The following is a 57,671-nucleotide window of genomic DNA, read 5'->3' on the forward strand; positions in this document are numbered from 1 at the left end:
CCGCCGCCGGCGGCGGCGATGCCCTTGCGGAACAGCAGGCGCCCCGATGCGTCGGTGCGGTAGATCATGTCGGCGACACCGTCGCCGCTGACGTCCATGACGGTCACCAGGTCCCGGCTGGTCCAGCCGGTGGCGGACAGGCGGGTCGCCTGGTCGATGGTGGCCCCGTGGTATCCGGTGAAGGCCCACAGCTCGTCACCGGCCGTGGCGAGGAAATCGGTGCGGCCGTCGCCGGTGATGTCGCCCGCCGCAACGATCTGGGTGAGGGCCGAAGGGCTCGGGGCACCGGCGGGGAGCAGGATCTCCTGCCGCCGGTCGATGTTGACGGCGCCGTAACCGTCGCCCGGGTAGACCCACAGTCTGCTGCCAAGCCGTACGACGAGGTCCTGGAGGCCGTCACCGCCGTAGATGTCACCGTTGTGCGTGATCAACGCACCCTTGAAGTGGCCGTTGGGAGCCGCGACAAAGGGTGGTAGGTCGTCGGTGCCGTTCGGGTCCTTGGCGGGGTTCGCGCGGTAGGCGCCCGGCATCGAGTAGTCCAGATCGCCGGTGCCCTTGGTCAGGTCGGTCGCCAGGCCCTGGGAGGGGTAGAGCGCCAGGTCGCCGGCCTCCGTGACGACCATCATGTCGGGCAGCGCATCGCCGGTGAAGTCGCCGGCTTTGTCGGCCTGGTCGCGTGGGGTGACGTAGAAGAAGTACTTGGTCGGCTCGGAGACGTTGTCGGCACTGTCACGGGCGCGGACGTACAGCACGTTGGGCCCGGCGGTGGGCGGCTTGGCGTTGCTGATGAGGGCGCTGACGTTGGTGTCCGTGCCGTTGGTGCGGGAGAGGCTGCCGGTGTAGCTGGCCGAGTTGAAGCCGTACTCGTAGGCCACGACGTCCTTGTTCACGGCACGCACCGTGAACGAACCGGGAGTACCGAACTTCTTCGTGGACCAAGTGGCGTCCTCGCCGTCGTTGCCGAAGCCGTTCTCGCCGCCGTCAGCGTTGGGGAAGTCGGTGGAGGACACCTTCGGCGGGCGGGGTGCGGTGGTGTCGAGGACGAAGCGACAGGGCGTCTTCGGGTGCCAGGCTGAGGAACTGCCGGCGTCGTCCACGGCCTTGACGCGCCAGGAGTACGTAGCCCCGCTCTTGAGTTTGCTCGGGGAGAAGCCGCCAGTTGTCCGCAGGGCGGTTCCCTTGTCACCGTTCGTGTCGACCTTGCCGGTCGACTTCAGCAGGTCGCCGGTGGCCTCCCACTGCCCTGTCTGCCACAGATCGAAGTCGAGGTAGTCGAGGTTCTTGTCCTTGTCGGTGGTCTTGGCCGTGAAGGTCAGGTCACCGGAACCCATGCGGACGTACGGCTTGGTCGTGGTGCACTTGCCGTCCGGGCCCAGGTCGAGGGAGTTGGACACGATCGTCGGCTTGCGGTTGTACTCGAGTTCCAGATACGGCGCGAACTCGCCGTTGGCCTGGAACTTCTTCCACGCGTACTGGGCGTCCTCGTCGCGGGCGCGCAAGCCGAAGGTGATCATGGCCTCACCCGAGTCGGCTCTCTTCTGGGCGCCCTTTTTCACGTCGAAGGCCGCCCAGTCGTTGCCGCAGCTGGACTTGTAGCCGTGCGCGAAGCTCTTGGTGGCCAGCTTGTTGCCGTCGTGCAGTTCGGGAGCGTTGTTCCAGTTCGTGTGGGAGTCGATCTCGCTCGTGAGGTGCACGCTCATCGAACGGGCCTGGCAGGACCAGGCGTACGTCTCCAGCATCACCAGCTTGGCTTTGGTGATCTTGGTGCCCTTGAGGTCCTTGTCGAAATAGATGTTGAAGAACGACCGCGAAGTGCCCCACGTGTCGGACTCGAAGCCGACGCGGGCTTCGTGCGTGCCGCCCTTGTTGAAGTCCCTGCCGTTGTAGAACGTGGCCTTGGGGAAGCGGTTGTAGGCCGTGGTCCAGTCCCGCGTGTCCTTCGTGACCGAGGGGTCGATGAAGACCGGGTACGTCGTGGCCGGGTCGTTGAGGAAGTCCTGGTCCGGCGTGAGCAGCCACTGACCCGTGGACAGCTCCGCCTGCACGACGTCACCGCGGGTGTCCGGGGACGGTCCACCCAGGGAGGGCAGGCTCAGGGTCGCGGCGGAGCCGGTCTGGGACGGCTCGGGGGTCGGCTTCGCCGGTGGGCTCGGCAAGGACTCCGACGCGGTCGGTTCCGGGTCATCGCCGGCCGACGGCAACACCTCGACATCGGTGTCGCTCTGCTCGTCGGACTCGGCAGCCTCCTCCTCGGAGGGGCTCGGGGAGTCGGACGGCGTCTCGGTCGGAGAGTCCGTCGGGTCCGGTGACTCCGGCGCGGTGGGCTGCGCGGTGACGCCCACCTGCCCGTCGGTGACGGCGGGCGCGCCGCTGCTGTCCCACATCAGCGGGGTGGGGGATACGGCAACCTCTTCACCGGTGCCGTTCAAGGCGCTGACCACGCCGGAGAGCGGCTCCATCTTGAAAGTAAGAGTGGTCGAGTGCAGGCCGTAGACCATCTGCTGGACATGGGGATCGGCGGCTGCCTGCTTGTTCTTGACGACGAGGACCTGGCCGAAGCCGTTGTCCTCCGCGGTCAGGACCAGGTCACCGCCAGGGAAGATCTCGGGGTACAGGATGCGGTTGCCGTCGATGATGGGGGTCGGGACAGTGCCTGGCCAGGTCAGCTGGATCGCGTGCTGGTTGGCGTCGCCGACGTAGAGGGTCGCCAGGGGAGTGCCGGAGTCCGCCGCCGCGGCGGTCTTCACCAGGGAGACGCGCTGCACGGTCGAGCGGGACGCGCGCTCCTCGCTCCGGCTGCTGGACCCGGCGGAGAACACCATTCGGGTGTTGGTGGCCCTCGGCTCCCAGCCCTGTTCGGTGCGGCGCAGGCTCGGGTCAATCTTCTTCCACTCGCCGTCCACCTTGGCCCGGATCGGGGACGCGTACAGCCGCTTCATCAGGTGGCCGTCTGGCCGGGCCCAGGTGGTGGAACGGGCCGTGCGGGCGGCGGTCACCTCGATGGACTTGCCGGTGCGTGCGGCCCGGGTGAGCGCCGCGGACTCGGTGACGTTCGTGTCGTTCCTGCTGCGGCCGTCGCCTTCGTCTTTGGCATCGTCCAGCCGGAACCCGGCATAGACGATGCCGGTCGTCGCGACCGTGGCAGCGAGCAGCGTCGCGCCGGCCCGACGGCCGGGCACACGGCCCCAGTTGCGCGTCATCGGGCGGGTTCCCCTTCCCCCTCGTTCCCCTCGGCACGACGCAGGACAGGGCGCGGCCGGGCCAGCCGATGATGACCTATGAGGGAACTGTCGTCACCCTGTGGGGGAGTTGGGGGCGGTGTGTGTGGGGTCGCAGAGGCCCTGCGGTGGTCAGGGATGGGTGGCGCTTCCACACCTTGCAATCACGGGGTGCAAAGACCCTAAAAAACGTCAATTCACGCGTAATTAAGGGTCGTTTGTCACCTGAAGTGCTCTCTGGGTCAATCAGGAGTAATGATCTGGCAAGATCCAGTGAAAGCGGTATCTCCCCTTCGCCGTATTCGTAGCGTAGCGACGCGTTACGGACCGTGATGATCATCACATCAAGCGGTCATATCTGGCGCTTGCTCACAGAGTGATCACAGAATCTTCGCTGTCTGATAAGTCGTCACGCGTGGTCCGTCGCCGGCCCCGCTTCAAGTGGTCCGGGGGGACGTCGTCGTGTTCGATCGACTTCCGCATGTTCGCAGGCGTCGAGTGGCGCGCACAGCCGTGCCGGTCACCGCCGCCGCGCTACTGCTCGGGCTGCTCCCGGCGCAAGCGCTGGCGCTGCCTCCGGACCCGGCGCAGGAAGAGGTCGGGCGGGAATCTCTGACCCTGGAGGAACTTCCGCAGGAAGAGCCGATACCGGGCAAGGAGGTCAGTAAGAACCGGGTGACCCTGCGAGCCACGGTGCCCAAGGACCTGCCAGAGGCGCCGGCCAACACGACGGTCACGCCCGTCGGAACGGCACCGGTCAAGTTCGGGTCCACCACCACACCGGCGTCAACGCGAACGGCCACTTCGACCGCGCAGCAGGCGGCACTGACCCCGGCCGGTACGTTGCCCGTGAGCCTTGGCCAAGCCGCTGAGCAGCCCGTGCCGACCGGCACCTGGCAGGTCACGATCCCGGAGCGCACCTCCGCGACAGGCCAGGGTGTGGACGGTGCCGTCGTGGTCGTGGAGGCTCCTGCGACTGGCTCGGTACCCGTCTCTGTCAAGCTCGACTACTCCAAGTTCAAAAGCCTCTACGGCGCCGACTGGGCTTCCAGGCTGCGTTTCGTGCAGTTCCCCGACTGCTACCTGACCACGCCGGACGACGAGGCGTGCCAGACGTACGAGGAACTGGAGACGACCAACGACACGGCGTCGAAGTCCATCACCGCCACGGTCGACCCCGCTGCCGACAGCGCGGTGACGCCGGCCTCGGCGAGATCCTCTGTCCCCACGAACTCCGGTGTGGTTCAGGCGACTTACACGAAGTCTGCCTCCACAGCGGCGGCGCCGATCGCCGCCGCGGGCAGCAGCACCGCGGTCGTCGGCGCGGTTGACTCGGGCAGCGGTAACGGCGGCACGTTCAAGGCGTCTCCGCTTGCTTCGGACGGCAAGTGGGAGGCGGGAGGGTCATCAGGTGGGTTCACCTGGTCCTACCCGCTCACCGTGCCGACCCCAGCGGCAGGACCAGCCCCCGAGGTCTCCTTTGACTACAGTTCGCAGGTCGTGGATGGCCGTACAGGGGTCTCCTCGCCCCAGGCGTCCTGGATCGGCGATGGTTGGTCCTACGACCCCGGTTACATCGAGCGCCGCTACCGCTCCTGCGAGGACGACCGCAAGACCCTCAAGGCCGGAACGCCCAACAACACCGCCAAGAAGGACAAGACGTCCGACCTGTGCTGGGTGTCGTACAACGCGGTGATGTCGCTGGGCGGCAAGACCACCGAACTCGTCCGGGACGCGGCGTCCGGCAGCGACCCGGAGAAGAACACCGAGATCTACCGCCCCCAGCAGGACGACGGCACCCGAGTCGAACACCGCCTCGGTGGCACCAACGACGACAACAACGGCGAGTACTGGGTCGTCACCACCACGGACGGCACGCAGTACTACTACGGCCAGAACAGTGTCGGCGGCGGCCACGCCAACACCAACTCCGTCTCCACCGTGCCAGTCTTCGGCAACCACCCGGGCGAGCCCTGCCATGCCACCGCCTTCGCCGACTCCCGCTGCGGCGCGGGCAAGCAGCAGGCCTGGCGCTGGGGCCTGGACAAGGTCGTCGACATCCACGGCAACACCATGATCGTCAACTGGACGCAGGAGACGAACTACTACGCCGTCAAGAAGAAGTTCAAGTCGCCTGAGCAGTACGACCGTTACGCCTACCCGACGACCATCGAGTACGGCATGCGCCCGGACAGCCTGACCACGCCGTCGGCGACCGTGACCTTCGGGGCCAAGCAACGCTGCCTCAAGTCGGACACCGCGTGCACCGCGACCAACTTCGCCAAGACCGACGACCCCGGTGCCTACCGCTACTGGTGGGACACCCCCGGCAACCTCAACTGCAAGTCCACGTCCAAGCTGTGCCCGGCGTTCCCGTCGTTCTGGACACAGATGCGCCTGGACACGGTGACGACGAAGGCGGCCCGCGCAGGCCAGACCGGCCTGGGCCTGGTCGACAAGTACACGCTGCGCCAGTCCTTTCCAGCGGACTGGTACGACACCTCGCCCGGTCTGTGGCTCAACTCCATCACCCGCACCGGCTACGCACCCGGCGACACCACCGGCACCCTCCAGTCCGAGAACGGCGTCAGCTTCGCGCCGTACACGGTCGGCTCCACCTCACCGCTGCACGGCCGCCTCAAGGACCGCCAACTGCCCAATCTCGTACCGAGAAGCAAGACCGACCAGCGCCCCGGCTTCACCCGCCCCCGCATCGGCACCGTCTCCACCGAGAATGGCGGCGACATCTCAGTCGAGTACACCGGCGGCTGCGCGGCCGAACCCACCGAGGACAAGGGCAAGAGCAACGGCACCTGCTACCCGGTGCGCTGGTCGCCCGACGGCGACGAGAAGACCCCGCCGAAAGCCTGGTTCAACAAGTACGTCGTCGCCTCGGTGACCGAGACCGACAAGGTCACCTCGCATGGCGTGCCGGTCACCACGCAGTACACGTACTCCGGGCCGGCGTGGGCCAAGAGTGACGACGAGTTCACCCGTCCCGCGCTGCGCACGTACAGCGACTGGCGTGGGTACCGGCAGGTCAAGGTCACCAAGGGCGGCAAGTCGACCTCCGAGGCGAGTGAGGTGCAGGGCCAGTCCCTCTCCGTCACCCGCTACTTCCAGGGGACCGGCGGTGAGGTCAAGGATTCCAAGGGCAAGTACACACTTCTCGCGGACGACGCCCCGCAGTACGCCGGAATGACCGCGGAGACCCTCACCTACCGCGACTCCGACGGCCTGCTGCTCGAGCAGAACCTGAACTACCCGTGGTCCAAGCAGACCGCCTCCAGGGCCCGCGAGAACGAGGACGCCACCGCTGCCGATCCACTGCTCGCCCACCGCACCGGCGTCCAGCGCACGGACGAGATCCAGACCCAGGCCAATGACAGTTGGCGCGCCGTCCGCACCCTCACCACGGTGGACGACACCTACGGCCTGCCCCTCACGGTGGAGAGGTCGGTCGTCAAGCCGAACGGCACCGGCGAGACCCTCTCCGACCAGACGTGCACCAAGACGACGTATGTGCACAACACCACGGCATGGCTGATCGGTCTGCCCAAGGAACAGCGGACCACAGGCACGTCCTGCGCCGCCCATGACACCGCCGACCCGGCCACCAAATTGAAGGCGGCGGCCCAGTACAGCTACGACAAGCTTGCCTACGGGGCGACGCCGACCAGAGGTACGGCCACGTCGGTGGCCGAGATCAACGGCACCGGCACCGCGTACTCCGTCGTCACGAACACGACGTACGACGATCTCGGCCGCATCCTCACCACCACGAAACCGGGTGAGGGAACCACCGAGACCCAGTACACGCCCAAGACCGGCGGCCCGGTCACCGCGATCAAGTCGATCAACGCCACGACGACCCAGGCCACCACGACGACCTTCGACCCCGGGCGCAACCTCCCGCTGACCGTCACCGACCCCAACAACCGTGTGACGCGCAACGAGTATGACGCCCTGGGCCGCATGGTGAAGGGCTGGTCCCCCTCCCGCTCGGACGGCAAGTCGCCGAACGTGACGATCTCCTACCAGCCGGCGATCGCCACCTCCAGCGTGAACCGGCCGGCGGCGGTGACCGTCAACACCCTGAAGGACGACGGCTCCTACACCACCGCCATTACCCTCTACGACGGCCTGTCCCGCGAGGTCCAGACGCAGACCGAGGCCCACGGTCCCGGCCGGATCGTCGTGGACACCAAGTACAACGACCACGGCCTGGTCGACAAGAAGACCGGCGGGTACCTGGCGAAGGGCGAGCCGGAAGCGGCGATGTTCGCGGCCCGGTCCCAGTCGTTGATCCCCACCTGGACCAAGTACCGCTACGACGGCATGGAGCGCGAGGTCCGCGCGTCGACGTACTACGGCGACTGGTACAAGTACGCGACCTACACCACATACAGCCTGGACAGCACCTACTTCGACCCGCCGGGATCGACCGCACCACGGACCCGGACGTACTTCGACGCGCTGGGCCGCGTCACTTCCCTACAGCACTACACCCAGGAATCCACCTCGTCGAACGCGGTCCGCAGCACCACCTACGAGTACGACGCCCGAGGCAACCGGTCCAGGGTCACCGACCCCGCGGGCAATGTCTGGTCGTACACGTACGACGCCCGCGGCCGGGTGACGTCCGCCACCGACCCCGACACCGGTACGACGGAGACCGGGTACGACTCGGCCGACCGTCCCAACTGGGTGAAGAACGCCCGGCAGCAGGAGACGTTCACCGAATACGACGTCCTCGGCCGCATGAGGTTCGTACGCCAGGGTTCGGCGTCCGCGACCCCGGTCAGGAGCTACACCTACGACGCAGCCGCCGGCGGCCTCGGCAAGCCGGCGTCCTCCACCCGGCACACCGACAGCGGCGACTACATCAACCGTGTCACCGGCTACGACGCCGATTACCACGTCACCGGCAGCGAGACGGTCATCCCGGCCAACCCGATGACCACAAGCGTGTCCGGCACGTACGCCTACGAGTACACGTACACCCCAACGGGCCGGCCGCTCTCCGTCACGCTGCCCGCCGTCGGCGGCCTGGCGCGGGAGAAGGTCGTCACTCGCTACAACGGCGACGGCTTGCCGGAATCGACCTCGGGCCAGACCTGGTACACCACGGACGCCACCTACTCGCCCTACGGCGAGGTGCTGCGCACGGTCTCGGGTGCCCAGCCCTACCGCGTCTGGACGACGAACTTCGTCGACCCGCACTCCGGCCGCCTCCAGCGCACGGTCACCGACCGCGAGACCGCCGGCCCGCACCGCATCACGGACAGCTTCTACTCGTACGACGGCTCGGGCACCATCACCTCCAACGCCCGCAAGCTGAGCGAGGCGACGGGCGACACGTGGGACACCCAGTGCTTCACCTACGACGTGCTCGGCGAACTGGTCCACGCCTGGACGTCGCAGACCGTGCAGGACCGCAACGGCACCGGCTGCAAGGCCGCGGACGGCACAACCTGGGGTTATCGCGCCGACTACGCGCCCTCGACGGGCCCGGTGACCGACGCCCCGGACGCCTCCACTGACAAGACGAGCCCGGACAGCAGCCTCACGTCCACGCTCGCGGCGGCGGCCCCCGACCCGGCCACGGTTTCGACGGGCGCGACCGCTTACCGTCAGTCGTTCACCTTCGACTGGCTGGGCAACCGCGCCACGATGACCGAGCACGACACGGCGGACGCGACGAAGAACGTCACGTACAGCTACGGCTACGGCAAGACGGTCGCCGCGACGAGTACGACCCCGGCCTACCGGACCCAGCCCCATACGGCCACGTCGATCACCTCCACCCCCTCGGGCAAGGGCAGCGTCTACACCTTCGACGCCACCGGCAACACCGAGGTCCGGGACCTCTACAACACGACCCAGAACCTGGTCTGGACACAGGAGAACAAGCTCGACTCGATCACGGACGACGGCAAGAAGACGACGTACGTCTACGACGCCGACGGCAACCGCCTCCTCGAGAACTCCGCGTCCGGTTCGGTCCTCTACCTGGGCGAAACGGAACTCACGACCAACGCGTCAGGCACCCTGACCAAGGCCTCCCGCTCCTACGCCCAAGCGGGCGCACCGACGGTGGTCCGCACGACGACGAACGGCTCGCTGACCGGCCACAAGCTCAGCGTCCTGATCGCCGACCACCTGGGCACGTCCAACACGAGCGTCGAACTGTCGAGCACCCAGCCGGTGACACGACGAGCGTTCAAGCCGTACGGCGAGGCACGGGGCACAAAGCCGACGTCCTGGCCCAACAAGCGCAGCTACCTCGGCACCGGCATCGACGACGCGGCGACGGGTCTGACCCACATCGGCGCACGTGAGTACGACCAGGGCTCGGGCCGGTTCCTCTCGGCGGACCCGATCATCGACGTCGCTGATCCGCTTCAGATGAATGGATACGCGTATAGCCGCAACAGCCCGGTATCGCGCAGTGACCCGAGCGGATTGCTTGACCTGGTCAAGCAGGAAGCCGAGCACGAGAAGATGCGGCAAAGGCAGAGGGCTCAGTACATCAAGGAGAAGTACACCAAGGCGCACGACACCACCATCATGATGTACATGGCGTGGCTGCGAATGCTCCAGCCCAAGGGGGGCGGAAAGGTCACGGTCGATCTCCAGCAGACGATGGGATACAAAGATTCTGAGAACTACATTCGTAAAGGTGGAAAGAGGGGGAAGGCTGGCTGGGCCGATCTTCTCTATTGGACCGACGAAACCGTGTATGTCTGGGAAGTGAAGAATTTTGGAGGAAAGGCGGAGAGTGATGGAGTCGAAGAGCTTGATAGGTATGTAAAAGCTCTGCAGAAGCAACTGGAAGATGACCCGAACACGAAAAAAATGAAAGTCAAGCTTGGCTTCACGATGTTTCCGCTCAAGGGGCCCAATCTTTTCAAGCCGAACGAATGGGTTGACTCCTTTCCGTCGGCCAAGAGTAAGGGTTTGATCGCATACAAGACGAAAAATATGAATCGCGGTCCAGGTAAACCCCCAAGTCCCCCTGTGCGGGGGCCGGTGAATGTCGAAGAGCCCTGGTACAAGAAGTTCTCGAACAAGGCGCAGGATTGGTGGCATGAGAATGTCGGGAACCATGACTGGTCGAAAAGCCCCTTCGACTTCGGAGGGAGCGGTTCAGGTGCACCCTTGATTCCCCCGCTCTCCGGCCCCCTGATAGCCTACTGATCCCTGTGCCGTTGAAAGGTGGTAAGCCGTGAATGTGTCCGTTTTCCCTGTCGCGGCAACAGACATCGACTCAGGATTCGATCATGTGATTTCCCAGTTTCGCTCCCTGGAGTCAGAGGGTGATGCTGGCGAATGGTGTGACCTGGGGGAAGATGCGGGCGTTGTTGAGGAATTGCTGATCCAGGCAGGCGGAGGTGAAATTGCGAGACTGGCCGTCGCCGGCGGGAGTATTCTCGGCGATGACAATTTCGGAACGGTATGTTCCGTGCTCTTGGTTGACGAAGTGGCGCGTGTCAGTGGTTTTTTCGCCGAAGTTGACCTCGATGGAGTGATGGGTCGGGCTCCCGAGGTTCTTGCAGGTATCCTTCGGGGAGGGATTCCGGTCGGCTACCTGGACGATCTGGCGGAATCCGTGGCCGAGTTGCGTCAAATTTTCGGCTTGGCTCAACGCGAAGGATTGTGTGTGGCACATATCTATGAGGGCTAGGAAACCTGGTTCCAAGCCGGCAGAACGGGAGTCCGCGACGGCCGGTAGACCGCGGGACTCACCTGGCGTCAGCATTCAGCGCGCCGGACCGTTCAGAGGCGAGCCCAAGTGACTCCCCGAGAATGCAGCAAGGCCAGCGGCTGGACAGGGTCTCAGCTCAGGCGTTGGGCTCTCCCCGTATTCCTGGCGGGCGGTTGTTGATGCTGCCCGACGCTGTGTGGGAGATGAAGGACGTCCAGGCGGATGATGGAAAGGCCAGCTGGGAGCCTCCCGCGTTCTTTGAGTCGCGGATTCGGACGATGCTGGGCTCAGCGGCTATCTCGACGCAGTTCGAACTGTCCCCGCTGTAGGTCGACTTCTGCCAATGGGTGGTCTGCATCGTACGGACCTTTCAGGTGTCCTGGATGAGGTGCTGGATGAAGTCCTGTGACTCGATGGTGCTGAGTGCGCAGGTCTCCATGTGATCAAGTACGGCACGGTACTTGCTCAACCATGCCTCTGTGTCGAGGAATCCGCAGCCGCCGTGGTGGGTGTCCAACTGGACTGTGTCCAGCTGCGGGACGGCACCCTCGACGTAGTCGAAGGACTGCCCTGTGCTGGGGAAGAACTCCGTGCCGAAGGGGATCACCCGGATCGTGACGTGGGGCAGTTCGCTCATGTCGAGCAGATGCTTCAGCTGGCCGCGGACGACAGCGGGGCCGCCGAAGCCCATGCGCAGGGCTGTCTCGTGAATGAATGCCGAGTACGGGGGAGGGTTCTCCCGGTGCAGGATTCCCTGTCGTTTGATGCGGTGCGTGAGGCGGTGCTCGATCTCGTACTGCCGCATGGGCGGCACCACCGCTCGGAAGAGCGATCGGGCGTGGTCGGTCGTCTGCAGTAGTGCGGGGATGTGGATCACGAGTGCTACCCGCAAGCCCCTTGCGTGGTGCTCCAGTTCGGCGAGGTCAACCAGCGCGGCGGGTAGGTGATCGCGATACGCCTCCCACCAGTCGTGCCCCCGCCGTCCTGTCATGTCGGCCAGGGCATCGACAAGGGCCTCGTCGGAACAGGCGTAAGCGGACGCCATGGCGCGAACGCGATCGGCACTCAGGGCGCTGCGTCCGGTCTCGATCATGCTGATGCGTCCTTGGTTGACGCCGAGCAGCGAGCCCGCACCGGTCGCTGTGAAGCCAGCCTGCTCACGAAGTTTGCGCAGCTCGACGCCGAGGCGTCGCTGGCGGAGGGTCGGGTTGCTGGTGGGCGGCAATGCGCCTCCTTCCGGGCGACGAACGGCGCTTGTGTAACCCACACGAAGTAATTACGGGTTCATCTCTCACTTCAGGGAGATGTATCTCCCCAGGCACAGCCACCGCCGGGCACGGCCGTTGAGCGAGCCGTCAAAGTCCCCTTCTCTTCTGCTGGAGGTATCCCATGGTCACCGTAGCCCTGCCCGATACCTGGGTGTACGCCCTTCGCCTGCCGCACGACCCCAGAGCCGCACGTGTCGCACGTATGACCGTACGGGCCACGTTGAACGGCCACGGCATGACCGAAGTCCTGGACGCCGTAGAGCTGTTGACCTCCGAGCTCGTGACCAACGCCTATCGGCACACCAAGGGGCCTGCCTCCCTCCGGCTGACTGCCCTCGGGGCGGGGCGCCTGCGGGTCGGGGTCTGGGACAGTCACCCCAACTCCCCGCCCCGTTCGCCAGGCCACCCGGTGATCGAGTGCGGCCCGTCGCGGTCGAGGCCGGCGGTGGGCGTGGGCTGCTGCTCGTCCAGGAGTACGCCGACTCCTGGGGCGGGTGGGCTCTCGGCGACGGACTGCTCGACCGGGGCGCCGGGAAACTGCTTTGGTTCGAGGTGGGTGGAAGGAAGCGCGGGTGCTGAGTCGGCACACTGGTGTCGTGGCCGAGTACGCAGACGGAAGCGACAGAGCGCCCTCCCGCTGGGGCTACGGGGCGGAGCGACTGCCGGTGACGCTGGACGAGCTGGCCGGTCCGGGAACCGGGACCGTCGAGCTTCCGCTGGAGCTCGCGTGGTCCGGGCTGCGGGCCTTCGATCTCGGTAATGTGAAGTTGCTGCTGGGGCTGTACAGGATCGTCCTCAACAACGGCTCCAGAGACGACTTTGTGCGCTACCTCAACCGCGAACATCTCCTTCGCCACTGGCCGATCCTGCGCAAGATGCTGGGGCGGGGCGTGCGCGAGACGTGGGAGGAAGCCTTTCCCGAGCTCCGGCGCTCCAGCGCAGCATGAGGCTGCCCGCACTGCACCGCCGTCTGCTGGCGGATGCACTCGAAGCGGGCGGGGACTACGAGCTTGCACTCGCCGGTGGCTACGCCGTACAGGCGCATGGCCTGGTTGCCCGTCTCAGCCAGGACCTGGATTTCGCCACCCGGCATCCCGCCCCGATGGCGGGACATCGTGTCGCGTCTCGCGGACGGTCTGAGCGGCCACGGCTGGACGGTCTCATTGGTGGACGTGAGGCTGCTGAAGGCGCGGTTGCTGGTCACGGATCCTGACAGCAAGGAGGCCTGCGAGGTGGACCTTCTCAAAGAGGCCTTGTCTCATCGTCCTGTCGTCCTGGATGTCGGACCTGTGGTCGATCTTGAGGACCTCGTCGTCATGAAGGTGCGCGCTCTCGGCGATCGCGGTCTGCCGCGGGACGTGATCGATGTGCACGCAGCCTGCCGGTACTACCCCGTGATCGAGCTTGAGCAGCTCGGGTTGCGGGATGCGGGGGAATTCGACCTCGTCGAGCTGCGTGACCGACTGGAGAGCGCCGTCTGGGTGAGTGACGAGGAGTTCGCGGCGTACGGTCTCGGGCCCGAGGAGATCAGCGAGCTACGCCAGTGGGCGCTGGACTGGGAGTCCGATCTCGGGCTTCGGCTCGCCGAGGACTACGAGGCTTATGAAGAGGGGGACGGCTAGGAGGCAGGGTGCCGACGGTCGCAGTCGTCGTGTCCGAGGTGCAGTCGTCGTAGATCCTGGAGTGTGGCCACCGGGAACGGGTGCCGTACCCAAAAAGTCCGTCGGCGAGGGCGTCCTTGCAGTAGCTGACGATGGATGTGTGCTCCGCCGGGTGTCCGCGATGCGGCAGGCCGCCCAACCGCTGCCGTTCAGCTCCCAGCCGAACTGCGGATCGGGCCTGAGGCGTCATGCCGGGCCAGCGCTTCCGCGTCCAGGACATCCTCCGGCGGCTTCACGTTCAATGGTTTGCCGAAGCCGCTGTACGTCGTGGTGGTGTGGAAGTCCGTCCCCCTGTACACAACCTTCAGCAGATACGGCTTGCCCTCCGTGGCCACGTAGAACGTGTACTTACCCGTCCTCACCGCCTTGTCCGTCACGATCACCGAGATCGCCGGAGTGCCGTCGACCTCCGTTGGCTCGCCCCTCTTCGCCGTGCCGAAGGAGGAGAAGTCACGAGGGCAGTCGGCCAGTCCGTCGCCCGGTTCGGCCTTGCTCGCCGGGGTCTTGACCCAGCGGTCCTGGTCCCCGTCCATCGACTTGTCCGACCACCACTCGATGTACGCCCGGTTCGGGCGGACGTAGTCCGTCCTGCCGATGCGGATCTGTTCGAGGGCGGCGCCGTTCCAGTTCCAGGTCGTCTTCGTCGAGCACCTGCTGTGGAGGTCGGTCGTGATGCGGGCGGTGAAACCCTTGCCCTCGGGGTTGGTGGTCGTCCCCTCGACGGTCACGGACGTCAGCCCGGCCATCGTCTTGTTCGCCTCGTCGAGGATCTCCTGCCCGGAGCGTTCGTCCCCGCCGCCGCCCCCCGAGCACGCCGTCACCAGGAAGCACCCCAGCACCGCCATCGCTCTTCTTCGCACAGTCCCCCCACAGGTCACAGATGACCCAGAGGTTACCGTCGCGGACGGGCGCGCCAAGATCCTGTAAACCGCGGGGGACCGCGATGTCCCCGTGGCATACGGCATGCGAGACTGCCCCGGTTGCGGAAGTGAACGGGGTGGCCCGGTGGGGAGCGGACGACGATGAGCAAGCGGCAAGTGCAGAAGATGCTGCGGCTGATGGCGAGCGGGGAGGCCGTCGAACTCACCAGCCCCATGGCCTCGGTGAAGAAGCTCGCCCGGCTCGCCTTCATCGCCCAGCAGTTCGGCTACGAGTACGCCGACGTCCGGCAGGGCGGCGGTCGTAACAACGCCCTCGTCATGCTGCTCGTCCCCGACCCCAGCCCGCAGGCCCGCACCCGTGCCGCGCAGAACTGGGCGCAGTACCCGAACGCGAGCGACGGCGTCTCCGTGCCTCCGCTCGTCCCGGACGCCTTCGAACTCCTCAAGGCCCGGATCAACTTCGACCTCACCGGGCAGGCCAAGAAGCGCATGGGGTACGCCGTGGCCGGCGCCAGCGTCGCGTGCCTGGTCCTGGCGTTTCGATTCGGCGGTCAGTCCGGCGACTTCGTCACCGCGGCGATCGTCTGGGTCGCGTTGCTGGCGGTGCTCGCCATCGGCTTCGTCGTCAACGGCAAGCGCAACGTCAAGTTCGCCGGCCTGCTCCAGGCCGCCGGGTTCACGCCGGTCACCGACGAGAGCGGACGGGTGCGTTACCTGCCGCCGGGGGCGCAGCTGCCGGGGCAGGCCAATCCCTTCGCGGCCGGACCGTACGGCCATCAGCCGCCGCAGCCGTACGGTCAACAGCAGGCATACGGTCAGCAGCCTTACGGTCAGCAGCAGGCATACGGTCAGCAGCCGTACGGTCAGCCTCAGCAGCAGCCGTACCCGCCGCAGCCCCAGCCCTACGGTTACCCGCAGCAGCCCTACCCCCAGCAGAACCCCAACTGGCAGGCACCCCAAGGGTGAGCCACACGGTGACCCACGCCACTGGGAGCTGTTCGTAACAAACGGCCGCAACTACCTCTCACCCCACCTTGCCGCCGGGTGAGAGCAAAGTTCCTTTCCGGTCACCCAGTGCCACAGCGAGGAAACGCGCCCTCCCTACCTTCGGGATCAGCCGCTCAGAGAGCCCCGAGCCCCGAAGCACCGTGGAGGCAGCATGACAGCCCCTAGCACAGCCCCCGCACCCCCGAGCAGGGGCGGCCGCTGGATCCAGCAGTGGGATCCGGAGGACGAGACCTTCTGGAACCGGACCGGGGAGAAGATCGCCCGCCGCAACCTGGCCTTCTCCGTCCTCTCCGAGCACATCGGATTCTCGATCTGGACCATGTGGTCCGTGCTGGTGCTCTTCATGGGCCCGGAGTACGGCCTGACCCCGGCCGACAAGTTCCTGCTGACCTCGATGGTGACGCTCGTCGGAGCCGTCGTCCGGGTCCCGTACACCTTCGCCGTGGCGATCTTCGGCGGCCGGAACTGGACCATCATCTCGGCCAGCCTCCTGCTCGTCCCGACCATCGCGGCCTTCGCCGTGATGGAGCCGGGCACCTCCTTCAACACCTTCCTGCTCGTCGGCCTGCTGGCCGGTATCGGCGGCGGCAACTTCGCCTCCTCGATGACCAACATCAACGCCTTCTTCCCGCTCCGCAAGAAGGGGTGGGCGCTCGGACTGAACGCGGGCGGCGGCAACATCGGTGTGCCGGTCATCCAGCTCATCGCCCTCGCCGTCATCGGGGCGTCCGGCGGGCCGCGGGTGCTCCTCGGGATCTACATCCCGCTCATCGTCGCGGCCGCCACGCTGTCGGCGCTGAAGATGGACAACCTCGCCACCGTCAAGAACGACACCGGTGCCGCCATCGACTCGGCGAAGGACGGCCACACCTGGATCATGTCCTTCCTCTACATCGGCACCTTCGGCTCGTTCATCGGCTTCTCCTTCGCCTTCGGGCAGGTCCTCCAGGTGCAGTTCGGGCGGACGCCGCTGCAGGCCGCGTACGTCACCTTCATCGGCCCGCTGCTCGGCTCGCTCATCCGCCCGGTCGGCGGCTGGCTCGCCGACAAGTACGGCGGCGCGAAGATCACCCTCTACAACTACGTCGCCATGGCCGCCGCCACCGGCGTCCTGATCTTCGCCAGCATGGAGAAGTCGCTGCCGCTGTTCGTCACCGCCTTCGTGGCGCTGTTCATCCTCACCGGGCTCGGCAACGGCTCGACGTTCAAGATGATCCCCGGCATCTTCCAGGCCAAGGCCCTCGCCAAGGGGCTGCGCGGCGATGAGGCAGCCGCCTACGGCCGCCGGCTCTCCGGCGCCTCCATGGGACTCATCGGCGCGGTCGGCGCGCTCGGCGGTGTGGGCATCAACATGGCCTTCCGCCAGTCGTTCCTCTCGAACGGCTCCGGCACCGGCGCCTTCGTCAGCTTCCTCGTCTACTACGCCCTCTGCTTCGCGGTGACCTGGGCCGTATACCTTCGCCGTACCGCGGTCAAGGCCGAGACGACGGCTGCCGCAGAGGCGAAGCCGCAGCTCAGCTATGCCGAGGTGTGACGTAACACCGGCGCAATGAAGCCGAACCGAGCCTGTCACGCGCCGTTGACAGGCTCGGTCGGCATGCAGGTGCCATCACACCCCGTGTAGGTGCAAACGACTCGAGTGCGGGACGAGAGTTATGTACGACGAACAGCAGCGACCAGAACAACACGGCCCCCTGGCCGGCTTCACCGTAGGGGTGACAGCCGCGCGCCGGGCCGACGAGCTGGGCGCACTGCTGCAGCGACGGGGAGCCGCCGTCCTGCACGCACCGGCCCTGCGGATCGTGCAGCTCGCCGACGACAGCGAGCTGCTCGCCGCGACCAAGCAGGTCATCGACGACGTACCGGACGTCGTGGTCGCCACGACCGCGATCGGTTTCCGCGGCTGGATCGAGGCCGCCGACGGCTGGGGCCTGGGCGAGGACCTGCTCCAGCGGCTGCGCGGCGTCGAGGTGCTGGCGCGCGGCCCCAAGGTGAAGGGCGCGATCCGGGCGGCCGGGCTGACCGAGGACTGGTCGCCGTCGTCCGAGTCCATGGCCGAGGTGCTGGACCGGCTCCTGGAGGAGGGCGTCGACGGGCGCCGGATCGCCGTCCAGCTGCACGGCGAGCCGCTGCCCGGCTTCGTGGAGGCGCTCAGGGCCGGGGGAGCGGAGGTGCTCGGGGTGCCGGTCTACCGGTGGATGCCGCCGGAGGACATCGGGCCGGTGGACCGTCTCCTGGACGCCACCGTCTCCCGGGGCCTGGACGCCCTCACCTTCACCAGCGCCCCCGCCGCCGCGTCCCTGCTGACCCGGGCCGAGGAGCGGGGCCTGCTCCCGGAGCTCCTCGCCGCCCTCAACCACGACGTCCTGCCCGCCTGCGTGGGCCCGGTCACGGCACTTCCGCTCCAGGCCCGCGGCGTCGACACCGTCCAGCCCGAACGCTTCCGCCTCGGGCCGCTCGTCCAGCTCCTGTGCCAGGAGCTCCCGGCCCGGGCCCGCACCCTGCCCATCGCCGGCCACCGGGTCGAGATCCGCGGCCACGCGGTCCTCGTCGACGGCGCCCTGCGTCCCGTACCGCCCGCCGGGATGTCGCTGCTGCGCGCGCTGTCCCGGCGGCCGGGGTGGGTCGTGGCCCGGGCGGAGCTGCTGCGGGCGCTGCCGGGCGCGGGCCGCGACGAGCACGCGGTGGAGACGGCGATGGCCCGGCTGCGCACGGCCCTCGGCGCCCCGAAGCTGATCCAGACGGTGGTGAAGCGGGGTTACCGGCTGGCCCTGGACCCGGCCGCCGACGCCAAGTACGCCGACGTGTAGGACCGCCCGCGCACCAGCAGCGCCCTCGCCAGACACCCCACCGCCACCGTCGACAGCACGGCCCGTACGACGTTCCAGGCCACCCACGCGTCCTCGAAGCCGGCGCGTGCGGCGGCCGGATCGCCGGCCGCGTCCAGGTCGTCGTTGAGCGGGATGCTGAAGACGACCGTCACCAGGAAGGCGAGGGCGTACGCGGCGAGGGCCGCCCACACCCACTGGCGGTGCGGCTCCCCGCGGCCCTGCCACGCCGCCACCCCGGTCAGCAGCAGCGCCCCGAGGAAGCTCAGCATGAACACCGGGTTCTGGATGACGTCGTTGATGTTGCGCATGACCTCGACGTAGACCCGGTCGTCGCTGCGGGCCAGCCCCGGCATCACCGCGCACGCGAACACGTAGAAGGAGCCCGCGATCAGCCCCATGGCGACCGTGGCCGCCCCCAGTACCCCGCCCGTCGTGCCGCTCTGCTTCGTCATGCCCTCCAGTCAAGGGGCCCGGGATCACCGCCGACATGGTTCAGGCGCCCAGCCCCATACGCGTGCGTCCACGCGGCGCCGGAGCCGCCCCGCCGGTACGAGGACTTCCGGCGGCGCGGGCGGGAAGGCACTGTGAGAGGGAACCGTCTTCTTCACGGCACCCTAGGTGGTGACAGGCACATGGCACTTGATACGGCCGCGGCCCCGTACGAGCTGCGGTTCGACGCCGGGCGGATCTGCCTCGACCTCCTCGCGACCACCCACCCCGTCGAACGGCTCGACTCGGTCGAGGTGCTGTGCGCCTGGATCGTCGGCTCCGGGCTGGTCCCGGCGGACACCCCGCTGACGCACGCCGACGCCTCCTGGCTCGTGGGTTTCCGTGAACTACGGTGGCAGACCGGGCAGTTGGTGCGTACGGGGTCCGCCGGTGCGGACATCGCGCTCGCCCGCGTCAACGAACTGGCCGGCGCCGCGCCCCCGGCCCCGCGTGCGGTGCGCGACGAGGACGGCACCCTCGTACGCGAGTTGGCGGCCCCGCCGGAACTGGCCGCACTGCTCGGCGCCGTCGCCCGGGACGCCGTGGAACTGCTCACCGACCCCGTCGCGCGCGCGGGTCTGCGGCAGTGCGCCGGCGACAACTGCCCCATCGTGTACCTGGACACGTCACGGGGACGCAGGAGGCGCTGGTGCTCCAGTGAGGTCTGCGGGAACCGGGAAAGGGTGGCCCGGCACCGCCGTCGCGCGGCCCTCGCCCGCGCCTGAGGGGCCGGCCTCCGAAGCTGAGAGACCGTTATGCGGCTTCTGCGGAACGGGAGTCGAAGTGATTTCGATTACACGCCGTTTACCTCAGGCCTGACGCGGGCAGCCGCGCCGATCTTGCCGGTGTGGCGGAAATGTAAAGATCGCACGGTGGGAATGTGTGCGCATGTCCCTCTCGTCACGTCACTCGGAAGAAAACTGTCACGTCACTTTGAACACCCAACCGCCCGCGTCCGTACCCGGTGTTGAGCGACCGGCTGGGGGAACCCCCGGACATCGGAGGTGGGCGTGCGCAAGGATTCCGTCGTGGCCAATGAACGTGGATCGAGGGCCCGACATCGCATGTCCCAGCCCTCGGAACCTGATGAGGAGCTCATGCGTGCTCTGTACAGAGAGCACGCGGGACCCCTGCTCGCCTATGTGCTGAGGCTGGTCGCCGGAGACCGGCAAAGAGCCGAGGACGTCGTGCAGGAGACGCTGATCCGTGCCTGGAAGAACGCCGGTCAGCTCAATCGAGCGACCGGATCTGTACGCCCCTGGCTGGTGACGGTCGCCCGGCGCATCGTCATCGACGGCCACCGAAGCCGGCAGGCCCGGCCGCAGGAGGTCGATCCGTCGCCGCTGGAGGTCATCCCCGCGGAGGACGAGATCGACAAGGCGCTGTGGTTGATGACGCTGTCGGACGCGCTCGACGACCTGACCCCCGCGCACCGGGAGGTGCTCGTCGAGACGTACTTCAAGGGGCGTACCGTCAATGAGGCGGCCGAGACGCTCGGAATACCCAGCGGCACCGTCCGCTCGCGGGTCTTTTATGCCCTGAGGTCGATGAAGCTGGCACTGGAGGAGCGGGGGGTGACGGCGTGATGAGTGTTTACGGGGGAAACCAGGGATTCGGCACAGGTGGTTCGGGTATGTCTGGGGCTATGCAGGGATCTCCGGTGCCGAGCGAGCACGAGACCGTCGGCGCCTACGCCCTCGGAATCCTCGACGACGCCGAGGCAACCGCTTTCGAGGTGCATCTCGCCGGGTGCGAGTGGTGCGCCCAGCAGCTCGACGAACTCGCCGGGATGGAACCGATGCTGGCCGCGCTCGCGGACCTGCCCGGGACCGGTACGCCCGCGATCGGTGAGTCGCTGTCCGCCAAGCCCAGCCCGCGGCTGGTGAACAAGCTGGTCGACGAGGTTGCCGAACGCCGCGCCCAGAAGCGCCGGCGCGGGTTCTACCTGGTCGCCGCCGCGGCCGCGCTGATCATCGGCGGCCCGCTGGTCGCCGTGGGCGCGACGGGCAACGACTCGGGTGGGAACGTTTCGGCACACACCACGAGCAGCCCCGCCAAGGAAGCCTTCGAGGTCATCAAGGACAAGGTCACCGCGACCGACCCCTCGACCGACGTCACCGCGACCGTCGCGGTGGAGAAGAAGGACTGGGGCACCCACGCGGTCCTCCAGCTGAAGAACGTGACGGGTCCCGAGAAGTGCTCCCTGATCGCCGTCGGCAAGAACGGCGAGCGCGAGACGGTCACCTCCTGGTCCGTCCCGAACTGGGGCTACGGCATCCCGAACGCCAAGACCGAAGAGGCCAAACAGCCCCTGTACGTCCATGGCGGCGCGGCCTTCGACCCCAACCAGATCGACCACTTCGAGGTCATGACCTTCGACGGCAAGAAGCTCGTAGAGGTCGACGCGTAGCTTCCACCAGCCCCCTTCACTTAGGGTTGACGGCTGCCCAGCACGTCAGAAGGGGGCCCGGTGGCCGCTCAGGCACAGCAGGAAACCGCGGTCGGCCCGGATCACGACTCCGTTCGTGACCGGGAGATCAGCGTCGAACAAGAACACCTCGACCGGGTCTACCGGCGCCTCGAGGAGAAGATCCACGAGGCCGAGTTCCTCATGAACGACGCCGCCAAACGGGGCCAGGTCGGCACCCCCGGCGCGCTCGCCGAGCGGGACGCCCAGGTCTTCCGGGCCGGCGTCCACCTCAACCGCCTCAACAACGAGTTCGAGGACTTCCTCTTCGGCCGGATCGACCTGCTCCTCGGCAGGGACGGCAAGAAGGGCCCCGACGGCGCCTACACCGCCGTGGAGCCCGCCGAAGGCGCCGTGCGCGAGGACAGCACCGCCGACATCGCCGAGACCCTGCACATCGGGCGGATCGGGGTCCTCGACTCCGAGTACGCCCCGCTCGTCATCGACTGGCGGGCCCCGGCGGCGGCTCCCTTCTACCGGTCCACCCCCGTCGACCCCGGCCGGGTGGTACGGCGCCGGGTCATCCGCTCCAAGGGCCGCCGCGTCCTCGGCGTCGAGGACGACCTGATGCGCCCCGAGCTGAAGGCCTTCCTCGACGGACACGAGCTGCCGGTCATCGGCGACGGCGCCCTGATGGCCGCCCTCGGCCAGGCCCGCAGCCACACCATGCGGGACATCGTCGCCTCCATCCAGGCCGAGCAGGACCTGGTCATCCGCGCCCCCGCCGCCTCCGTGACCTACGTCGAGGGCGGCCCGGGCACCGGGAAGACCGCCGTGGCGCTGCACCGCGCCGCCTACCTCCTCTACCAGGACCGGCGCCGCTACTCGGGCGGCATCCTGATCGTCTCGCCGACGCCCCTGCTGGTCGCCTACACCGAGGGCGTCCTGCCCTCCCTCGGCGAGGAGGGCCAGGTCGCCATCCGCGCCATCGGCTCCCTCGTCGACGGCGCCGAGGCCACGCTGTACGACAGCCCGTCCACCGCCCGCGCCAAGGGCTCGTACCGCATGCTCAAGGTCCTGCGGAAGGCGGCCCGCGGCGCCCTGGAGACCAGGCCCGCCGCCGCACAGCTCACCCTCGGCGAGGACGACGAGGCCACCGCCGCCCGCCCCGCCGGCACCCCCACCCGCCTGCGCGTCGTCGCCTTCGGCCGCCGACTGGAGCTGGAGTCCGCCGAGCTGGACCGCATCCGCCACAACGCCCTCGGCGGCACCGCGCCCGTGAACCTGCTGCGCCCGCGGGCCCGCAAGCTCCTCCTCGACGCCCTGTGGGCGCAGTCCGGCGCCGGTGCCCGGCACACCGACCCCGAGCTCGCCGCCGAGCTGCGCTCCTCCTTCGACGAGGACGTCAGCTCCGAGGACAGCTTCATCGACTTCCTGAACGCCTGGTGGCCCGAGCTCACCCCGAGGGACGTCCTGACGGCCATGGCCGACGAGCGCCGCCTCGGCCGCTGGGCCCGCCGCGTCCTCAACCCCGGTGAGATCCGCAGGGTCGCCCGCTCCCTGAAGCGGGACGGGTACTCCGTGCACGACATCGCCATGCTCGACGAGCTCCAGGCGATCCTCGGCACCCCGGCCCGCCCCAAGAAGAAGCGCGAGCTGGACCCCCTCGACCAGCTGACCGGCCTGGAGGAGCTGATGCCGGTCCGTGAGGAGTCGCAGCGCGAGCGCGCCGAGCGGCTCGCCCAGGAGCGCACCGAGTACGCCCACGTCATCGTCGACGAGGCCCAGGACCTCACGCCGATGCAGTGGCGCATGGTCGGCCGCCGCGGCCGGCACGCCACCTGGACGGTCGTCGGCGACCCGGCCCAGTCCTCCTGGTCCGACCCCGACGAGGCCGCCGAGGCCCGCGACGAGGCCCTCGGCACCCGCCCCCGCCGCCGCTTCGAGCTGACCGTGAACTACCGCAACCCGGCCGAGATCGCCGAGCTCGCCGCCAAGGTGCTGGCCCTCGCCATGCCCGGCTCCGAGTCCCCGCGCGCCGTACGCTCCACCGGGGTCGAGCCCCGTTTCGTGACCACGGACAACGGACACGGCACGGTCGCCCGGGACGCGCTCGCGGCCACCGTCCGCGCCGAGGCCGCCCGGCTGCTCGACCTCGTCGACGGCACCGTCGGCGTGGTGGTCGCCATGCAGCGCCGCGAGGAGGCCGCCCGCTGGCTCACCGGCCTCGGCGACCGGGTGGTGGCCCTCGGCAGCCTGGAGGCCAAGGGCCTGGAGTACGACGCCACGATCGTCGTCTCCCCGGCCGAGATCGCGGACGAGTCCCCGGCCGGCCTGCGGGTGCTGTACGTGGCCCTGACCCGGGCGACCCAGCAGCTGACGATCGTGTCGGGGGAGCGGGACCAGCCGGACGCCGACGGGGTACCCGATCTGCTGAGAGATTGAACTCCCGGGATGGGAATGGCCTTGCGGGATCCGTTTGTTAGCCTGGATGTGACACCGGCCCGATCCAAGCCCCCGGGCCCAACCTTCGTCCCTTAGAGGGACCACTTGCCGCGAGGCGAGCATGGCGGGTCGGTGTCACTGAGCATCACGGAGGCCCACGTCACTGACGTGGGCCTCTTTCGTTGATCGATCATTTCTCGTATGGTGGAAGTCGCTTTCCGAAAACGCGTCCACTCTGTGAACAAAAAGTCCGCAATCCGAGGCGGCTACCGCGTACTCAGGGGTAGGTGCGACGATCGGACGGCATACAGCGTCACACGGTGAAAGCAGAGGAAGTCGGCCATGGCAACGGCGCCCAGCGTCTCCTACTCGATGACGGTCCGGCTGGAGGTGCCCGCGAGCGGAACCGCGGTCTCCCAGCTCACCGGGGCCGTCGAGTCCCACGGAGGCTCGGTGACCGGCCTCGACGTGACCGCCTCCGGCCACGAGAAGCTCCGGATCGACGTCACCATCGCGGCCACCTCCACGGCGCACGCCGACGAGATCGTCGAGCAGCTGCGCGGCATCGAGGGCGTCACGCTCGGCAAGGTCTCCGACCGTACGTTCCTGATGCACCTCGGCGGCAAGATCGAGATGGCGTCCAAGCACCCCATCCGCAACCGTGACGACCTCTCGATGATCTACACCCCGGGTGTCGCCCGCGTCTGCATGGCGATCGCCGAGAACCCCGAGGACGCCCGCCGCCTCACCATCAAGCGCAACTCCGTTGCGGTCGTGACGGACGGCTCGGCCGTGCTGGGCCTGGGCAACATCGGCCCCAAGGCCGCGCTGCCGGTCATGGAGGGCAAGGCGGCCCTGTTCAAGCGGTTCGCCGGCATCGATGCCTGGCCGATCTGCCTGGACACCCAGGACACCGACGCGATCGTCGAGATCGTCAAGGCGATCGCCCCCGGGTTCGCGGGCATCAACCTGGAGGACATCTCCGCCCCCCGCTGCTTCGAGATCGAGGCGCGCCTGCGCGAGGCCCTCGACATCCCCGTCTTCCACGACGACCAGCACGGCACCGCGATCGTCGTCCTCGCCGCCCTGAAGAACGCACTTCGCGTCACCGGCAAGGCAATTGAGAACATCCGCGTCGTCATGTCCGGAGCCGGCGCGGCCGGTACGGCCATCCTCAAGCTGCTGCTCGCCGCGGGCGTGAAGAACGCCGTCGTCGCCGACATCCACGGCGTCGTGCACGCCGGCCGCGAGGACCTCGTCGACGCCGCCGCGGACTCGCCGCTGCGCTGGATCGCCGACAACACCAACCCCGAGGGCCTGACCGGCACGCTGAAGGAAGCGGTGCGCGGCGCCGACGTCTTCATCGGCGTCTCGGCGCCCAACGTGCTCGACGGCGACGACGTGGCCGCGATGGCCGAGGGAGCGATCGTGTTCGCGCTCGCGAACCCGGACCCCGAGGTCGACCCGGCAATCGCCCGGCAGACGGCGGCGGTTGTGGCCACCGGCCGCTCCGACTTCCCGAACCAGATCAACAACGTGCTGGTGTTCCCGGGCGTGTTCCGCGGTCTGCTGGACGCCCAGTCCCGCACGGTCAACACCGACATGATGCTGGCCGCCGCGACCGCCCTGGCGGACGTGGTGAGCGCCGACGAGCTGAACCCGAACTACATCATCCCGTCCGTCTTCAACGACAAGGTCGCGGGCGCGGTCGCCGGTGCGGTGCGCGAGGCGGCGAAGGCGGCGGGCGCGGCGTCCTAGGGCGATGTGCGCAGGCTGTGAGGATCACCACGGCAAGGCCTTGCACCGGCGCGTCGTGGAACCGGGCCGTCCTGGCTGACGTTTATCGTGTCGGCCAGGCTCGGGACCTCTCTTCGTGTGACACCCAAGGGTGTTCTCACGACTCCAGCGGGTGCCGGATTGGCTTTCCCGCAGCAGGTAGGGGCAGGATGCGTCCCTGGGCGCGAGCGCATCGGCTTCGCTGTGCCTCGTGCGGCTTGGCCGCTAGGCACACCCCAACGGCAAGAAGAACACGGGAGTAAGAACATGAACCGCAGTGAGCTGGTGGCCGCGCTGGCCGACCGTGCCGAGGTAACCCGCAAGGACGCCGACGCCGTGCTGGCCGCGTTCGCCGAGACCGTCGGCGAGATCGTCGCCAAGGGCGACGAGAAGGTCACCATCCCCGGCTTCCTGACCTTCGAGCGCACCCACCGTGCCGCTCGCACCGCGCGTAACCCGCAGACCGGCGACCCGATCCAGATCCCGGCCGGCTACAGCGTGAAGGTTTCGGCGGGCTCCAAGCTCAAGGAAGCCGCCAAGGGCAAGTAAGGGCGTCTGCTCGCAGTCATGGCGTGGCGCCGCGGGCGACTGCGGGTTCGCCGTGGCTGAGCGCGCAGTACCCCGCGCCCCTGAGGGGCGCGCTGCAGTTGACGCCGATGGGGCGGTCACCCGGACTCGGGTGACCGCCCCATCGGCGTTCGTACGACTGTTTGCTATCCGAGCGCCTTGCCCGGCAGCTCCACCTTCGCGCCCAGCTCGACGAGCTTCTCCATGAAGTTCTCGTAGCCGCGGTTGATGAGGTCGATGCCGTGCACCCGGGACGTGCCCTGGGCCGCGAGGGCCGCGATGAGGTACGAGAAGCCGCCGCGGAGGTCGGGGATGACCAGGTCGGCGCCCTGGAGCTTGGTGGGACCGGAGACGACGGCGCTGTGCAGGAAGTTGCGCTGGCCGAAGCGGCAGTCGGAGCCGCCCAGGCACTCGCGGTACAGCTGGATGTGCGCACCCATCTGGTTCAGCGCGGACGTGAAGCCGAGGCGGGACTCGTAGACCGTCTCGTGGATGATCGACAGGCCGGTCGCCTGTGTCAGGGCCACCACCAGCGGCTGCTGCCAGTCCGTCTGGAAGCCCGGGTGCACGTCCGTCTCCAGCGCGATGGACTTCAACTGGCCGCCGGGGTGCCAGAAACGGATGCCCTCGTCGTCGATCTCGAAGGCACCGCCCACCTTCCGGTAGGTGTTGAGGAACGTCATCATCGAGCGCTGCTGGGCGCCGCGGACGTAGATGTTGCCCTCGGTCGCCAGCGCGGCCGACGCCCAGGAGGCGGCTTCCAGACGGTCCGGCAGGGCCTTGTGGTTGTAGCCGCCGAGCGAGTCCACACCGGTGATGCGGATCGTGCGGTCGGTGTCCATCGCGATGATGGCGCCCATCTTCTGCAGGACGCAGATGAGGTCCTCGATCTCGGGCTCCACCGCGGCGTTGGAGAGCTCGGTGACACCCTCCGCCAGCACCGCCGTCAGCAGCACCTGCTCGGTCGCGCCGACCGACGGGTACGGCAGCCGGATCTTCGTACCGCGCAGCCGCCGCGGCGCCTCCAGGTACTGGCCGTCCGCGCGCTTCTCGATCTTCGCGCCGAACTGCCGCAGCACCTCGAAGTGGAAGTCGATCGGCCGGCCGCCGATGTCACAGCCGCCGAGGCCGGGGATGAACGCGTGCCCCAGGCGGTGCAGCAGGGGGCCGCAGAAGAGGATCGGGATACGGCTGGAACCCGCGTGGGCATCGATGTCAGCGACGTTGGCGCTCTCGACGTGGGTCGGGTCCATCACCAGTTCGCCCGGCTCCTCGCCCGGACGGACCGTCACACCGTGCAGTTGCAGCAGACCGCGTACGACACGCACGTCACGGATGTCCGGAACGTTGCGCAGTCGACTCGGCCCACTGCCCAGCAGGGCGGCGACCATGGCCTTCGGTACGAGGTTCTTCGCACCGCGGACACGGATCTCGCCCTCCAGCGGGGTTCCGCCGTGGACAAGCAGTACGTCGTCATTGCCGTTGACGGTCATGTATCTCGCGTTCCGATTGGTGGGGCAGGGGGCCAGAAGGGAAAGGGTAATCGCCGTCCACCCCCCTTCCGTAAGCCCAAGTACCGCCCAGCTACGTCATAGCTGTGTCACAACACCCACCGTTCGCTCACGGGTACATGGGGTCACGGGGGCGCATGTGCGCGGGGCGTGTGCCTTTCCGCTCTGAGCTGCATTCCCTCCCTTCCCCGCATTGCCGCCCCCTTTGACGGGAAGATGCGGGATCATGTCTGGCATGACCGAGGTGTCCTCGCTCACAGGGCGGTTGCTCGTGGCAACGCCCGCCCTGGCGGACCCGAACTTCGACCGTGCGGTGGTGCTCCTTCTCGACCACGACGAGGAGGGCTCCCTCGGCGTCGTCCTCAACCGCCCCACCCCCGTGGGCGTCGGCGACATCCTGGAGGGCTGGGGGGACCTCGCCGGCGAGCCCGGTGTCGTCTTCCAGGGCGGCCCCGTCTCCCTCGACTCCGCCCTCGGCGTCGCCGTCATCCCGGGCGGCGCGTCCGGTGAGGGAGCCCCGCTGGGCTGGCGCCGGGTGCACGGCGCGATCGGGCTGGTCGACCTGGAGGCCCCGCCGGAGCTGCTCGCCTCGGCCCTGGGCTCCCTGCGGATCTTCGCGGGGTACGCCGGCTGGGGACCCGGCCAGCTGGAGGACGAGCTGGTGGACGGCGCCTGGTACGTCGTCGAGTCCGAACCGGGCGATGTGTCCTCGCCGTCCCCGGAGAGACTCTGGCGCGAGGTCCTGCGCCGCCAGCGCAACGAACTGGCGATGGTGGCCACGTACCCGGACGACCCTTCGCTCAACTGAAGCGTGTGACCTTAAGTACCCTGGCTTTCATGAGCACTCTTGAGCCCGAGCGCGGGACTGGTACGGGGACCCTCGTAGAGCCGACGCCACAGGTGTCCCACGGCGACGGCGACCACGAGCGCTTCGCCCACTACGTCCAGAAGGACAAGATCATGGCGAGCGCCCTCGACGGGACCCCCGTCGTGGCGCTGTGCGGCAAGGTGTGGGTGCCGGGCCGCGACCCGAAGAAGTACCCCGTGTGCCCCATGTGCAAGGAGATCTACGAATCCATGGGCGCCGGCGGGGACGGCGACGGCAAGGGCGGCGGCGACAAGTAGGTCCGCCTGCCCCACCGAGTCCCGCAATGGCCCCCGGGCGCGCTTCGGCGTGCCTCGGGGCCTTTGTGCTGTCCGGTATTGCGCGGGTGCGCCGGCCGGGCCACTATGTGGTGTAGACCTCTTATGGTCATGTCCATGCAAGTGCCTGTCGGGTCCATGCAGTTCCGGTTTCCCGGAATTCGTTCCGGGGGCGTTCGGTCGACAGGATTGTGAGCGGTATTTCGTCGGCGACGCCTGGTCCGGAGCCGGGCGGAGCGGTTAAGGACTGACGTGGTGGATGTGATTCCCGAGCCCGCCTCGGTGCACCGGTACGGGACCGACTTCTGGGAACCGGGCCCGGATACCGGGCTGGCCGTGGGGGAGGGGGCGGAGCCGACGGCGCGCTGGCTGCGCTCCGTGCTGGGGGCCGCCACCGGTCTGCCGCTGGCTCCGGCGAGCCCGGACCGAGACGGCGTCATCCGCCTCTCCATCGACCCGGAGGCGACGAGGAGCCCCGCCGCCGAGAGCTACCGGCTCACCGTCACGCCCGGCGGCGCCCACGTGGTCGGCGGCGGTCCCGCGGGCCTCTTCTGGGGCGCCCAGACGCTGCGGCAACTGCTCGGCCCCGCCGCCTTCCGGCGCGCCCCGCTGCCCGGCGGACAGTGGCGGCTGCCCCTCATCGACATCCAGGACTCGCCCCGCTTCCGCTGGCGCGGCCTCATGCTCGACGTGGCACGGCATTTCATGCCCAAGGACGGAGTCCTCCGCTACCTCGACCTGATGGCCGCGCACAAACTCAACGTCTTTCACTTCCACTTGACGGACGACCAGGGCTGGCGCGTCGAGATCAAGCGGTACCCCCGGCTCACCGAGGTCGGATCATGGCGGGCGCGGACGAAATTCGGCCACCGGGCCTCGCCGCTGTGGGAGGAGAAACCGCACGGTGGGTACTACACCCAGGACGACATCCGCGAGATCGTCGCCTACGCCGCCGAGCGGCATATCACCGTCGTCCCCGAAATCGACGTACCGGGGCACTCGCAGGCCGCCATCGCCGCGTACCCGGAACTCGGCAACACCGATGTGATCGACACGACTTCCCTCTCCGTCTGGGACAACTGGGGGATCTCTCCGAACGTACTCGCCCCCACTGACAACACCCTGCGCTTCTACGAGGGGGTGTTGGAGGAAGTGCTGGACCTGTTCCCGGGTGAGTTCGTCCACCTCGGCGGTGACGAATGCCTCAAGGACCAGTGGCGGGACTCTCCCACCGCGCAGGCCCGTGTCAAGGAACTCGGCGTCGGTGACGAGGACGGACTTCAGGCCTGGTTCGTCCAGCACTTCGACAACTGGCTCTCCGCGCGCGGGCGCAGACTGATCGGCTGGGACGAGATCCTCGAGGGCGGCCTCGCGCAGGGCGCCGCGGTGTCCTCCTGGCGCGGGTACGAGGGCGGCGTGACGGCCGCGCGCGCGGGGCACGACATCGTCATGTGCCCCGAGCAGCACGTCTACTTGGACCACCGGCAGGCCGACGGCCCGGACGAGCCGGTGCCCATCGGCTGGGTCCGCACCCTGGAGGACGTGTACCGCTTCGAGCCCGTTCCCGCGGAACTGACCCCGGGCGAGGCGGCGCACGTGCTCGGCACGCAGGCCAACCTGTGGACCGAGGTGATGGAGGATCCCGCGCGCGTGGACTACCAGGCGTTCCCCCGGCTCTCGGCCTTCGCCGAGGTCGCCTGGAGCGCGCTGCCCGCCCCCGCCGAGCGTGACTTCGCCGACTTCGAGCGGCGGATGACCGCCCACTACCGGCGACTTGACGCACTCGGCGTCGGCTACCGGCCACCCACGGGTCCGCGGCCGTGGCAGCGGCGCCCCGGAGTCGCGGGTCGCCCGATCGAGGGGCAGCCGCCGAACAAGTAATGGAGAAACCCCGGCAGGATCACTGAAGAGAGGCAATTCGCTCACACCGGTGATGCCGTACGAAAACGGACCATCTCCCCGATGAGGTGGGCGAATGCCTCCTACCGGACCCCGTTCTTCGGGCCTCACGAAGATGTGCCAGAGTTGCCACGTCCGCCCTGTCAGCACGTACCGTACGGCAGCAACAGGCGGGACCAGCTGGGACCAGGTGGGGCAGCGGGAAGGGGCAGCCGGTTTGACCACGCACGCACCGCAGGCGGCGCAGGCCGTCACGCTGCCCACGACGCTCGACGAGGCCGTGGCGGCCCTGGCCGCCACGCCCGCCGCCGTGCCCGTCGCGGGCGGCACCGATCTCATGGCCGCGGTGAACTCCGGCCAGCTCAGGCCCGCCGCGCTGGTGGGCCTCGGTCGTATCAGCGAGATCCGCGGCTGGCAGTACCAGGACGGGCACGCCCTGCTCGGCGCCGGACTCACGCACGCGCGCATGGGCCGCCCCGACTTCGCCGCCCTCATCCCCGCGCTCGCCGCCTCCGCGCGCGCCGCGGGACCGCCGCAGATCCGCAACGCGGGCACCCTGGGCGGCAACATCGCCTCGGCGTCCCCGACCGGTGACGCGCTCCCGGTCCTGGCCGCTCTCGAAGCGACGCTGATCATCGCGGGCCCGGGCGGGGCCCGCCGGGAGATCCCGGTGTCGCATCTGCTGGCCGGGATGGACATGCTGCGCGGCGGCGAGCTCATCGGCTTCGTGCGCGTGCCGCTGCTGCACGCGCCGCAGGTCTTCCTCAAGGCCACCGGCCGCACCGGCCCCGGCCGGGCCATCGCCTCCGTCGCGCTCGTCCTCGACCCCGCCCGGCGCGGCGTCAGGTGCGCCGTCGGAGCCATAGCGCCGATGCCGCTGCGGCCCCTGGACGCCGAGCAGTGGGTCGGCCGGCTGATCGACTGGGACAACAACCGCGCGCTCGTCCCGGAGGCGCTGCACGCCTTCGGCGAGTACGTGGCCGCGGCCTGCATCCCCGACCCGGCCCCGGAGGCCGACGGCTCCGTGCAGCCGCTTCCGCCCGCAGTACTGCACCTGCGGCGCACCGTCGCCGCGCTGGCCCGACGAGCACTGGGGAGGGCGCTGTCGTGACCGACGACCAGCACGGAGAGGGCACCGCCCCCCACAGCGGCGGCCGCTGGGACCCACTGCCCCAGGGCGACTACGACGACGGCGCCACCGCCTTCGTGAAGCTCCCCGAAGGCGGCATCGACGCCCTGCTGGCCTCCGACAGCCCGCTCGCGGCGCCGGGGCACGGCTACGTGCCGCCGCAGATAACGGTGACGCCCGGCGGAGCGGCCGGTACGGACCCGGCGGCCACCGGCACCTGGGCGGCGGCCCCGGTCGGCGGCGCGCAGTGGCCCGACCCCAACGCCGTGCCGCAGGACGGGCATGCCGGGCAGGGCGGGCACGGCGCCGGGAACGACCAGTTCACGTACCACCCGGGAGCGACCGGGCAATGGACCTTCCAGGACGCCGCGGAGTCCGCTCCGGCGCCCGGCCACGACGTGACCGGCCAGTGGTCCATCCCGGTCGCCGGCGGTGATCTTCCGGACGAATCGGGCGAGTTCACGACCTCGTCCCTCGTCGAGCAGTGGGGCGGCACCCCGCCGGCCACGCTGCCCGGCGGCGCGCCCGCGCCCTGGGCGACGCAGGCGGGGCAGCCGTGGGACCCGCAGACGCCGGAGACCGGACCGGGGCACGCCGCGCCGGTCGGCGACGGGGACCGCGAAGCGGCCGGGGGCGGGCACGGGCACGTGGCTCCGGGCGGGGCCGTCGGCGACGAGGCCGCCGTGGACGCCCACGCGCAGGCGCCGATCGCCGCGCACCCCGGGACCCACGCGGTCGCCGACGCACCGGACCACCAGACGGCGGACCAGCACGCACCGGACGCGGACGTCCACGCGCGCGTGCAGGCGGACCCGGACGAGCCCGCACCGGGGCAGCCGTTCGACGCCGCCCCGGCCTCGCCGCAGGCCCCTGCCGCGCAGGCCCATGGCGGGGCACAGGTCCTCCCGGACGGGGCACCGGTCCCGGACGCGGCACCGGCCCCCGACGGGCCGCAGGTACACGCTTCCGAAGGCCCCCCTGCCGCAGCGGCCGACGTTTTTGACGCTTTTGAGGGCGCCCCTGCCGCAGCGGCCGACGCTTTTGAGGGCGCCCCTGCCGCAGCGGCCGACGCTTTCGAGGGCGCCCCTGGCGCAGTGACTCACGCTTCCGAAGGCGCCCCCGCCGCAGCCGCCTCACAGGCCGCTCCGCGTGACGGTGAGGACGCCGCCGCCCCCGAGACTCCCGAGGGCGCGCAAGGGGCCGCGGAAGGCGCTGAGGAGGCCTCCGAGGCGGGCGCGGAACACACCCCGGCCGACGGTGGCGACACCGAGCCCGACGCGGAGGGTGCGCCGGAGCACGCCGCCGACTCCGGGGCTCCGGCCGAGCAGTCCCCCGGGCTGCCCGGCGAGGAACACCCCCTCGCCGGCTACGTCCTGCGTGTCAACGGCGTCGACCGGCCCGTGACCGACGCCTGGATCGGCGAGTCACTGCTCTATGTGCTGCGCGAGCGCCTCGGTCTCGCCGGTGCCAAGGACGGCTGCTCGCAGGGCGAGTGCGGCGCCTGCAACGTGCAGGTGGACGGACGGCTCGTCGCCTCCTGCCTGGTCCCGGCCGTCACCGCCGCCGGCAGCGAGGTACGTACCGTCGAGGGCCTCGCCGAGGACGGCCGCCCCTCCGACGTGCAGCGGGCGCTGGCCCGGTGCGGCGCGGTGCAGTGCGGCTTCTGCGTGCCGGGCATGGCGATGACCGTGCACGACCTGCTGGAGGGCAACCCGGCGCCGACCGAGCTGGAGACCCGCCAGGCCCTGTGCGGCAACCTCTGCCGCTGCTCCGGCTACCGGGGCGTCGTCGACGCCGTCAAGGAGGTCGTCGCCGAGCGCGAGGCACACGCTGCGGGGGACTCCGAGTCGGACGGCGACGAGGCACGTATTCCCCACCAGGCGGGCCCGGGGGGCGGCGGTGTGAATCCGTCGGCCTTCGAGCCGCGGCATGACCAGGCGTACGGACCGGACGGAGGCCAGGCGTGACCAACGAAGCCGCCACCGCGACCACCCCCGCGGAGGCAGCGGCCCCCGCCCCCGAGCAGATCCCGCACGGCCTCGGCGCCTCCCTCCCGGCCGCCGACGCCCGCGCCAAGACCGAGGGCACGTTCCCGTACGCGGCCGACCTGTGGGCCGAGGGCCTGCTGTGGGCGGCCGTGCTGCGCTCCCCGCACGCGCACGCGCGCATCGTGTCCATCGACACGTCCCACGCGCGCGAGATGCCCGGCGTCCGCGCGGTCATCACGCACGAGGACGTCCCCGGCCACCCGCTGTACGGCCGCGGCAAGGCCGACCGCCCGGTCTTCGCCTCCGAGGTCGTCCGCCACCACGGCGAGCCCATCGCGGCCGTCGCCGCCGACCACCCCGACACCGCGCGGATGGCCGCCGCGGCCGTCATCGTCGAGTACGAGGTGCTCGACCCGGTCACCGACCCCGAGCAGGCCTTCGAGGCCGAGCCGCTGCACGCCGACGGCAACCTGATCCGGCACATCCCGCTGCACCACGGCGACCCGGCCGCCACCGGCGAGATCGTCGTCGAGGGCCAGTACCGCATCGGCCGCCAGGACCCAGCCCCCATCGGCGCCGAGGCCGGTCTCGCCGTGCCCCGCCCCGACGGCGGCGTGGAGCTCTACCTCGCCTCCACCGACCCGCACACCGACCGGGACACCCTCGCTGCCTGCTATGGCCTGGAACCCGAGCGCGTCAAGATCGTCGTCACCGGCGTGCCCGGCGCCACCGCAGACCGCGAGGACCAGGGCATCCAGCTCCCGCTGGGCCTGCTCGCCCTCAGGACCGGCTGCCCGGTGAAGCTCACGGCCACGCGCGAGGAGTCCTTCCTCGGCCACGCCCACCGCCACCCGACCCTGCTCCGCTACCGCCACCACGCGGACGCCGAGGGCAAGCTGGTGAAGGTCGAGGCGCAGATCCTGCTCGACGCGGGCGCCTACGCCGACACCTCGGCCGAGGCCCTGGCCGCCGCCGTCGGCTTCGCGTGCGGCCCGTACGTCGTCCCGAACGCCTTCATCGAGGGCTGGGCCGTGCGCACCAACAACCCGCCCTCCGGCCACGTCCGCGGCGAGGGCGCCATGCAGGTGTGCGCCGCCTACGAGGCCCAGATGGACAAGCTGGCGAAGAAGCTGGGCATCGACCCGGCCGAACTGCGCCTGCGCAACGCCATGGCCACCGGCGACGTCCTGCCGACCGGCCAGACGGTGACCTGCCCGGCGCCGGTCGCCGAACTCCTCCAGGCCGTACGGGACTTCCCGCTGCCCGCGCTGCCCAAGGACACCCCCGAGGACGAGTGGCTGCTGCCCGGCGGCCCCGAGGGCGCGGGTGAACCGGGCGCGATCCGCCGGGGCGTGGGCTACGGCCTGGGCATGGTGCACATGCTCGGCGCGGAGGGCGCCGACGAGGTCTCCACGGCCACCGTCAAGGTCCACGACGGCATCGCGACCGTGCTCTGCGCGGCCGTCGAGACCGGCCAGGGCTTCACCACGCTGGCCCGCCAGATCGTCCAGGAGACCCTCGGCATCGACGAGGTCCACGTGGCCCCCGTCGACACCGACCAGCCGCCCGCGGGCGCGGGGTGCAGAGGCCGTCACACCTGGGTCTCCGGCGGCGCGGTGGAGCGTGCCGCGAAGATGGTCCGCACCCAGCTCCTTCAGCCCCTGGCGCACAAGTTCGGGATGTCCACCGAGCTGCTCCAGATCACGGACGGCAAGATCACCTCGTACGACGGCGTCCTGTCGACCACCGTCACCGAGGCGATGGACGGCAAGGAGCTGTGGGCGACCGCCCAGTGCCGTCCGCACCCGACGGAACCCCTCGACGAGCAGGGCCAGGGCGACGCCTTCGTCGGCATGGCCTTCTGCGCGATCCGCGCGGTGGTGGACGTCGACATCGAGCTCGGCTCGGTCCGGGTCGTCGAACTCGCCGTCGCCCAGGACGTCGGGCGGGTGCTGAACCCGGCCCAGCTCGCCGCGCGCATCGAGGCGGGCGCCACCCAGGGCGTGGGCATCGCGCTGACGGAGAACCTGCGCACCGCGCGCGGCCTGATCCGCCACCCGGACCTCACCGGGTACGCGCTGCCGACCGCCCTGGACGCGCCGGACATCCGGATCGTGAAGCTGGTCGAGGAACGGGACGTGGTCGCCCCCTTCGGCGCGAAGGCGGTCAGCGCGGTGCCGGTGGTGACGTCACCGGCGGCCATCGCCTCCGCCGTCCGGGCCGCCACCGGCCGCCCGGTGAACCGGCTGCCGATCCGCCCGCAGGCCGCGGTGGTGACCGGCCAGTGAGCTCCGAGGACCCACAGCGCTACGAACCCCCGCCCAGCGTGGGGAAGTTGCTGATCTGGCTCCTGGTGTTCGCCCTCGCCGCGCTGGTGGTCGTGCTGGGCGGTGTCTACCTGACGTGACGGGCGGGGGCGGTCTCGTGATGCGTGGGTGCGTCTGACGTGCTGCGCGGCGTCGTCCTCGTCACCGGCGTCATGGCGTCCGGCAAGTCGACGGTCGCGCAGGCGCTTGCCGAGCGGCTGCCGCGCGCGGCGCACGTCCGCGGGGACGTCTTCCGGCGGATGATCGTCTCCGGGCGGCAGGAGTACGTTCCCGGGGGCGGCGGCGAGGGCGAGGCGCAACTCCGGCTGCGGTACCGGCTGTCGGCGGCGACCGCGGACGCGTACGCGGAGGCCGGGTTCACGGCCGTCGTGCAGGACGTGGTGCTGGGCGCCGAACTGACGGCGTACGTGGACTCGATCCGCACCAGCCCCCTCTACGTCGTCGTCCTCGCCCCGAGCCCCGAGACGGTCGCCGCCCGCGAGGCGGACCGGGCCAAGACGGGGTACGGGGCGGCCTGGACGGTGCGGGAACTGGACCGGGAGCTGCGGGCCCGGACGCCCCGGATCGGGCTGTGGCTGGACACCTCGGAGCTGTCGGTGGGGGAGACGGTGGAGGCGATTCTGGCGGGGAGGCAACGCGCCAGGGTGGTTTGAGCGTCTCTTGGTCGTGGGGCAGTGCCGTCGTGGGGCAGTGCCGTCGTGGGGCAGTGCCGTCGTGGGGCAGTGCCGTGTTGCCGTGGGGTCCCGGCTGTCGGGGCCGTTGTCAGTGGTGCGGCGTAGTGTTCCGGTCAGTGGGGAACGACGGCGAGATCTTCACGACGAACCCGCCCTGCCCTGCCCTGCTCGGGGAAACAGAGCTCGCACGCACGGGGGAACGATGAGCACGACCGGCGCCGCGCCCGCGGTGATCACCTTGACCGACGACGACCTGGAACGCCTCGTCACGCACGCGTCCACGCGCAGCTGGCTGACGGGTCCCGGACTGCCCGCCGAAATCGGCCTGTTGAGCTTCGCGGAGCTCGACCGCGAGGGGCTGCGGACCCTGACGGACGCCACCGGCGACCCCGACGGGCGGCTGGCCGTGGACATGCGGGACCAGCTGGTCATAGGCGGACTGCGCGACGACGAGGGCCGGGAGACGGAGTCGGTCCTGCTCGACGGCGTCACGGGCGAGGTGTCGACGACCGAGTTCTGGTGGGACCGTCCGGACCTCATGGAGCGCCGCCCGCTCGCCCCGTCGCTGGAGAAGCTGGTGCGCTTCGCGACGGCGACGGAGGAACTGGCGTCCCTGCGCGGCCAGTTCGCGGCCTATGCCGACCGGCACGGCCAGCAGGTGGCCGCGGAGGCATCCCGTCAACTGCTGGCGATCTTCGAGGAGGGCACGGACGGCGAGGTGCCGGGGTTGTGGCGGGCGGCGGCCCTGATCCGCCCGCTGTCCCTGACGGCCGGGCCGGGGAGGGTGTCAGGGCTCGCGCTCGACCTCCCGTCGCGGCTCCTGGACCAGGAGTTCGGGCAGGGCGAGATCTGGCGCTTCGAGGAGGTCGACTTCCCCGCGACGCTCACCCACGAACCCACCCGCCGCTTCCTGCGCGACACGGGCCTGCCCGAGGACACCGTCCTCTTCCGCCTGGACACCGACGTCCCGCTGCCGACCCTCACCGAGCACCACGCCGACGACCCGGCCGCCGAACTCCCGTCGGACGCCGACCACTTGATACGCCTCGGCCACCTCGTCGAGGACAACAGCCTGGTGGTCGACGGCCGGACCGGCGCGGTCCTGCACTGGAGCGAGCCCGACGGGCGCCTGTACCCGCTGAACACGGACGTCTCCACGCTCGCCTTCACGCTCTGGCTGCTGAGCCGCGAGGCGACGCTCGACGAGGAGTTGTCGCGGGGGCGGGACCGGGTGCTGGGCGAGCCGCTCGGACCGCACGCCCAGCTGGCGGCCACGATGATCCAGGTCCTGTCGACCGTCGACCGCACCGGCAGCGTGCCGGACGCCGACTGGCACTACTGGACGGAATCGCTGCGGGACGAGGCGGGCGGGGTGCTCTGACGCCCGCCGGGCTGCTGGGAGGCACGCCGGGGCGACCCGAACCCAGAGCGCCTTCCCGGCCGGGCCGGCCGTCGGTGCAGTCGCAGCAGCCCGGAGTGTTCGACCCGAGCCGCACCCGCACCGCTGCCCCCGTTAATGAACGGCCAACTCCCGTTCCCCTCAGGTAGGTTCGGCCGCGACCAGTTGTTCGAAGAGAGGAACGCCGCTGTGCGCAAGCTCCACCGTCGAATGACGACCGCTCTCGGGCTCACCGCGGCCTCCGCGGCGGCGCTCGCCCTGGGCATCGCCCCCGCCCAGGCGGCCGGTGAGGTCTACGAGGCCTCCAACTCCATCATCTCCTCCGACGTCACCGCGAAGACGTACTTCGCCGCCGACGGCGAGATCCTCACCGCCCTCGACATGCTGAAGGACGGCCACGGCACGGCCGCCCAGTGGCGCTACAACTCCAGTTCCTCGACCCACTCGTACTACAACGGCTACGGCTACGCCGTCGCCCACGACTGGAACCTCTCCTTCGCCGAGGGCACCACCCTCCAGATCCGCGCCTGCCTCCAGGACGGCTCGGACGGCACGCCGTACAAGTGCGGCGGCTGGGAGTACGCCAAGGCCTGACCCCGACGCACCGGAAGGGCGGCGCCCACCGGGGTCGCCGCCCTGCCTGCGTGCTCGGCACAGAGGCCGTGGCGGGAATCGAACCCGCGTAATCCGCTTTGCAGGCGGATCCCTGAGCCACTCGGGCACACGGCCGGGAAGGGTACGGAGCCCGAACTCCGTTCCGCACTCGGTGAGATGACCGTACGGGCGGGCCGGGAGAGGGCTCAAGCAGACCGGGCGCCCTGCAACGGGACTGCCATACGCCGTTCACGAAGAGGGGGCGGAGGCGCTGGTCGTACGACCAAGGTCCCATCCCCGGGCCACCTCCCGACAGGGGCTAAACCGGGTCGTGGCCCTTACCCTGGCGACCATGACCACCCTCGAACCGCGCGACACCGACGTCCCGCACACCACCCCCGACCTGCCCGCCGCCGTGGAGGAAGGGGTGCTGAGCCGGACGTACCGGGCGCTCAGTGTCGGGATCGTCTCGGTCGTGCTGCTCATCGCCTTCGAGGCGACCGCCGTCGGGACGGCGATGCCGGTGGCGGCGCGCGAGCTGGACGGGGTGTCGCTGTACGCGTTCGCGTTCTCGGGGTACTTCACGACCTCCCTCTTCGGCATGGTGCTCTCCGGGCAGTGGTCCGACCGGCGCGGTCCGCTCGGGCCGCTGACCACCGGCATCGCCTCCTTCGCGGCCGGGCTGATGCTGTCCGGGACCGCGGGGGCCATGTGGCTGTTCATCCTCGGGCGGGCCGTGCAGGGGTTCGGCGGCGGGCTGGTCATCGTCGCGCTGTACGTCGTCGTCGGGAGGGCCTATCCAGAGCGGCTGCGGCCCGCGATCATGGCCGCCTTCGCCGCGGGCTGGGTCGTACCGTCCATCGTCGGGCCGCTCGCGTCGGGCGCGGTGACCGAGCATCTGGGCTGGCGGTGGGTGTTCGTCGGCATCCCGGTGCTCGTGGTCTTCCCGCTCGCCCTCGCCCTGCCGCAGATCCGGCGGCGGGCCGGAGGGCCGGTCGACGGCTCCGCCCGCACCGCCTCCTTCGACCGGCGCCGCATCCGTCTCGCCCTCGGCATCTCGCTGGGCGCGGGCCTCCTCCAGTACGCCGCCCAGGATCTGCGGTGGCTCTCGCTGGTCCCGGCCGTCGCGGGCGCCGCGCTCCTCGTGCCCGCCGTGCTCGGGCTGCTGCCCCGCGGCACCTACCGCGCCGCCCGCGGGCTGCCGTCGGTCGTGCTGCTGCGCGGGGTGGCCGCGGGGGCGTTCATCGCCGCCGAGTCCTTCGTGCCGCTGATGCTGGTCACCCAGCGGGGGCTCACGCCGACGCTCGCCGGGTTCTCGCTCGCGGCGGGCGGGCTGACGTGGGCGCTGGGGTCGTGGGTGCAGTCGCGGGCGCGGGTGGAGCCGTACCGGGAGCGCCTGATGACCGCCGGAATGGTGCTGGTGGCCGCGGCCATCGCCGCCGCGCCGAGCGTGCTCATCGACTCGGTGCCGGCCTGGACGGTCGCCGTGGCCTGGGCCTTCGGCTGCTTCGGGATGGGCCTGGTGATCTCCTCCACCAGTGTGCTGCTGCTCCAGCTCTCCGCCCCCGAGGAGGCCGGCACCAACTCCGCGTCCCTCCAGATCTCCGATGCCCTGGCGAACGTCGTCCTGCTGGCGGCGGGCGGTGCCGCGTTCGCGGCGCTGGGCGGCGGCGCGGTGAGCCACACGGCGACGGAGGCGTCCGGCACGGGCTCGCATCCGGCGGCCTTCGCGGCGGTGTTCCTGCCGATGGCGGGGGTGGCGTTGGTGGGGGCTTGGGTGACGCGGCGGTTGCGGGTGCCCGACTGATGTCGTACCCGTATGACCCCATGCGACGGTGCCGCATGCCCGTATGACCCCCTGCGGCAGTGCCGCATGCACCCGTACTGCTGAGGGCCGTGGGCGACCGTCTCGCGAGGACGGCGCGCGAGGCGCTGGTGTCTCCGAGGCCTTGCGGGCGTTGTCCGAGTGAACGGTGTGACCTCGGTCCCACCCTCGGCCGACCCGGCCCCGTCCGCGCGTTGACACCGCCGGGCCGCCGGTAAGGTGACCCGGTCGTCATACGCACCGGACCCCCTACGGAGACCGTGACTACCGCCCGCCCGTCGCCCGCCACCACCCTCAACGGAGGGCCCTCCGGGCCCGCGCCTATGTCTGCCTCCACCTCCCACCACCTGTCGCCCGCCTTCCCCGGCCGCGCCCCCTGGGGCACCGCCAGCAAGCTGCGTGCCTGGCAGCAGGGGGCGATGGAGAAGTACATCCAGGAGCAGCCGCGTGACTTCCTCGCGGTGGCGACCCCGGGCGCGGGCAAGACGACCTTCGCCCTGACCCTCGCCTCCTGGCTGCTGCACCACCACGTCGTGCAGCAGGTGACCGTCGTCGCGCCGACCGAGCACCTGAAGAAGCAGTGGGCCGAGGCGGCGGCGCGGATAGGGATCAAGCTGGACCCCGAGTACAGCGCGGGACCGCTCGGCAAGGACTACCACGGCGTCGCGGTCACCTACGCGGGCGTCGGTGTCCGCCCCATGCTGCACCGCAACCGCGTCGAGCAGCGCAAGACCCTCGTCATCCTCGACGAGATCCACCACGCCGGTGACTCCAAGTCGTGGGGCGAGGCCTGTCTGGAGGCCTTCGAGCCCGCCACCCGCCGGCTCGCGCTCACCGGCACGCCGTTCCGGTCCGACACCAACCCCATCCCCTTCGTGACGTACGAGGAGGACAACGCCGGGATCAGGAGGTCGGCGGCCGACTACACCTACGGGTACGGCAACGCCCTCGCCGACCACGTCGTCCGCCCGGTGATCTTCCTCTCCTACAGCGGCAACATGCGCTGGCGCACCAAGGCCGGCGACGAGATCGCCGCGCGGCTCGGCGAGCCGATGACCAAGGACGCGATCAGCCAGGCCTGGCGCACCGCGCTGGACCCGCGCGGCGAGTGGATGCCGAGCGTGCTGCGCGCCGCCGACCAGCGGCTGACCGAGGTCAGGAAGGCCATCCCGGACGCGGGCGCGCTCGTCATCGCCTCCGACCAGGACTCCGCCCGCGCCTACGCCAAGCTGATCCGCGAGATCACCGGCACCAAGGCGACCCTCGTGCTCTCCGACGACGCGGGCGCCTCCAAGCGCATCGACGACTTCAGCGAGAGCAACGACCGCTGGATGGTCGCCGTCCGCATGGTCTCCGAGGGCGTCGACGTCCCGCGCCTCGCCGTCGGCGTCTACGCCACCACCATCTCCACCCCGCTCTTCTTCGCCCAGGCCGTCGGCCGCTTCGTGCGCTCACGCCGCCGCGGCGAGACGGCGTCCGTCTTCCTCCCCACCGTCCCCGACCTGCTCACCTTCGCCAACGAGATGGAGGTGGAACGGGACCACGCCCTCGACAAGCCGAAGAAGGAGGGCGAGGAGGACCCGTACGCCGAGTCCGAGAAGGAGATGGAGGAGGCGAACAAGGAGCAGGACGAGGACACCGGCGAGCAGGAGCAGTTCGCCTTCGAGGCGCTGGAGTCCGAGGCCGTCTTCGACCGGGTCCTCTACGACGGCGCCGAGTTCGGCATGCAGGCCCACCCCGGGAGCGAGGAGGAGCAGGACTACCTCGGCATCCCCGGGCTGCTGGAGCCGGACCAGGTGCAGCTGCTGCTCCAGAAGCGGCAGGCCCGCCAGATCGCGCACAGCCGCAAGAAGCCGGACGCCGAGGCGGACCTCCTCGAACTGCCCGCCGAGCGGCGGCCCGTCGTCTCCCACAAGGAGATGATGGAGCTCCGCAAGCAGCTCAACACCATGGTCAGCGCGTACGTCCACCAGAGCGGCAAGCCGCACGGCGTCATCCACACCGAGCTGCGCCGGGTGTGCGGCGGCCCGCCGAGCGCCGAGGCCACGGCCGGGCAGCTGCGGCAGCGCATCGCCAAGGTGCAGGAGTGGGCCACCCGGATGCGCTGAGTCCCTGAGTCGAGGGGGCGCGGGGCGTGTCAGATGCTGTGCCCGCAGGATGCTGTGCGCCGTACGTATCAGGACAAACGGAGTAGTCCGTCCCGGCCACTGACCGGATTCTGGACGGAGCCTTCCGCTCAGCGAACCGGCTTCGCTAATGTCCCGCTACGCACACGCCCCGTGGCAGCGCCGCCGCGGAGCGCAGCCGTGAAGCGACGCGGTCCGGTACGCACGCCGGGCCGCCGGCCGATCGGCGGCCTCTGACGCGCGTCACCGACGGGACTCGATGACGCATCCCCGCGGCAAGGCTGCCGACCTCACCACTTGGAGGAGTGGGCGTCGTGACCGCGGAGACCTCTCAGACGCTCGACCGAGGACTGCGAGTCCTCAAGCTGCTGGCCGATACGGACCACGGGCTGACCGTCACCGAGCTATCCAACAAACTGGGCGTGAACCGGACTGTGGTGTACCGGTTGCTCGCCACTCTCGAACAGCACGCTCTCGTACGACGTGATCTGGGCGGTCGCGCCCGGGTCGGCCTCGGTGTGCTCCGCCTGGGCCGCCAGGTGCACCCGCTGGTGCGCGAGGCCGCGTTGCCGGCCCTGCGTTCCCTCGCCGAGGACATCGGGGCCACGGCCCACCTCACGCTGGTGGACGGCGCGGAGGCGCTGGCCGTCGCCGTGGTCGAGCCGACGTGGACGGACTACCACGTGGCCTACCGCGCCGGTTTCCGCCACCCGCTGGACCGCGGCGCCGCGGGCCGGGCGATCCTGTCCGCGCGCACCCAGCCGTCCGGCGAGCCCGGCTACACCCTCACCCACGGCGAGCTGGAGGCGGGTGCCAGCGGCGCCGCCGCCCCCCTGCTCGGCGTCACGGGCGTCGAGGGCAGCGTCGGGGTCGTGATGCTGGCGGACGCCGTGCCGGAGCGGGTGGGCCCGCGAGTGATGGACGCGGCACGGGAGGTCGCGGAGGCACTGCGCTGAAATCCCGGCAGGGAGCCGGGCCAACCGACGGAGGCACTCCACGCCGACGCCCGGGGCGGACGTGCGGGGCGTGTTCCGTGCTGGGGGTGGACGTGCCTTGCGCGGTGCGGGGCGTGTTCCGTGCTCGGGGTGGACAAGCCTCGCGCGGTGCAGGGCACGTCCTCGTCCGCCGCAGGGCACGCCCTCGCCCGGTGCAGGGCACGTCCCGTCGATCGCCCCGTCCAGCCACCGGCGCATGGCCGGAATCGGGCCTCGCGTTAGATTGATCCCGTGCTCTCTCGCCTCACGCGCCCCCGGGCCGTCGCCGTCTGCGCCCTGCCTGTCGTGGCCCTGCTCGCCACCGCGGCCTTCGCGCCGCTGCCGTTCTCGCTGACGCAGCCCGGCATGACGGCGAACGTCCTCGGCAAGAACCAGGGCACGCCGGTGATCACGATCTCGGGCGCGAAAACCCGTGCGACGACCGGGCAGCTGCGGATGACGACCATCGAGGCGACCAACCCGGACACGCGTGTCTCCCTCGGGGACGTGCTCGACGCGTGGTTCGCCACGGACCAGGCGGTCATGCCGCGCGACTCGGTGTACCCGAGCGGGCAGTCCACGCGGCAGATCGAGCGGCACAACACCGAGCAGATGAAGGAGTCCCAGGACGCGGCGACCGAGGCCGCGCTGAACTACCTGGGCCTGAAGGACGACGGCATCAAGGTCACGCTGAGGCTGGCGGACGTCGGCGGCCCCAGCGCCGGGCTCCTCTTCTCCCTCGGCATCGTCGACAAGCTGAACGGCAACGGCAGCGGCGGCGACCTCACCGGCGGCCAGGTCGTCGCCGGCACGGGCACGATCGACGCCGACGGGACGGTGGGCGCGGTGGGCGGCGTCTCCCTGAAGACGCAGGCCGCGAAGCGGGACGGGGCGACGGTGTTCCTCGTCCCCGAGGACGAGTGCTCGGACGCGCAGGCTGAACTCCCGAAGGGGCTGCGGCTGATCCCGGTCACCACGCTGAAGGGCGCGGTGAGCGCGCTGACGGCGCTGGAGACAGGGAAGGGCTCCGTGCCGAGCTGCTAGGCGCGGGCCGGGCGGGGGCGGGGGAGTGACCTCGGGTACCGGCACCCCTACTTCACGAACCCCTCCGCCTTCATCCAGTCCAACGCCACCTGATGCGGGTCCTCTCCCTCCACATCCACCTTGGCGTTCAACTCCTGCGCCACCGTGTTGTTCAGCTTCCTCGTGACCGGGTCCAGGATCTCCTCGATCGCCGGCCACTTCTTCAGCGTCTTGGAGTTGATCTCCGGGGCGGCGTTGTAGTTGGGGAAGAACTTCTTGTCGTCGGTCATCACCGCCAGGTTCATGGACTTGATGCGCCCGTCGGTGGTGAAGACCTCCCCGTAGGTGCAACTGCCCTTCTTCACCTGGGTGTAGATGATCCCGGTGTCCATCTGCGTGACGTTCTTCGCCGGGACGCTCATCCCGTACGCCTTCTCCATGCCCGGCAGCCCGTCCGCGCGGTTGGCGAACTCGCTCTCCACGCACAGCGACACCGCGCCCGGCTCCGACTTCGACAGGGCGGCGACGTCCGACAGCGTCTTCGTGCCGTACTTCTTGAAGTTGGCCTGGTTCATGGCCAGGGCGTAGGTGTTGTTCAGGGCGGCGGGTCGCAGCCAGGTGAGGCCGTTCCTCAGGTCGGCCTTGCGCACCGCCGCCCACTGCGCCTGCGGGTCGGCGATCGGTTCGCTGTTGCCCTGGTACGTGATCCAGGCGGTGCCCGTGTACTCGTACATGCCGTCCGCGTCACCGGACTTGACCGCCTCCCGCGCCCCGATGGAGCCCTGGATGCCGGTACGGTCCAGCACGTCCGCGCCCGCCGCCTCGAACGCGATCCCCATGATCGCGCCCAGGACGAGCTGTTCCGTGAACTCCTTCGACGTCACCGTCAGGCTCGCGCCCTTCAGCGGCTCACCGGCCCCGATCGACCCCGGTCGCACGTCGTCGACCATGGGGGAGCCGCTCGTCAGGCCGCAGGCCGAGACCAGCAGCAGCACGGCCGCCGACGCCGGCAGTACCCCGCGCCTCATCGCCCCACCTCCAACCCCCGTGGCCTGAGCACCAGTTCCGCCAGTGACGCCAGCCAGTCCACCAGCAGCGCCAGCACGACCGTGAGGATCGAGCCCAGCAGCAGCACCGGCATGCGCTGGTTGGTGATGCCGGTCGTGATCAGGACACCGAGGCCGCCACCGCCGCCGAACGTGGCCAGCGTCGCCGTGCCCACGTTGAGCACCAGCGCCGTGCGGACGCCCGCCAGGATCAGCGGCACCGCCAACGGCAGCTCCACCCGCGCCAGCACCCCCACCGACGACATCCCGATGCCCCGCGCCGCCTCCAGCAGCGTGGGGTCGTTGGCCTTCAGGCCCGCGATCGTGTTCGACAGGACCGGGAGGACCGCGTAGATGATGATGCCGATCAGCGCCGCCTTCGTCCCCGTGCCCAGCCAGATCACCAGCAGGGCGAGCAGGCCGATCGCCGGGGTCGCCTGACCCATGTTGGCGACGGCCATGGCGATGGGGGCGGCCTTGCGGAACATCTTCCGGGTCAGCAGGATGCCCAGCGGGATCGCGATGATCAGCACGAAGAACGTGGAGATCGCCGTCAGCTTCACGTGCTGCCAAAGGGACTTGGACACCTGCCCGTTGGACAGCGCGTTCTCCGAGATCGAGTCCAGGTCCGCCTGCTGGAACCACAGCCACGTCGCCAGCAGCACCGCCACCAGCACAGCCGGCAGGAAGGTCAGCTTCCGCCAGGTGATCCGGCGCCGCAGGTCCACCCGCGGCGCGGGCTCCTCCTGTTCCTCCAGGGACTCCCGCTCGTCCAGGGACCGCTGCTCCTCCAGCTCGGGGACGCTCACGCCTTCCTCTCCCCTCCGTCGCCCTCCTGCTCGGCGTGGGTCTGGGCGGCCCTGGCCTCCTCCAGGTCGTGCTGGTGCTCCATCGCCTCCAGCCGGTCCGCCTCCAGCAGCTCGTGCACGGAGTTCATCAGCGTCTCCATGTCGACGACGCCCGTGTACTCACCGCGCCGCCCGGTCACCGCAACCCGCCCCGCGTTGTCCGTGAGCACGGCCTCCAGCGCGTCCCGCAGCGTCGCGTCCCGCGTCACCGTGTCGTGGACCAGCGTCCCGGCCCGCGCCAGCGACCCCTTCGCCCGCATCAGGTCGCCGCGCCGCAGCCACTTGTAGGGCCGCCCCCGCTTGTCGAGCAGCAGGATCTCGTTCGTGCCGCTGTCCCGGAGCCGGTTGAAGATCTCCTGGAGCGGATCGTCGACGGTCACCGTGGGGTAGTCGGTGATCTCCACGTTCCGCACCCGCGTCAGGTTCAGCCGCTTGAGCGCCGCGCCCGCGCCCACGAACCCGGACACGAAGTCGTCCGCCGGGTTGGTGAGGATCGCCTCCGGGGTGTCGAACTGGGCGATGTGCGAGCGTTCGCGCAACACGGCGATACGGTCGCCCAGTTTGATCGCCTCGTCGAAGTCGTGCGTGACGAACACGATCGTCTTGTGCAGCTCGTGCTGGAGCCTGATCAACTCGTCCTGGAGGTGGTCGCGGGTGATCGGGTCGACCGCGCCGAACGGTTCGTCCATCAGAAGCACCGGGGGATCGGCGGCCAACGCCCGTGCCACGCCCACGCGTTGCTGCTGGCCGCCGGACAGCTGGCGCGGATAGCGGCCGTGGAACTCGCCGGGGTCCAGGCCGACCAGGTCGAGGAGCTCCTCCACCCGGTCCTTGATCCGGCTCTTCCCCCAGCCGACCATCTTCGGCACCAGCGCGATGTTCTGCGCGACCGTCATGTGCGGGAAGAGGCCGGCCGACTGGATCGCGTAGCCCACCTTGCGGCGCAGCTTGACCGGGTCGATGTCGGTCACGTCCTCACCGTTGATCCGGATGCGGCCGCCGGACGGCTCGATCAACCTGTTGATCATCTTGAGCGTCGTCGACTTACCGCAGCCGGACGGGCCGACGAAGATGACGATCTCGCCCGCCTTGATCTCCATGTTGACGTTGTCGACGGACGGCTGCGGATTGCCGGGATACCTCTTGGTGAGGTTCTCCAGCTCGATGGACGCGCCGGAGGCACCGGAAGCAGTGGACGTCTCAGACACGGATCCCCCTGGGAATGGTCAGCCGTCCGATCAGGACGTACGCGGCGTCGAACAGCAGGGCCAGGACGATGATCCCGAGCGTCCCCGCGAGCACCTGGTTGAGCGCGTTCTTGCTGCCCAGCGAGGCGATCCCGCGGAAGATCTCGTTGCCGAGGCCGGGTCCGGAGGCGTAGGCGGCGATGGCCGCGATGCCCATCAGCATCTGCGTGGAGACCCGGATGCCGGTCAGGATCGGCGGCCAGGCCAGCGGCAGCTCGACCCGCACCAGCCGCATCGGCCGGGACATCCCGATCCCCTTCGCCGCGTCCACCAGGGACGGATCGACCCCGCGCAGGCCGACGATGGCGTTGCGGACGATCGGCAGCAGCCCGTACAGGGTCAGCGCGGTCACCGTGGGCGGCACGCCCAGCCCGACGACCGGGATGAGCAGACCGATCATGGCGAGCGAGGGGATGGTCAGAATGGTCGAGGTGGCCGTGGTCGCGAGGTTCCCGGCCCACTCGCTGCGATAGGTGACGACCCCGATCAGCACTCCGATCACCGTCGCCACCACCATGCACTGGAAGACGGCGCTGGCGTGCTGGAGGGCGTCGGTGAGCAGCTGCTGATGGCGGTTGCCCAGGTACTCCCAGAAGCTCACATCGAGTCACCCCATGGCAGCTAGGTCCGGTCCTCGTCCCCGGCCGCCTGCTCCACCAGCGGAATGATCCGCAGCGGAACCGGATTCTCCATGACGATCGCCGTGGCGGCCCGGACGATCCCATCGAAACCGACAACGCGGTCGATCACCCGCTGGAGATCCGCGTTGGACCGCGCCACCAGCCGGCACAGCATGTCCCCGCTGCCCGTGGTCGTGTGCAGCTCCAGCACCTCCGGCACGGACGCCAAGTGCGCCCGTACGTCCGGCCCTTGCCCCTGCCGGATCTGGAGCGTGGCGAACGCGGTCACCGGGTAGCCGAGGGCCGCCGGGTCCACCTCGGGGCCGAATCCGCGGATGACGCCATTCGACTGAAGGCGGTCCAGCCGCGCCTGCACCGTCCCGCGGGCCACCCCCAGCCGCCGGGACATCTCCAGCACCCCGATCCGCGGCTCGCGCGCCAGCAGCACGATGATGCGTCCGTCGAGCCCGTCGATCCCCACGAGCGCCGCCTTTCCCGGTGGTCATCCTGTACAGAGAGCCCGCAGAAACGGACACCTCACTGGTCATATTGCACAGTCGATGCGCAAACTATTGCGCACCTTGCGGCCACGGAGAAGGCTGCGCCTATGACGCAGACCACACACCACACTCCCGACACCGCCCGGCAGGCCGACCCCTTCCCGGTCAAGGGAATGGACGCGGTCGTCTTCGCCGTGGGCAACGCCAAGCAGGCGGCGCACTACTACTCCACCGCCTTCGGTATGCAACTGGTCGCCTACTCCGGACCGGAGAACGGCAGCCGCGAGACCGCCTCGTACGTCCTGGAGAACGGCTCCGCCCGGTTCGTCTTCACCTCGGTGATCAAGCCCGCCACCACCTGGGGCCACTTCCTCACCCAGCACGTGGCCGAGCACGGCGACGGCGTCGTCGACCTCGCCATCGAGGTCCCGGACGCCCGCGCCGCGTACGCCTACGCCATCGAGCACGGCGCGCAGAGCGTCGCCGAGCCGTACGAGGTGAAGGACGAGCATGGCACCGTCGTCCTGGCCGCCATCGCGACGTACGGCGAGACCCGCCACACGCTCGTCGAGCGCACCGGCTACGACGGCCCCTACCTCCCGGGATACGTCGCCGCCGCCCCGATCGTCGAGCCGCCCGCCCACCGCACCTTCCAGGCCGTCGACCACTGCGTCGGCAACGTCGAGCTCGGCCGGATGAACGAATGGGTCGGCTTCTACAACAAGGTCATGGGCTTCACGAACATGAAGGAGTTCGTGGGCGACGACATCGCGACCGAGTACAGCGCGCTGATGTCGAAGGTGGTGGCCGACGGCACGCTCAAGGTCAAGTTCCCGATCAACGAGCCCGCCATCGCCAAGAAGAAGTCGCAGATCGACGAGTACCTGGAGTTCTACGGCGGGGCCGGCGTCCAGCACATCGCGCTGAACACGGGCGACATCGTCCAGACCGTACGCACCATGCGGGCGGCCGGGGTCCAGTTCCTCGACACCCCCGACTCGTACTACGACACCCTCGGCGAGTGGGTCGGCGACACCCGCGTCCCCGTCGAGACCCTGCGCGAGCTGAAGATCCTCGCCGATCGCGACGAGGACGGCTACCTGCTGCAGATCTTCACCAAGCCGGTCCAGGACCGGCCGACCGTGTTCTTCGAGATCATCGAGCGGCACGGCTCGATGGGCTTCGGCAAGGGCAACTTCAAGGCCCTCTTCGAGGCGATCGAGCGGGAGCAGGCCAAGCGCGGCAACCTGTGAAGGCGGCGTGAATCCGTAAGCGCTTTCGCCGCACCTTGAAACCGGTCGGCGGCAGTTGGCACTCTCTGGTCCTGTGGACGCCGCCAGGGCGCCCGCAGGACCCGGGGGAGCACACCACCGTGACCGACCGCATCGACCTCGGCGTACCGGCGCAGCGCCGGCTGAAGGAGAAGGCACTGCACGAGGGCACGGTCCTGCAGTCCTTCGCCTTCGACGAGGTGCACCGCCACCTCTACGTCCTCCAGGTCCGCCGCGGCGGCATCGGCGCCGGCCACCTCTGTCTCAACAAGCTCGACCTCCAAGGCACGTTGCTCGGCCACATGCACCTCCAGGGCTTCGGGCACGGCGTCAGCATGGGCGTGCAGAACGCCGCCGACGGCACGGTGTGGATCTGGACCGAGGCCGAGGCCAAGGGCGGCTACGGCCAGGCCGTCACCCGTTTCCGGTTCGCCGCCGGCGCCACCCGTACCGTCGCGGACGTCAGGACCCGCAAGCCGATACCCGGGTCCACCAACAACCAGCCCACGGTCTGCATGGCCAGTGAGCGCATAGCCGTCCGCTACCGCCTCAAGGGCAAGCCCCGCTACCGCGTCTGGGACCTCGACGCCTTCGTGAACCGCGACTACGGCGACCCCGTCGCGGACATCGCACAGCCCGATCCGCACCCCGACCCCGAGATCCCCTTCCAGGGCTACGCCCTGCACGGCGACCACCTCTACCAGCTCGCCGGCACCGCCTACGACCCCGAGACCAACCCGCCCGCCGCGTTCGGCAACGCCTACGTCTCCTGCGTCGACCTCACCACCGGGGAACTGGTCCAGCGGATGCGCACCGAGGCGGGCCGCTCCCTCACCTTCCGCGAACCGGAGGGCCTCGCCGTCCGCCACAAGACCGAGCCGGGCCTGTACCTGGGGCTCGCCTCGGGCGCGGCCGGAGCCCGCAGGTTCTCCCTGTACGCCAAGCCGCTGACCTAGTGCGGCCGTAGGCTGGACCCATGGCGAGGATCAACGACGTGGGCGGCACCCAGGGCTTCGGCGCGATCGACACCGCCGACGACACCGAACCCTTCCACGCGGACTGGGAGGCCCGCGTCGTCGGACTCTTCAACACCCTGCGCGCCCAAGGGGTCTTCAACACCAACGAGTTCCGCGACGCCATCGAGTCGATGCCGCCCGCCGCGTACCTGGCGGCCTCGTACTACGAGCGCTGGTTCACCGCGATCGTCGCCCTGCTGGAGGCCAAGGGCGTGCTGGAACCGGGTGAGCTGGATGACTGACGGCGACCGCTTCCGGCCCGGCACCCGGGTCCGGACCTTCCCCCACGACCCGCCCCACCACACCCGCCTGCCCCGCTACGCCCGCGGCAAGCGAGGCGTGATCGTCGAGCCCGAGGGCCCCGCGGAGCTGGCCGACATCAGCGCCCAGGGCCGCGGGGACGCACCCGTCGAGCAGATCTACGCGGTCCGTTTCGCGGCCCGGGACCTGTGGGGCGAGGGCGACCACCACGTCGTACTGGACCTGTGGGAAAGCTACTTGGAGGAGGACCCGGACCATGAGCGGTGAGCACCACGACGCGACGATCGCCCGCCGGGTGCGACGCCTGGAGACCCTGCTGGAGGAGAAGGGACTGATCACCGGCGAACGCGTGGACGAGGCCATCGACGCCTTCCTCGCCTCCTCCTCCCCGGCGAACGGCGCCCGGGTGGTCGCCCGCGCCTGGACCGACCCGGCCTTCAGGTCCCGCCTCCTCGCGGACGGCACGGCCGCGGTGCGCGAACTGGGCTACATGGAGGGCTCGTACCAGCGTCTGCGCGTCGTCGAGAACACCGCCACCACCCACAACGTCGTCGTCTGCACCCTCTGCTCCTGCTACCCGCTCCGCCTCCTCGGCCCGTCCCCCAGCTGGTACAAGTCCGAGGCCTACCGCTCCCGCGTGGTCCGTGAACCGCGCGCCGTCCTGCGGGAGTTCGGCCTGGAACTGCCCGAGGCGGTCGACATCACGGTGTGGGACTCCAGCGCCGAGAGCCGCTACATGGTGCTGCCCCGGCGACCGGAGGGCACCGAAGGGCTGGCGGAGCAGGAGCTGGCGGCACTGGTCACCCGCAACGCGCTGATCGGCACGGCTGCCGTGTGACCGACGCCGGCACGTCCGTCACGTCCGGCTCCGCACCGAGCGCCGCCAACGCCGTCCGGGCGGTGCGCACCTGGAGGGGCGAGAAGTACGGGTTGATGCGCAGCGCCTCCTGAAGATGCCGCCGCGCGGGCCCGTACCGCTCCAGCTCCCGCTCGATCATGCCCCGGTGATAGGCGTACAGCGCACTGCGGACGCCGCCCCCGTGCACCTTGTCCGTCGCCCGCACCGCGTACCGAAGCGCCTCCTCGTCCTGACCCGCCCGGTGCAGCGCCCACCCCAGCGCGTCGGCCACCGCGATCCCCGGCTGGCGCCGCCACTCCGCCCGCAACCGCCGCACAGCGGAGGCGGGTTCACCGTGGTCGGCCTCGAACACCCCGAGCACCAGCTCCTCGTCCACCCCGCCCGCGGCGGCACTGCGCACCCGCGCCCGCAACAGGTCGTACTGCGCCCGCGCCGCCTGCCGCAGCCCCAGCGACTCGTACAACTCGCCCAGCTCCAGGGCGTACTGCGGACTCGGCTGGTTGGTCAGGGCCATCCGGTACGCGCTCAGCGCCTCCGACGTCCGCCCCAGCGCCGCCAGCGCCCGCCCCTGCCCGGCCTGCGCCGCCCGCTGGTCGGGGTCGATCCGCACCGCCTCCCGGAAGTTCCGCAGGGCCACCTCCCGGTCCCCGCGCTCCCAGGCCAGCTGCCCCACCCGCTCCAGATACGCCGCCCGCTCGGCCGGCGCCCGCGCCCCCGCCGCCGCGTCGGAGAGCTGTGCCATCGCGTCCTCACGCCAGCCCCGGTCCCGGTAGACCGCCCCCGCCCTCGCCATCACGGCCGCCCCGCCCCGCAGCTCCTGGAGCCGCTCCAGAGACCGCCCCACGGCCTTCCAGTCACCGAGGCCGCTGTAGGCGTCGATCAGCAGCGGATACGTGGCCCAGCGCTTCGCGTCCGCCTTCACCGCGGCCTCGCCCCACGTCCGCGCCGCCCGGAAGTCCCGCCGCGCGTTCGCCAGCGCCGCCATCCCGCCGAGGGCCGCGGCGCTCCGCTCGATCTTCAGCGAGGTCCGCAGCGCCCGGTCGGCCTTCGGGTAGTACGCCGACTGCGCCGTCCGCCGCCCCTGCTCGACGTACGCCGCCCCGAGCACCGCCCACGACTCGGCGTCCCGCGGGTTCTTCCGCAGATGCCTCTCCCGGTCGCCGACCAGCACCGCGAGGTCCGGCAACGCGGCCGGCACCCCCGCCGACACCGCCGTCAGCGCCTGCGCGCCCGGCGCCGGCGGCACGGCCGCCCGCGGGGGCGTCCGCTGCACCGGCACCACCATCAGCGTCCCGCCGAGCACCAGACACCCGGCGAGGGCGGCGACCAGAGCCCACCGACCGGCGCGTCCACCCCGAGAGGCCTCGTCTTGGTTCTCCATGGCGCTCACCATGCGTCAATACGACGACCACACCCCCGTATGCGAAGGCCGGTGCGGACGGGGTTCACACCGATGGCCCCGGGTGCGACGCTGTGATCATGAGCCGTATCGAAGCGCCTCGCGACGAGGAGACCGGCAACCTGGTCGACCGCCTCCTCGCCGGCCTCCCCGCCGAGGCCGTCCTGACCGACCCGGACGTCACGGCCTCCTACGCCAACGACATGGCCAGCTTCTGCCCGGCCGGCGCCCCCGCCGTCGTCGTCCTGCCGCGCACGGTGGAGCAGGTCCAGCACGTCATGCGCACCGCCACGGAACTGCAGGTCCCCGTCGTCCCGCAGGGCGCCCGCACCGGTCTGTCCGGCGGCGCCAACGCCACCGACGACTGCATCGTGCTCTCCCTGACCAGGATGGACCGCATCCTGGAGATCAACCCGGTCGAGCGCATCGCCGTGGTCGAACCCGGCGTCATCAACGCCACCCTCTCCCGCGCGGTCAACGAACACGGCCTCTACTACCCGCCGGACCCCTCCAGCTGGGAGATGTGCACCATCGGCGGCAACATCGGCACCGCCTCGGGCGGCCTGTGCTGCGTGAAGTACGGGGTGACGGCCGAGTACGTCCTCGGACTCGACGTCGTCCTCGCCGACGGCCGCCTGCTGTCCACCGGCCGGCGCACCGCCAAGGGCGTCGCCGGATACGACCTGACCCGCCTGTTCGTCGGCTCGGAGGGCTCGCTCGGCATCGTCGTCAAGGCGACCCTGGCGCTCCGGCCGCAGCCGCCCCAGCAGCTGGTGCTGGCCGCCGAGTTCGCCTCGGCCGCCGCGGCCTGCGACGCCGTGTGCCGGATCATGGAGGGCGGGCACGTCCCGTCCCTCCTCGAACTGATGGACCGTACGACCGTCAAGGCCGTCAACGCCATCGCCCACATGGGGCTCCCGGAGACCACCGAGGCCCTCCTCCTCGCCGCCTTCGACACCCCGGACCCCGCGGCCGACCTCGCCGCCGTCGGCGCCCTGTGCGAGGCCGCCGGCGCCACCCAGGTCGTCCCGGCCGACGACGCCGCCGAGTCCGAGCTCCTCCTCCAGGCCCGGCGGCTCTCGCTGACCGCGCTGGAGGCGGTCAAGGGCACGACGATGATCGACGACGTGTGCGTGCCCCGCTCCCGGCTCGGCGACATGCTCGAAGGGGTCGAGCGGATCGCCGGGAAGTACGACCTGACCATCGGGGTCTGCGCCCACGCCGGCGACGGCAACACCCACCCCACCGTCTGCTTCGACGCCGCCGACCCCGACGAGTCCCGGCGCGCCCGCGAGTCCTTCGACGAGATCATGGCCCTCGGCCTGGAGCTCGGCGGCACGATCACCGGCGAGCACGGGGTCGGGGTGCTGAAGAAGGAGTGGCTGGCGCGCGAGCTCGGGCCCGTCGGGGTGGAGATGCAGCGGCAGATCAAGCAGGTCTTCGATCCGCTGGGCCTCCTCAATCCGGGCAAGCTGTTCTGACGTTCGGCGAGTACGGCTCACTGGGCGAGCAGCTGGTCGAGCGCATCGTCGATGCCCAGCTGGTCGCCCTCAGTCCCCGGGGGCACCACCCGCAGCGTCCGCTCCAGCCAGGCGGACACCTGGGCGGCGGGCGCCTCCAGGAGGGCGTCCCCGTCGGGTGAACTCAGCGCCATCAGCACGACGCTGCGGCCCTCCGCCTTCGTCGGCCACACCCGCACGTCCCCGTGCCCGCACGGCCGGAACACCCCCTCCACCAGCAGGTCGCGGGAGAACGTCCAGTTCACCGGCTGGTCGGAGTTGATGTGGAAGGTGACGTGGACGGCGTACGGATCGTCGGTGCGGTAGCTCAGCCGGGCCGGCACCGGGATGCTGCGCTCCGGCGACAGGATGAGGTTGAGCTCCAGTTCGCGTTCCACCACGGTGTAGTGCATGTCGTACGGTTCCTCTCCGCTCGTGCGCGGCCCTGGGGCGGGCCCGCGGAAGGAGAGAGCGGGTGGACCCGCGAGCATTACGCGGGTTCGGAGAACTTTTTTTCCGTACTTCTCGAACGTGTGGGTCCGGTGGGACTGGCGGTGGGGGGTTGCGCCGGTCTGATAGATGTGGAGCCCCCTCTATTCACCCCCGAGCAGATACGGGACGACGGACATGAGCGCCCCAACCCCGGCCCCCGGTGACGACAGGCCCCGCGAGGGCTACTACCCGGACCCGTCCATCCCCGGCTACGTCCGGTACTGGAACGGTGCCGCCTGGGTGCCGGGCACGAGCCGCCCGGCCCCGTCGGACGGCGCACCGCCGGCCCCGCCGGGTGCGGGGGCGGCGGGTGCGGGTACGGCCGCCGCCGTGCCGCCGGTGGAGGAGACCGGCCCGCACTTCTTCGACGAGGACCCGCAGCCGGAGGCCGCGCCGGCCGACGCCCGGCACGGCAGCCGTCCCGAGCCCGCGTCCGCCTGGGGCGCCGACCGCGACCGGCAGTCCGGTTTCGGCGGCGACCAGGACCGCCGCGTCTCCTGGGGTGCGCCGGCCGGCGCCGACCCGCGCGTCCCGTCCGAGACCGCCGGCACGGACGGCACGGCCACGATCCCGCCCGCGGAGGGCGCCTCCGACGTCCCGTCGGGCAACACGTTCGTGTTCCGGCGGCCCACGACGGGGGCGCCGGGCGCCTCCGGCGGACCGGCCTTCGGCTCGCGCGGCCCCTCGGGGCCGGGTGCCGCGGGTGGTGCCGCGGGCGAGGCGTCCGGCGGCCCGGTGCCGGGCGGCGCGGCCGGAGGCACCTCGGCCTCCGGCGGTCCGGCGTCCGGCTCCCCGGCCGGCTCCGGCCCCGCCGCCGGACGCCCCGCGGGCGCCGCGACTCCCGGTGTCCCCGGCCCCGGTGGCCCCGTCGGCGACGAGGGGACCATGACCTTCCGGGCGGTCTCCCCGCGCACGACCCAGCAGGGCGGGGCGCAGGCGGGAAGCACGGGCGGCGCGTCGGCGGGCGGCTTCGGCGCACCGCCTTCCGCGGCCACGCCCCCCTCCACCACCGGCGGCCCCGCCTTCACCGGCCCCGGCACCCCAGCCTCCGGCGCTTCCGCTTCCGGCACCCCGGTCTCCGGCGGCCCCGGCTCCGGAACCCCCGCCTCCAACGCCCCCGGCTTCGGCTCTTCGGGTTCCAGCAGCCCCGGCCCCGGCACTCCCGGCTCCGCCACCTCCGCTTCCCACGCCCCCGGCTTCGGTGCGGGCAAGGCCGCTGCCGAGCGGGCCGCTGCCGCGCAGGTCCAGGCAGGGGCCGCCGCTCAGGCCGCCGCCGCCCCGAGCGCGCTGTCCGGTCCGCAGCAGGCCAACCCGGCCGCCGCCCCCGCGGCCCCGGCGGCTCCCTCTGTTCCCCAGCAGCCCACCCCCGCCTCCGCGACCCCCATGACCAGCGGCCCCGGCGGCGGTCAGCCCTCCTGGGCGCAGCAGGTGCACCGGCTCGCGGGCGCGTCCGGCGAGGACCAGCCCGTCGCGCCCTGGAAGCCGCCCGTCGACGACATCTTCCAGGCCGCCGCCCGGCGTCAGGCCGCCGCCCGCCCCGCCTCCCTCGGCAAGCGGCTGGCGGCGCGGCTGCTGGACACGGTCGTGGTGCTCGGCGTCACCGCGGGGGCGGCCGTACCGCTCGGCACCAAGGCGCTCGACCACGTCGACGAGAAGATCGACGCGGCGAAGCTCAGCGGCGAGACCGTCACCGTCTGGCTGCTGGACGGCACGACGTCGATGTATCTCGGCATCGTCCTGGC

At 70.3% G+C, this 57,671-nt stretch carries 46 protein-coding genes, 1 tRNA gene and 2 pseudogenes (2 of these 49 only partly in view); 35 read left to right on the top strand and 14 right to left on the bottom strand.

Annotation, left to right across the window (positions count from 1 at the left end):
- Positions 1 to 3,200: the 5' portion of a DNRLRE domain-containing protein gene (locus tag DI272_RS30960; RefSeq protein ID WP_109498482.1), read on the bottom strand. Its footprint begins 265 nt before the window's first position; the window shows 3,200 of its 3,465 coding nt (coding positions 1–3,200); the start codon lies at positions 3,198 to 3,200; its stop codon lies beyond the left edge, outside the window.
- A gap of 516 nt (positions 3,201 to 3,716) precedes the next feature.
- Here DI272_RS30960 and DI272_RS30965 point away from each other — a divergent pair.
- Positions 3,717 to 10,418 carry an RHS repeat domain-containing protein gene (locus DI272_RS30965; protein ID WP_258314734.1) on the top strand — a complete coding sequence of 2,234 codons (6,702 nt, stop codon included), beginning with the start codon at positions 3,717 to 3,719 and terminating at the stop codon, positions 10,416 to 10,418.
- A gap of 28 nt (positions 10,419 to 10,446) precedes the next feature.
- Entirely contained in the window at positions 10,447 to 10,905 is a 459-nt protein-coding gene (locus tag DI272_RS44275; protein WP_146238408.1) for a hypothetical protein, read from the top strand.
- A gap of 157 nt (positions 10,906 to 11,062) precedes the next feature.
- Here DI272_RS44275 and DI272_RS30975 read toward each other — a convergent pair whose 3' ends face one another.
- Positions 11,063 to 11,284: a DUF397 domain-containing protein gene (locus DI272_RS30975; protein ID WP_109498485.1), complete on the bottom strand. Its 222-nt coding sequence runs from the start codon at positions 11,282 to 11,284 to the stop codon at positions 11,063 to 11,065.
- Positions 11,285 to 11,296: 12 nt separating this feature from the next.
- On the bottom strand, positions 11,297 to 12,151 hold the full coding sequence (locus DI272_RS30980; protein ID WP_109498486.1) for a helix-turn-helix transcriptional regulator: 855 nt from the start codon (positions 12,149 to 12,151) through the stop codon (positions 11,297 to 11,299).
- Between the two features lie 164 nt (positions 12,152 to 12,315).
- On the opposite strand from DI272_RS30980, the pseudogene DI272_RS45645 reads away from it, so the two are divergent.
- The 3 genes and pseudogenes from DI272_RS45645 to DI272_RS30995 all read left to right on the top strand — a co-directional run bounded on the left by DI272_RS45645 (position 12,316) and on the right by DI272_RS30995 (position 13,816).
- A pseudogene (locus tag DI272_RS45645) lies at positions 12,316 to 12,773 on the top strand (ATP-binding protein).
- Positions 12,774 to 12,790: 17 nt separating this feature from the next.
- The gene (locus DI272_RS30990) at positions 12,791 to 13,141 is read left to right on the top strand and encodes a hypothetical protein (protein WP_258314735.1); all 351 of its coding nucleotides are present in this window, start codon (positions 12,791 to 12,793) and stop codon (positions 13,139 to 13,141) included.
- Positions 13,138 to 13,816 (top strand): annotated as a pseudogene (locus DI272_RS30995) (nucleotidyl transferase AbiEii/AbiGii toxin family protein). The gene DI272_RS30990 and the pseudogene DI272_RS30995 overlap by 4 nt, the downstream one beginning before the upstream one ends.
- A gap of 188 nt (positions 13,817 to 14,004) precedes the next feature.
- Here DI272_RS30995 and DI272_RS31000 read toward each other — a convergent pair.
- Entirely contained in the window at positions 14,005 to 14,700 is a 696-nt protein-coding gene (locus DI272_RS31000; RefSeq protein ID WP_258314736.1) for a hypothetical protein, read from the bottom strand.
- A gap of 177 nt (positions 14,701 to 14,877) precedes the next feature.
- Here DI272_RS31000 and DI272_RS31005 point away from each other — a divergent pair, with 177 nt between their 5' ends.
- The 3 genes from DI272_RS31005 to DI272_RS31015 all read left to right on the top strand — a co-directional run bounded on the left by DI272_RS31005 (position 14,878) and on the right by DI272_RS31015 (position 18,554).
- Positions 14,878 to 15,702, top strand: coding sequence for a hypothetical protein (locus DI272_RS31005; RefSeq protein WP_109498487.1), 825 nt, complete (start codon positions 14,878 to 14,880; stop codon positions 15,700 to 15,702).
- A 193-nt stretch (positions 15,703 to 15,895) separates the two neighbouring features.
- Positions 15,896 to 17,278 carry a NarK/NasA family nitrate transporter gene (locus tag DI272_RS31010; RefSeq protein WP_109498488.1) on the top strand — a complete coding sequence of 461 codons (1,383 nt, stop codon included), beginning with the start codon at positions 15,896 to 15,898 and terminating at the stop codon, positions 17,276 to 17,278.
- A 121-nt stretch (positions 17,279 to 17,399) separates the two neighbouring features.
- A complete protein-coding gene (locus DI272_RS31015; RefSeq protein ID WP_109498489.1) occupies positions 17,400 to 18,554 on the top strand; it encodes a uroporphyrinogen-III synthase in 1,155 nt (384 codons plus the stop codon).
- Here DI272_RS31015 and DI272_RS31020 read toward each other — a convergent pair.
- Positions 18,503 to 19,027 carry a DUF1772 domain-containing protein gene (locus DI272_RS31020; protein WP_258314737.1) on the bottom strand — a complete coding sequence of 175 codons (525 nt, stop codon included), beginning with the start codon at positions 19,025 to 19,027 and terminating at the stop codon, positions 18,503 to 18,505. The two genes, DI272_RS31015 and DI272_RS31020, sit on opposite strands and share 52 nt — an antisense overlap.
- 180 nt (positions 19,028 to 19,207) lie before the next feature.
- Between DI272_RS31020 and DI272_RS31025 the strand changes: the two genes are divergently transcribed.
- The 6 genes from DI272_RS31025 (at position 19,208) to DI272_RS31050 (ending at position 26,241) form a co-directional block, all read left to right on the top strand.
- Positions 19,208 to 19,789 carry an ABATE domain-containing protein gene (locus tag DI272_RS31025; protein ID WP_109498490.1) on the top strand — a complete coding sequence of 194 codons (582 nt, stop codon included), beginning with the start codon at positions 19,208 to 19,210 and terminating at the stop codon, positions 19,787 to 19,789.
- A 339-nt stretch (positions 19,790 to 20,128) separates the two neighbouring features.
- On the top strand, positions 20,129 to 20,650 hold the full coding sequence (locus DI272_RS31030) for a sigma-70 family RNA polymerase sigma factor (protein WP_010039908.1): 522 nt from the start codon (positions 20,129 to 20,131) through the stop codon (positions 20,648 to 20,650).
- On the top strand, positions 20,650 to 21,474 hold the full coding sequence (locus DI272_RS31035; RefSeq protein WP_309221676.1) for a zf-HC2 domain-containing protein: 825 nt from the start codon (positions 20,650 to 20,652) through the stop codon (positions 21,472 to 21,474). The genes DI272_RS31030 and DI272_RS31035 overlap by 1 nt, the downstream gene beginning before the upstream one ends.
- Before the next feature lie 60 nt (positions 21,475 to 21,534).
- Positions 21,535 to 23,916, top strand: coding sequence for a UvrD-helicase domain-containing protein (locus tag DI272_RS31040; protein ID WP_109498492.1), 2,382 nt, complete (start codon positions 21,535 to 21,537; stop codon positions 23,914 to 23,916).
- Between the two features lie 342 nt (positions 23,917 to 24,258).
- Entirely contained in the window at positions 24,259 to 25,674 is a 1,416-nt protein-coding gene (locus DI272_RS31045) for an NAD-dependent malic enzyme (RefSeq protein WP_109498493.1), read from the top strand.
- 285 nt (positions 25,675 to 25,959) lie between these two features.
- Complete coding sequence (locus tag DI272_RS31050; RefSeq protein WP_007382399.1) at positions 25,960 to 26,241, top strand: HU family DNA-binding protein; 282 nt, start codon at positions 25,960 to 25,962, stop codon at positions 26,239 to 26,241.
- 164 nt (positions 26,242 to 26,405) lie between these two features.
- Here DI272_RS31050 and murA read toward each other — a convergent pair whose 3' ends face one another.
- Positions 26,406 to 27,752, bottom strand: coding sequence for a UDP-N-acetylglucosamine 1-carboxyvinyltransferase (murA, locus tag DI272_RS31055; RefSeq protein ID WP_109498494.1), 1,347 nt, complete (start codon positions 27,750 to 27,752; stop codon positions 26,406 to 26,408).
- 253 nt (positions 27,753 to 28,005) lie between these two features.
- Between murA and DI272_RS31060 the strand changes: the two genes are divergently transcribed.
- The 10 genes from DI272_RS31060 (at position 28,006) to DI272_RS31100 (ending at position 38,923) form a co-directional block, all read left to right on the top strand.
- Positions 28,006 to 28,578, top strand: a complete 573-nt coding sequence (locus tag DI272_RS31060) for a YqgE/AlgH family protein (RefSeq protein ID WP_181387371.1) — start codon at positions 28,006 to 28,008, stop codon at positions 28,576 to 28,578.
- A gap of 29 nt (positions 28,579 to 28,607) precedes the next feature.
- Positions 28,608 to 28,895, top strand: coding sequence for a DUF3039 domain-containing protein (locus DI272_RS31065; protein ID WP_079309856.1), 288 nt, complete (start codon positions 28,608 to 28,610; stop codon positions 28,893 to 28,895).
- A 273-nt stretch (positions 28,896 to 29,168) separates the two neighbouring features.
- Positions 29,169 to 30,794, top strand: a complete 1,626-nt coding sequence (locus DI272_RS31070) for a beta-N-acetylhexosaminidase (protein ID WP_181387372.1) — start codon at positions 29,169 to 29,171, stop codon at positions 30,792 to 30,794.
- A gap of 235 nt (positions 30,795 to 31,029) precedes the next feature.
- Positions 31,030 to 31,923 carry a xanthine dehydrogenase family protein subunit M gene (locus DI272_RS31075; protein ID WP_109498497.1) on the top strand — a complete coding sequence of 298 codons (894 nt, stop codon included), beginning with the start codon at positions 31,030 to 31,032 and terminating at the stop codon, positions 31,921 to 31,923.
- The gene (locus DI272_RS31080; protein ID WP_109498498.1) at positions 31,920 to 33,908 is read left to right on the top strand and encodes a 2Fe-2S iron-sulfur cluster-binding protein; all 1,989 of its coding nucleotides are present in this window, start codon (positions 31,920 to 31,922) and stop codon (positions 33,906 to 33,908) included. Before DI272_RS31075 ends, DI272_RS31080 begins: the two co-directional genes overlap by 4 nt.
- The gene (locus DI272_RS31085) at positions 33,905 to 36,217 is read left to right on the top strand and encodes a xanthine dehydrogenase family protein molybdopterin-binding subunit (protein ID WP_109498499.1); all 2,313 of its coding nucleotides are present in this window, start codon (positions 33,905 to 33,907) and stop codon (positions 36,215 to 36,217) included. Before DI272_RS31080 ends, DI272_RS31085 begins: the two co-directional genes overlap by 4 nt.
- Positions 36,214 to 36,336: a hypothetical protein gene (locus DI272_RS45650; protein ID WP_258314738.1), complete on the top strand. Its 123-nt coding sequence runs from the start codon at positions 36,214 to 36,216 to the stop codon at positions 36,334 to 36,336. Before DI272_RS31085 ends, DI272_RS45650 begins: the two co-directional genes overlap by 4 nt.
- 42 nt (positions 36,337 to 36,378) lie before the next feature.
- Entirely contained in the window at positions 36,379 to 36,909 is a 531-nt protein-coding gene (locus DI272_RS31090; RefSeq protein ID WP_109501143.1) for an AAA family ATPase, read from the top strand.
- Between the two features lie 223 nt (positions 36,910 to 37,132).
- Positions 37,133 to 38,311, top strand: coding sequence for an SUKH-4 family immunity protein (locus DI272_RS31095; protein ID WP_109498500.1), 1,179 nt, complete (start codon positions 37,133 to 37,135; stop codon positions 38,309 to 38,311).
- A gap of 228 nt (positions 38,312 to 38,539) precedes the next feature.
- A complete protein-coding gene (locus DI272_RS31100; protein ID WP_109498501.1) occupies positions 38,540 to 38,923 on the top strand; it encodes a hypothetical protein in 384 nt (127 codons plus the stop codon).
- Positions 38,924 to 38,986: 63 nt separating this feature from the next.
- Here the strand turns inward: DI272_RS31100 and DI272_RS31105 are convergent.
- Positions 38,987 to 39,058, bottom strand: a tRNA-Cys gene (locus DI272_RS31105).
- A 217-nt stretch (positions 39,059 to 39,275) separates the two neighbouring features.
- Here DI272_RS31105 and DI272_RS31110 point away from each other — a divergent pair.
- The 4 genes from DI272_RS31110 (at position 39,276) to DI272_RS31125 (ending at position 44,892) form a co-directional block, all read left to right on the top strand.
- Complete coding sequence (locus DI272_RS31110) at positions 39,276 to 40,730, top strand: MFS transporter (protein WP_109498502.1); 1,455 nt, start codon at positions 39,276 to 39,278, stop codon at positions 40,728 to 40,730.
- A gap of 341 nt (positions 40,731 to 41,071) precedes the next feature.
- Positions 41,072 to 42,856, top strand: coding sequence for a DEAD/DEAH box helicase (locus tag DI272_RS31115; protein WP_109498503.1), 1,785 nt, complete (start codon positions 41,072 to 41,074; stop codon positions 42,854 to 42,856).
- A 332-nt stretch (positions 42,857 to 43,188) separates the two neighbouring features.
- Entirely contained in the window at positions 43,189 to 43,830 is a 642-nt protein-coding gene (locus tag DI272_RS31120) for an IclR family transcriptional regulator (protein ID WP_097264737.1), read from the top strand.
- A 270-nt stretch (positions 43,831 to 44,100) separates the two neighbouring features.
- Positions 44,101 to 44,892 carry a PDZ domain-containing protein gene (locus DI272_RS31125; protein ID WP_109498504.1) on the top strand — a complete coding sequence of 264 codons (792 nt, stop codon included), beginning with the start codon at positions 44,101 to 44,103 and terminating at the stop codon, positions 44,890 to 44,892.
- A 47-nt stretch (positions 44,893 to 44,939) separates the two neighbouring features.
- Here the strand turns inward: DI272_RS31125 and DI272_RS31130 are convergent, their stop codons facing one another.
- Genes DI272_RS31130 through DI272_RS31150 form a run of 5 tightly spaced genes read right to left on the bottom strand, consistent with a single transcriptional unit; the run spans position 44,940 to position 49,113 of the window.
- Positions 44,940 to 45,899, bottom strand: coding sequence for a glycine betaine ABC transporter substrate-binding protein (locus tag DI272_RS31130; RefSeq protein ID WP_109498505.1), 960 nt, complete (start codon positions 45,897 to 45,899; stop codon positions 44,940 to 44,942).
- Complete coding sequence (locus DI272_RS31135; RefSeq protein ID WP_109498506.1) at positions 45,896 to 46,726, bottom strand: ABC transporter permease; 831 nt, start codon at positions 46,724 to 46,726, stop codon at positions 45,896 to 45,898. The genes DI272_RS31130 and DI272_RS31135 overlap by 4 nt, the downstream gene beginning before the upstream one ends.
- Positions 46,723 to 47,973: a betaine/proline/choline family ABC transporter ATP-binding protein gene (locus DI272_RS31140; RefSeq protein WP_109498507.1), complete on the bottom strand. Its 1,251-nt coding sequence runs from the start codon at positions 47,971 to 47,973 to the stop codon at positions 46,723 to 46,725. Before DI272_RS31140 ends, DI272_RS31135 begins: the two co-directional genes overlap by 4 nt.
- Positions 47,966 to 48,613: an ABC transporter permease gene (locus DI272_RS31145; RefSeq protein ID WP_109498508.1), complete on the bottom strand. Its 648-nt coding sequence runs from the start codon at positions 48,611 to 48,613 to the stop codon at positions 47,966 to 47,968. The genes DI272_RS31140 and DI272_RS31145 overlap by 8 nt, the downstream gene beginning before the upstream one ends.
- A gap of 20 nt (positions 48,614 to 48,633) precedes the next feature.
- Positions 48,634 to 49,113 (bottom strand): Lrp/AsnC family transcriptional regulator, encoded by a 480-nt coding sequence (locus tag DI272_RS31150; protein ID WP_109498509.1) that lies wholly within the window; start codon positions 49,111 to 49,113, stop codon positions 48,634 to 48,636.
- Positions 49,114 to 49,239: 126 nt separating this feature from the next.
- Between DI272_RS31150 and hppD the strand changes: the two genes are divergently transcribed.
- The 5 genes from hppD to nthA all read left to right on the top strand — a co-directional run bounded on the left by hppD (position 49,240) and on the right by nthA (position 52,518).
- Positions 49,240 to 50,385 (top strand): 4-hydroxyphenylpyruvate dioxygenase, encoded by a 1,146-nt coding sequence (gene hppD, locus DI272_RS31155; protein ID WP_109498510.1) that lies wholly within the window; start codon positions 49,240 to 49,242, stop codon positions 50,383 to 50,385.
- A gap of 119 nt (positions 50,386 to 50,504) precedes the next feature.
- A complete protein-coding gene (locus DI272_RS31160; RefSeq protein ID WP_109498511.1) occupies positions 50,505 to 51,359 on the top strand; it encodes a Teichoic acid biosynthesis protein C (Precursor) in 855 nt (284 codons plus the stop codon).
- 20 nt (positions 51,360 to 51,379) lie between these two features.
- Positions 51,380 to 51,661 (top strand): SH3-like domain-containing protein, encoded by a 282-nt coding sequence (locus DI272_RS31165; RefSeq protein ID WP_109498512.1) that lies wholly within the window; start codon positions 51,380 to 51,382, stop codon positions 51,659 to 51,661.
- The gene (locus tag DI272_RS31170; RefSeq protein WP_109498513.1) at positions 51,654 to 51,947 is read left to right on the top strand and encodes an SH3-like domain-containing protein; all 294 of its coding nucleotides are present in this window, start codon (positions 51,654 to 51,656) and stop codon (positions 51,945 to 51,947) included. The genes DI272_RS31165 and DI272_RS31170 overlap by 8 nt, the downstream gene beginning before the upstream one ends.
- On the top strand, positions 51,937 to 52,518 hold the full coding sequence (nthA, locus tag DI272_RS31175; protein WP_109498514.1) for a nitrile hydratase subunit alpha: 582 nt from the start codon (positions 51,937 to 51,939) through the stop codon (positions 52,516 to 52,518). The genes DI272_RS31170 and nthA overlap by 11 nt, the downstream gene beginning before the upstream one ends.
- On the opposite strand, the gene DI272_RS31180 is transcribed toward nthA, so the two are convergent.
- A complete protein-coding gene (locus DI272_RS31180; RefSeq protein WP_109501144.1) occupies positions 52,481 to 53,920 on the bottom strand; it encodes a lipopolysaccharide assembly protein LapB in 1,440 nt (479 codons plus the stop codon). The two genes, nthA and DI272_RS31180, sit on opposite strands and share 38 nt — an antisense overlap.
- Before the next feature lie 92 nt (positions 53,921 to 54,012).
- Between DI272_RS31180 and DI272_RS31185 the strand changes: the two genes are divergently transcribed.
- Complete coding sequence (locus DI272_RS31185; RefSeq protein WP_109498515.1) at positions 54,013 to 55,419, top strand: FAD-binding oxidoreductase; 1,407 nt, start codon at positions 54,013 to 54,015, stop codon at positions 55,417 to 55,419.
- Between the two features lie 17 nt (positions 55,420 to 55,436).
- Here the strand turns inward: DI272_RS31185 and DI272_RS31190 are convergent, their stop codons facing one another.
- Positions 55,437 to 55,850, bottom strand: a complete 414-nt coding sequence (locus DI272_RS31190; protein WP_109498516.1) for an SsgA family sporulation/cell division regulator — start codon at positions 55,848 to 55,850, stop codon at positions 55,437 to 55,439.
- Positions 55,851 to 56,064: 214 nt separating this feature from the next.
- Here DI272_RS31190 and DI272_RS31195 point away from each other — a divergent pair, with 214 nt between their 5' ends.
- Positions 56,065 to 57,671, top strand: the 5' portion of a protein-coding gene (locus DI272_RS31195; RefSeq protein ID WP_181387373.1) for an RDD family protein. It continues 268 nt past the right edge of the window; the window shows 1,607 of its 1,875 coding nt (coding positions 1–1,607); it begins with the start codon at positions 56,065 to 56,067; its stop codon lies beyond the right edge, outside the window.

The sequence above is a fragment of the Streptomyces sp. Act143 genome, assembly GCF_003143935.1.
In the GTDB taxonomy this organism is placed as follows: Bacteria; Actinomycetota; Actinomycetes; order Streptomycetales; family Streptomycetaceae; genus Streptomyces.

Excerpts from the sequence above, each read along its gene's own strand:
- DI272_RS30975 (WP_109498485.1), bottom strand. The coding sequence starts at position 11,284 with ATGCAGACCACCCATTGGCAGAAGTCGACCTACAGCGGGGACAGTTCG.
- DI272_RS31000 (WP_258314736.1), bottom strand. The coding sequence starts at position 14,700 with ATGGCGGTGCTGGGGTGCTTCCTGGTGACGGCGTGCTCGGGGGGCGGC.
- DI272_RS31005 (WP_109498487.1), top strand. The coding sequence starts at position 14,878 with ATGAGCAAGCGGCAAGTGCAGAAGATGCTGCGGCTGATGGCGAGCGGG.
- DI272_RS31010 (WP_109498488.1), top strand. The coding sequence starts at position 15,896 with ATGACAGCCCCTAGCACAGCCCCCGCACCCCCGAGCAGGGGCGGCCGC.
- DI272_RS31015 (WP_109498489.1), top strand. The coding sequence starts at position 17,400 with ATGTACGACGAACAGCAGCGACCAGAACAACACGGCCCCCTGGCCGGC.
- DI272_RS31020 (WP_258314737.1), bottom strand. The coding sequence starts at position 19,027 with ATGACGAAGCAGAGCGGCACGACGGGCGGGGTACTGGGGGCGGCCACG.
- DI272_RS31025 (WP_109498490.1), top strand. The coding sequence starts at position 19,208 with ATGGCACTTGATACGGCCGCGGCCCCGTACGAGCTGCGGTTCGACGCC.
- DI272_RS31030 (WP_010039908.1), top strand. The coding sequence starts at position 20,129 with ATGTCCCAGCCCTCGGAACCTGATGAGGAGCTCATGCGTGCTCTGTAC.
- DI272_RS31035 (WP_309221676.1), top strand. The coding sequence starts at position 20,650 with ATGAGTGTTTACGGGGGAAACCAGGGATTCGGCACAGGTGGTTCGGGT.
- DI272_RS31045 (WP_109498493.1), top strand. The coding sequence starts at position 24,259 with ATGGCAACGGCGCCCAGCGTCTCCTACTCGATGACGGTCCGGCTGGAG.
- DI272_RS31050 (WP_007382399.1), top strand. The coding sequence starts at position 25,960 with ATGAACCGCAGTGAGCTGGTGGCCGCGCTGGCCGACCGTGCCGAGGTA.
- murA (WP_109498494.1), bottom strand. The coding sequence starts at position 27,752 with ATGACCGTCAACGGCAATGACGACGTACTGCTTGTCCACGGCGGAACC.
- DI272_RS31060 (WP_181387371.1), top strand. The coding sequence starts at position 28,006 with ATGACCGAGGTGTCCTCGCTCACAGGGCGGTTGCTCGTGGCAACGCCC.
- DI272_RS31065 (WP_079309856.1), top strand. The coding sequence starts at position 28,608 with ATGAGCACTCTTGAGCCCGAGCGCGGGACTGGTACGGGGACCCTCGTA.
- DI272_RS31095 (WP_109498500.1), top strand. The coding sequence starts at position 37,133 with ATGAGCACGACCGGCGCCGCGCCCGCGGTGATCACCTTGACCGACGAC.
- DI272_RS31100 (WP_109498501.1), top strand. The coding sequence starts at position 38,540 with ATGACGACCGCTCTCGGGCTCACCGCGGCCTCCGCGGCGGCGCTCGCC.
- DI272_RS31110 (WP_109498502.1), top strand. The coding sequence starts at position 39,276 with ATGACCACCCTCGAACCGCGCGACACCGACGTCCCGCACACCACCCCC.
- DI272_RS31115 (WP_109498503.1), top strand. The coding sequence starts at position 41,072 with ATGTCTGCCTCCACCTCCCACCACCTGTCGCCCGCCTTCCCCGGCCGC.
- DI272_RS31130 (WP_109498505.1), bottom strand. The coding sequence starts at position 45,899 with ATGAGGCGCGGGGTACTGCCGGCGTCGGCGGCCGTGCTGCTGCTGGTC.
- hppD (WP_109498510.1), top strand. The coding sequence starts at position 49,240 with ATGACGCAGACCACACACCACACTCCCGACACCGCCCGGCAGGCCGAC.
- DI272_RS31165 (WP_109498512.1), top strand. The coding sequence starts at position 51,380 with ATGGCGAGGATCAACGACGTGGGCGGCACCCAGGGCTTCGGCGCGATC.
- DI272_RS31170 (WP_109498513.1), top strand. The coding sequence starts at position 51,654 with ATGACTGACGGCGACCGCTTCCGGCCCGGCACCCGGGTCCGGACCTTC.
- nthA (WP_109498514.1), top strand. The coding sequence starts at position 51,937 with ATGAGCGGTGAGCACCACGACGCGACGATCGCCCGCCGGGTGCGACGC.
- DI272_RS31180 (WP_109501144.1), bottom strand. The coding sequence starts at position 53,920 with ATGGAGAACCAAGACGAGGCCTCTCGGGGTGGACGCGCCGGTCGGTGG.
- DI272_RS31190 (WP_109498516.1), bottom strand. The coding sequence starts at position 55,850 with ATGCACTACACCGTGGTGGAACGCGAACTGGAGCTCAACCTCATCCTG.